General features: G+C 72.1%; 42 protein-coding genes, 1 pseudogene and 1 riboswitch (1 of these 44 running past the window's edge). Of the genes and pseudogenes, 9 read left to right on the plus strand and 34 right to left on the minus strand.

The genetic code is table 11. From position 1 onward, the window contains the following. The 5 genes and pseudogenes from BU197_RS04340 to BU197_RS04360 form a co-directional block, all read right to left on the minus strand. A pseudogene (locus BU197_RS04340) lies at window positions 1-223 on the minus strand (hypothetical protein); the annotation flags it as partial. A 190-nt stretch (window positions 224-413) separates the two neighbouring features. Next, a complete protein-coding gene (locus BU197_RS04345) occupies window positions 414-1,058 on the minus strand; it encodes a thymidine kinase (RefSeq protein WP_188266847.1) in 645 nt (214 codons plus the stop codon). A 57-nt stretch (window positions 1,059-1,115) separates the two neighbouring features. After that, window positions 1,116-2,321 (minus strand): alkaline phosphatase family protein, encoded by a 1,206-nt coding sequence (locus BU197_RS04350; protein ID WP_188266848.1) that lies wholly within the window; start codon window positions 2,319-2,321, stop codon window positions 1,116-1,118. Then, window positions 2,321-2,917 (minus strand): DUF5998 family protein, encoded by a 597-nt coding sequence (locus BU197_RS04355; RefSeq protein WP_188266849.1) that lies wholly within the window; start codon window positions 2,915-2,917, stop codon window positions 2,321-2,323. The genes BU197_RS04350 and BU197_RS04355 overlap by 1 nt, the downstream gene beginning before the upstream one ends. 40 nt (window positions 2,918-2,957) lie before the next feature. Then, window positions 2,958-5,984 carry a bifunctional GNAT family N-acetyltransferase/acetate--CoA ligase family protein gene (locus BU197_RS04360; RefSeq protein ID WP_188266850.1) on the minus strand — a complete coding sequence of 1,009 codons (3,027 nt, stop codon included), beginning with the start codon at window positions 5,982-5,984 and terminating at the stop codon, window positions 2,958-2,960. Between the two features lie 187 nt (window positions 5,985-6,171). On the opposite strand from BU197_RS04360, the gene BU197_RS04365 reads away from it, so the two are divergent. Beyond that, window positions 6,172-6,453, plus strand: a complete 282-nt coding sequence (locus tag BU197_RS04365; protein ID WP_030222698.1) for an HPr family phosphocarrier protein — start codon at window positions 6,172-6,174, stop codon at window positions 6,451-6,453. 197 nt (window positions 6,454-6,650) lie between these two features. On the opposite strand, the gene BU197_RS04370 is transcribed toward BU197_RS04365, so the two are convergent. From BU197_RS04370 to BU197_RS04385, 4 genes are all read right to left on the minus strand, one after another. Further along, complete coding sequence (locus tag BU197_RS04370) at window positions 6,651-7,334, minus strand: GntR family transcriptional regulator (protein ID WP_188266851.1); 684 nt, start codon at window positions 7,332-7,334, stop codon at window positions 6,651-6,653. A gap of 207 nt (window positions 7,335-7,541) precedes the next feature. Continuing rightward, a complete protein-coding gene (locus tag BU197_RS04375) occupies window positions 7,542-8,312 on the minus strand; it encodes a M23 family metallopeptidase (protein WP_188266852.1) in 771 nt (256 codons plus the stop codon). 12 nt (window positions 8,313-8,324) lie between these two features. Then, window positions 8,325-8,486, minus strand: a riboswitch (cyclic di-AMP (ydaO/yuaA leader). Between the two features lie 307 nt (window positions 8,487-8,793). Continuing rightward, window positions 8,794-10,161: a M16 family metallopeptidase gene (locus tag BU197_RS04380; RefSeq protein ID WP_188266932.1), complete on the minus strand. Its 1,368-nt coding sequence runs from the start codon at window positions 10,159-10,161 to the stop codon at window positions 8,794-8,796. A gap of 26 nt (window positions 10,162-10,187) precedes the next feature. Next, entirely contained in the window at window positions 10,188-11,534 is a 1,347-nt protein-coding gene (locus tag BU197_RS04385) for a M16 family metallopeptidase (protein WP_188266853.1), read from the minus strand. A gap of 181 nt (window positions 11,535-11,715) precedes the next feature. Here BU197_RS04385 and BU197_RS04390 point away from each other — a divergent pair, with 181 nt between their 5' ends. Continuing rightward, on the plus strand, window positions 11,716-14,175 hold the full coding sequence (locus tag BU197_RS04390; RefSeq protein WP_188266854.1) for a DNA topoisomerase (ATP-hydrolyzing) subunit A: 2,460 nt from the start codon (window positions 11,716-11,718) through the stop codon (window positions 14,173-14,175). Window positions 14,176-14,416: 241 nt separating this feature from the next. Here BU197_RS04390 and BU197_RS04395 read toward each other — a convergent pair whose 3' ends face one another. From BU197_RS04395 to BU197_RS04410, 4 genes are all read right to left on the minus strand, one after another. Then, a complete protein-coding gene (locus BU197_RS04395; RefSeq protein ID WP_188266855.1) occupies window positions 14,417-15,487 on the minus strand; it encodes a CobW family GTP-binding protein in 1,071 nt (356 codons plus the stop codon). 529 nt (window positions 15,488-16,016) lie between these two features. Next, complete coding sequence (locus tag BU197_RS04400; protein WP_411158440.1) at window positions 16,017-16,625, minus strand: response regulator; 609 nt, start codon at window positions 16,623-16,625, stop codon at window positions 16,017-16,019. A gap of 152 nt (window positions 16,626-16,777) precedes the next feature. Beyond that, window positions 16,778-18,016, minus strand: a complete 1,239-nt coding sequence (locus BU197_RS04405) for a sensor histidine kinase (protein ID WP_188266856.1) — start codon at window positions 18,014-18,016, stop codon at window positions 16,778-16,780. A 98-nt stretch (window positions 18,017-18,114) separates the two neighbouring features. Next, window positions 18,115-20,232 carry a type IIA DNA topoisomerase subunit B gene (locus BU197_RS04410; RefSeq protein WP_188266857.1) on the minus strand — a complete coding sequence of 706 codons (2,118 nt, stop codon included), beginning with the start codon at window positions 20,230-20,232 and terminating at the stop codon, window positions 18,115-18,117. A 432-nt stretch (window positions 20,233-20,664) separates the two neighbouring features. Between BU197_RS04410 and BU197_RS04415 the strand changes: the two genes are divergently transcribed. Next, complete coding sequence (locus tag BU197_RS04415; RefSeq protein WP_030211728.1) at window positions 20,665-20,895, plus strand: hypothetical protein; 231 nt, start codon at window positions 20,665-20,667, stop codon at window positions 20,893-20,895. A 127-nt stretch (window positions 20,896-21,022) separates the two neighbouring features. On the opposite strand, the gene BU197_RS04420 is transcribed toward BU197_RS04415, so the two are convergent. Next, entirely contained in the window at window positions 21,023-21,868 is an 846-nt protein-coding gene (locus tag BU197_RS04420; protein ID WP_188266858.1) for a S1 family peptidase, read from the minus strand. A 150-nt stretch (window positions 21,869-22,018) separates the two neighbouring features. Next, on the minus strand, window positions 22,019-23,560 hold the full coding sequence (locus BU197_RS04425) for an RNA polymerase sigma factor (RefSeq protein WP_188266859.1): 1,542 nt from the start codon (window positions 23,558-23,560) through the stop codon (window positions 22,019-22,021). Between BU197_RS04425 and BU197_RS04430 the strand changes: the two genes are divergently transcribed. After that, on the plus strand, window positions 23,493-23,723 hold the full coding sequence (locus BU197_RS04430; RefSeq protein ID WP_188266940.1) for a hypothetical protein: 231 nt from the start codon (window positions 23,493-23,495) through the stop codon (window positions 23,721-23,723). The genes BU197_RS04425 and BU197_RS04430 overlap by 68 nt on opposite strands. A gap of 213 nt (window positions 23,724-23,936) precedes the next feature. On the opposite strand, the gene BU197_RS04435 is transcribed toward BU197_RS04430, so the two are convergent. The 4 genes from BU197_RS04435 to BU197_RS04450 all read right to left on the minus strand — a co-directional run bounded on the left by BU197_RS04435 (window position 23,937) and on the right by BU197_RS04450 (window position 29,657). Then, window positions 23,937-24,824: a FadR/GntR family transcriptional regulator gene (locus tag BU197_RS04435; protein WP_188266860.1), complete on the minus strand. Its 888-nt coding sequence runs from the start codon at window positions 24,822-24,824 to the stop codon at window positions 23,937-23,939. Window positions 24,825-24,984: 160 nt separating this feature from the next. After that, window positions 24,985-27,114: an ATP-binding cassette domain-containing protein gene (locus BU197_RS04440; protein ID WP_411158438.1), complete on the minus strand. Its 2,130-nt coding sequence runs from the start codon at window positions 27,112-27,114 to the stop codon at window positions 24,985-24,987. A 176-nt stretch (window positions 27,115-27,290) separates the two neighbouring features. Next, window positions 27,291-28,070: an NUDIX hydrolase gene (locus tag BU197_RS04445; RefSeq protein ID WP_188266862.1), complete on the minus strand. Its 780-nt coding sequence runs from the start codon at window positions 28,068-28,070 to the stop codon at window positions 27,291-27,293. A 171-nt stretch (window positions 28,071-28,241) separates the two neighbouring features. Continuing rightward, complete coding sequence (locus tag BU197_RS04450; protein WP_188266863.1) at window positions 28,242-29,657, minus strand: DUF4192 domain-containing protein; 1,416 nt, start codon at window positions 29,655-29,657, stop codon at window positions 28,242-28,244. A gap of 141 nt (window positions 29,658-29,798) precedes the next feature. Between BU197_RS04450 and BU197_RS04455 the strand changes: the two genes are divergently transcribed. Next, complete coding sequence (locus BU197_RS04455; RefSeq protein WP_188266864.1) at window positions 29,799-31,982, plus strand: RecQ family ATP-dependent DNA helicase; 2,184 nt, start codon at window positions 29,799-29,801, stop codon at window positions 31,980-31,982. A 228-nt stretch (window positions 31,983-32,210) separates the two neighbouring features. Continuing rightward, entirely contained in the window at window positions 32,211-32,840 is a 630-nt protein-coding gene (locus BU197_RS04460) for a hypothetical protein (protein WP_188266865.1), read from the plus strand. A 394-nt stretch (window positions 32,841-33,234) separates the two neighbouring features. On the opposite strand, the gene BU197_RS04465 is transcribed toward BU197_RS04460, so the two are convergent. The 5 genes from BU197_RS04465 to BU197_RS04485 all read right to left on the minus strand — a co-directional run bounded on the left by BU197_RS04465 (window position 33,235) and on the right by BU197_RS04485 (window position 37,281). Then, window positions 33,235-33,864, minus strand: a complete 630-nt coding sequence (locus tag BU197_RS04465; protein WP_188266866.1) for a hypothetical protein — start codon at window positions 33,862-33,864, stop codon at window positions 33,235-33,237. 108 nt (window positions 33,865-33,972) lie between these two features. Beyond that, window positions 33,973-34,683 carry a ribonuclease HII gene (locus tag BU197_RS04470; protein ID WP_188266867.1) on the minus strand — a complete coding sequence of 237 codons (711 nt, stop codon included), beginning with the start codon at window positions 34,681-34,683 and terminating at the stop codon, window positions 33,973-33,975. A gap of 362 nt (window positions 34,684-35,045) precedes the next feature. Continuing rightward, window positions 35,046-35,954, minus strand: a complete 909-nt coding sequence (locus BU197_RS04475; protein ID WP_188266868.1) for an ADP-ribosylglycohydrolase family protein — start codon at window positions 35,952-35,954, stop codon at window positions 35,046-35,048. Between the two features lie 12 nt (window positions 35,955-35,966). After that, window positions 35,967-36,626 (minus strand): histidine phosphatase family protein, encoded by a 660-nt coding sequence (locus tag BU197_RS04480; protein WP_188266869.1) that lies wholly within the window; start codon window positions 36,624-36,626, stop codon window positions 35,967-35,969. Between the two features lie 49 nt (window positions 36,627-36,675). Then, complete coding sequence (locus BU197_RS04485) at window positions 36,676-37,281, minus strand: YdbC family protein (RefSeq protein ID WP_188266870.1); 606 nt, start codon at window positions 37,279-37,281, stop codon at window positions 36,676-36,678. Between the two features lie 328 nt (window positions 37,282-37,609). Here BU197_RS04485 and BU197_RS04490 point away from each other — a divergent pair, with 328 nt between their 5' ends. After that, complete coding sequence (locus tag BU197_RS04490) at window positions 37,610-38,140, plus strand: TerD family protein (RefSeq protein ID WP_188266871.1); 531 nt, start codon at window positions 37,610-37,612, stop codon at window positions 38,138-38,140. A 164-nt stretch (window positions 38,141-38,304) separates the two neighbouring features. On the opposite strand, the gene BU197_RS04495 is transcribed toward BU197_RS04490, so the two are convergent. Both BU197_RS04495 and nrdR read right to left on the minus strand, forming a co-directional pair. Beyond that, window positions 38,305-41,199, minus strand: a complete 2,895-nt coding sequence (locus BU197_RS04495; RefSeq protein WP_188266872.1) for a vitamin B12-dependent ribonucleotide reductase — start codon at window positions 41,197-41,199, stop codon at window positions 38,305-38,307. A gap of 176 nt (window positions 41,200-41,375) precedes the next feature. Beyond that, window positions 41,376-41,885, minus strand: coding sequence for a transcriptional regulator NrdR (gene nrdR / locus BU197_RS04500; RefSeq protein ID WP_188266873.1), 510 nt, complete (start codon window positions 41,883-41,885; stop codon window positions 41,376-41,378). A gap of 443 nt (window positions 41,886-42,328) precedes the next feature. On the opposite strand from nrdR, the gene lexA reads away from it, so the two are divergent. Beyond that, window positions 42,329-43,117, plus strand: coding sequence for a transcriptional repressor LexA (gene lexA / locus BU197_RS04505; protein ID WP_188266874.1), 789 nt, complete (start codon window positions 42,329-42,331; stop codon window positions 43,115-43,117). Between the two features lie 324 nt (window positions 43,118-43,441). On the opposite strand, the gene BU197_RS04510 is transcribed toward lexA, so the two are convergent. From BU197_RS04510 to BU197_RS04530, 5 genes are all read right to left on the minus strand, one after another. Then, entirely contained in the window at window positions 43,442-45,415 is a 1,974-nt protein-coding gene (locus BU197_RS04510) for an ATP-dependent DNA helicase (RefSeq protein WP_188266875.1), read from the minus strand. A gap of 50 nt (window positions 45,416-45,465) precedes the next feature. Continuing rightward, complete coding sequence (locus BU197_RS04515) at window positions 45,466-47,316, minus strand: IucA/IucC family protein (RefSeq protein WP_188266876.1); 1,851 nt, start codon at window positions 47,314-47,316, stop codon at window positions 45,466-45,468. A gap of 84 nt (window positions 47,317-47,400) precedes the next feature. Next, on the minus strand, window positions 47,401-48,258 hold the full coding sequence (locus BU197_RS04520; RefSeq protein WP_188266877.1) for a GNAT family N-acetyltransferase: 858 nt from the start codon (window positions 48,256-48,258) through the stop codon (window positions 47,401-47,403). 67 nt (window positions 48,259-48,325) lie between these two features. Further along, window positions 48,326-50,425 (minus strand): IucA/IucC family protein, encoded by a 2,100-nt coding sequence (locus BU197_RS04525; RefSeq protein ID WP_317452155.1) that lies wholly within the window; start codon window positions 50,423-50,425, stop codon window positions 48,326-48,328. Between the two features lie 40 nt (window positions 50,426-50,465). Beyond that, complete coding sequence (locus tag BU197_RS04530) at window positions 50,466-52,034, minus strand: diaminobutyrate--2-oxoglutarate transaminase family protein (RefSeq protein WP_411158439.1); 1,569 nt, start codon at window positions 52,032-52,034, stop codon at window positions 50,466-50,468. A 292-nt stretch (window positions 52,035-52,326) separates the two neighbouring features. Between BU197_RS04530 and BU197_RS04535 the strand changes: the two genes are divergently transcribed. Then, on the plus strand, window positions 52,327-53,502 hold the full coding sequence (locus tag BU197_RS04535) for a trypsin-like serine peptidase (RefSeq protein ID WP_188266878.1): 1,176 nt from the start codon (window positions 52,327-52,329) through the stop codon (window positions 53,500-53,502). Between the two features lie 88 nt (window positions 53,503-53,590). Here the strand turns inward: BU197_RS04535 and hflX are convergent, their stop codons facing one another. The 3 genes from hflX to BU197_RS04550 all read right to left on the minus strand — a co-directional run. Then, a complete protein-coding gene (hflX, locus tag BU197_RS04540) occupies window positions 53,591-55,084 on the minus strand; it encodes a GTPase HflX (RefSeq protein WP_188266879.1) in 1,494 nt (497 codons plus the stop codon). 121 nt (window positions 55,085-55,205) lie between these two features. Continuing rightward, window positions 55,206-56,693: a M1 family metallopeptidase gene (locus tag BU197_RS04545; RefSeq protein WP_188266880.1), complete on the minus strand. Its 1,488-nt coding sequence runs from the start codon at window positions 56,691-56,693 to the stop codon at window positions 55,206-55,208. Between the two features lie 305 nt (window positions 56,694-56,998). Continuing rightward, window positions 56,999-57,671, minus strand: the final stretch of a protein-coding gene (locus BU197_RS04550; RefSeq protein WP_188266881.1) for an HD domain-containing protein. The gene runs 1,850 nt beyond the window's last position; 673 of the gene's 2,523 nt are visible here — the last part of the coding sequence; its start codon lies off the right edge, out of view; its stop codon occupies window positions 56,999-57,001.

Below are 57,671 nucleotides of genomic sequence, written 5' to 3' on the forward strand. Positions count from 1 at the left end.
GGCCGGTGCGCGGCGCGGGCCCCTCGCCGTCGGGGCTCCGGGCCGGGTCGGCGGCCGGGAGGGCCGGGTCGGCGGCCGGGCCGTCCGTCGGCTTCGTGCCGTCGGCCCTGTCGGGCACGGTCTCGGCCTCGGGCACGGTCTCGGCCTCGGTCTCGGTCTCGGAGCCGTTCGTCGTCCTCTCGCCGTCGGCCTCGTCGGGCGCGGTGTCGGCGGCGGGCGGCACGGGTCCTCCAGGGAGCGCGGTTCGGGGGCGCCCGGAGTGCGGTGATCACGGGCCGACCGCCATTACCGCCGAACCGGGCGACCCGTACCCCATCACCAGGGGGTGTTCCGGCGCCGTCCGGGTGAACTCCCGGGGGCGGAGGGCGGCCCACCTGGAGGATTCGGCGGGCCCGGGTGTCCGGCCGCCGCGCTCAGCTGACCGGCAGGACGTCCGGGGACAGGGCTCCCGCGCGGGCGGAGGCGGCGGTCATCCGGCGGCGGTGGTGGCGGCGGCAGAGCACCTCGTAGCCGATCTCCTCAGCCGGGCGGTTCACGTCCCCGACCACCACCTGCTCGCCTTCGACGACCATCGCGCCGCCGACCGTGCGCGCGTTGTGGGTGGCGCGGGCGCCGCACCAGCACAGGGCCTCGACCTGGAGCTGTTCGATGCGGTCCGCCAGCTCGATGAGGCGCTGCGAACCGGGGAAGAGCTTGGTGCGGAAGTCCGTGGTGATGCCGAAGGCGAAGACGTCGAGGCCGAGGTCGTCGACGATCCGGGCGAGCTGGTCGATCTGCTCGGGGGCGAGGAACTGCGCCTCGTCCACGATCACGTAGTCCGCCTTGCCGCCCTGGGAGAGCTGGCCGACGAGGTACGCGTACACGTCCATGTCCCTCGGCGCCTCGACCGCCTCCGTCACCAGACCGAGCCGGGAGGAGAGCTTGCCCTCGCCCGCCCTGTCGTCACGGGTGAAGATCACGCCCTGGAGTCCCCGCGCGTCGCGGTTGTGGGCGATCTGGAGAGCCAGGGTGCTCTTCCCGCAGTCCATGGTTCCGGAGAAGAAGACCAGCTCGGGCATGACGGGTCGGGGACCTTTCGGGGTGTGGGGGGGGAAGGGGTACGTACGGAGAGGGGGTCAGGAGCGCACTTCGAGCAGCGGGACCAGTTGCTCCGCGGGGGTCATGGAGCCGTGCATCCCGGCCATCGCGGACTCGTTGGGCTCGTGGACGGAGGCGGTGATCGCCACGTCGTCGTGGGCGGCGGCGACGACGTCGCCGATCCGGCCGTACACCCGCTCGTCGATCTCGTCGCCGAACCAGCCGAGCGCGATCGCCTCGTCACGGCTCGCCACCCAGAACTGCTCGCCGATGACCTCGCGCCAGCAGGTGAGGACGTCCGCCTCGGCGCCGGGCACGGCGTAGACGTGCCGGGCCCGTCCTTCGCCGCCGAGGAGGGCCACGCCCGCGCGCAGCTCCCAGTCCTCGTCGAAGTCGATGCGGTGCTGCTCGTCGAAGGGGATGTCGACCATGCCGTGGTCGGCCGTGACGTACAGCGCGGAACGGGGCGGCAGCTGCTCCGCGAGCCGCCGGACCAGCCGGTCGACGCACATGAGCTGACCGCGCCAGGCGTCGGAGTCGATGCCGAAGCGGTGTCCCGCGCCGTCGAGTTCGCTGTAGTACGTGTAGACCAGCGCGCGGTCGCCCGCGGCGAGCTGCTCGGCGGCGACGTCCATGCGCTCCTCGCCGGAGAGCCGCCCGTGAAACGTTCCGCCACTGAGCGCGACCTGGGTCAGGGGCGTCTGCGCGAAGGTCGGGGACGACACCTGGGCGGTGTGGATCCCGGCTTCGTGCGCCAGCTGGAAGACGGTGGGGTACGGCTGCCAGACCTTCGGCGGGGTCCACGGCCTCCAGCGCAGCTGGTTCATCAGCTCGCCGGAGGCGGGGTCGCGCACGGTGTACCCGGGGAGGCCGTGCGTCCCCGGGGTGCGGCCGGTGCCGACGGAGGCCAGCGAGGTCGCGGTGGTGGCGGGGAAGCCGGAGGTGAGCGGGCGTCCCGTGCCGCCCCGCGAGGAGCCGAGGAGCGAGGTCAGATAGGGGGCCTCGTCCGGGTGGGCCTTGATCTGCTCCCAGCCGAGGCCGTCGATCAGGAAGACGCAGTTCCGGTCGGCCGGGGAGAGTTCCTCGATCCGTCCGGCGAAACCGGAGACGCCCTGCCCCGCGACGAGCGTCGGCAGCAGGTCGGCGAGGGATCCGGAGCCGTACTCGGGGACCGGCGCGGTCTCCGCGGCCAGCGGGACCGGGTCGTCGGGCCAGCCGTGGGCCACCGTGGTCGGGTGCGCCATCAGCGGGCGGGCGCGGCGGTGGCCGCGATGGCTTCGGAGAGTGCCTGGGCGAAGGCGAGGGTCTGCCGGACGGTGTCCGGGCCGTCGCCCGCGTCGCTCACCCGCAGGCTCAGGTCGTCGGCGGTGGAGTTCCCGGTGTAGCCGTGGTCGGCGTCGCAGTTGGGGTCGCCGCAGGCGGCGGGCTCCAGGTCGATCCGGGAGACGGCGCCCCAGCCGATGGTGAGGACGACCTCGCGGGGCAGCGTGCCCGGCGTGTACGACTCGGGGTTGGCGACGACCCGGCTGACGACGACCGACGAGATCCGGTCCAGCTTCACGGACTCGGTGGAGGTCGTGGCGTACGGCGTCGGGGAGCTGCCGTCGGCGGCCTGCTCGTCGGTGTGGCTGACGATGAAGCGGTGCGGCGTCAGGACGAGGACGGTGACGTGGCGGCGCACCTCGTTCGCGTCGAAGGTGGTCTCCTGGTGCACCACGTACGACGCGACGGCCTCACCGCCGACGGCGGCCTCCACCGCCTCGGCCACGAGGGCCGGGTAGTAGCCGCTGCGCTCGATCGCCGCGCGCAGCCCCTGGGTCGTCGTACCGCTCTTTGCCATGGGCTCCATCCTACGGGGCCCGAGGGCCCCCTCAGGCCCCTCAGTACCTCGGCAGGCTGCGGGGACCGAGGTCCGTACGGGGGGCCGGCGGGGCCAGTCGGACGGTGGCGCCGAGGACGGAGAGTCCGTGCGGGGCCACGACCACCGGCTCCAGGGAGACGGCGATCACCTCGGGATGGGCGTCGACGAGCCGGGAGACCCTCAGCAGGACCTCTTCGAGGGCCGGGGTGTCGACGGGCGCGGCGCCGCGCCAGCCGAAGAGCAGGGGCGCGGTGCGCAGGGAACGGACCTGCTCGGCCACGTCCCGGTCGGTGGCGGGGACCAGCCGGTGGGCGATGTCGCCGAGCAGTTCGGAGGCGGCACCGGCGAGGCCGAAGGAGAGGACGGCTCCGGCGGCCGGGTCGATGGCGGCGCGGACCACGGTGTCGACGCCCCGGGGCGCCATGGCCTGGACGACCGGCTGGAGCACCTCCGGTGTGCCGAGGGCCTCGGTCAGCTCGGCGTACGCCGTCCGGAGCTGTCCTTCGGTCGCCAGGTCGAGGCGGACGCCGCCGAGGTCGGGGCGGTGGCGCAGATGCGGTGCGGTCGTCTTGAGGGCGACCGGGTAGCCGAGCCGGGCGGCGGCCGTGACGGCGGCGTCGGGGGTGGGCGCGGGCAGGGCGGGGCGGACGGTGACGCCGTACCGGGCGAGGAGTTCCCCGGTCTGCTCGGTGTCGAGGGTCACCCCCCGGGCCTCGGCCTCGGCCCCGCCGAGCAGCCGCTCGATGAGGGCGGCGGCTCCCGCCTCGTCGATGTCGTCGTACTCGGGTACGCGTCCGGGCTCGGCGGCCTGCCGTCGCCACTGCCCGTACCGCACGGCCTCGGCCAACGCCCGCACGGCCCGCTCGGCGGCGGGATAGGCGGGGATGGTGCCGGGCTCGGCAGCTGCGCCTGGTGTGGGGGTGGCGGTCGGTGCGGGCGGGACGGATGAGGCGGTGGTGGGGGCCGGTGCGGGCGGGACGGTTGGGACGGTGGTGGCATCCGGCGCAGGCGGGACGGATGAGGCGGTGGTGGTCGTCGGTGCGGGCGGGCGGGAGCCGGCCGGAGCGGGCGGGCGGGTGCTGGCCGGAGCGGGCGGGCGGGTGCTGGCCGCTGCCGAGAGGGCCTCCGCGAGGCCGCCCATCTCGACGTGCACGACGACCACCGGCTTCACCGGGGCGGGTGCGGAGGCGACGGCCTCGCGCAGGGCGGCGGCGAGGACTTCGCCGTCGCCGAACTCGATGGCGCCGCCCTCCCCCGCCCAGGGGATCGCGTTGACGACGACCGCGTCCGACGCGTCGTCGGCGAGCGCCGTCGCCAGCGCGTCGCGGAAGTCGGCGGGGACCGCGCCCGTGGTGAGGTCGAGCGGCTTCAGCGGGCGCAGCCCCTCGGTGAGGCAGGCGTCGTAGGTGAGGAGGCCGAGGGACTCGGAGTTGCCGAGGATCGCGACCCGGGGCCCGGCGGGCAGCGGCTGGCCGGCGAGCAGCAGCCCGGCGTCGACCAGTTCCGTGACGGTGTCGACGCGGATGACGCCCGCCTGGCGGAGCAGCGCGGAGACCGTGGCGTAGGGGATGCGGGTGACGGGGACCCGGTGGCCGGGCGGGGCGCTGCCGCTGTGCCGGGCGCCCTTGACGACGACGACCGGCTTGACGGCGGCGGTGCGGCGGGCGAGGCGGGTGAACTTCCGGGGGTTGCCGATGGACTCCAGGTAGAGGAGGACGACATCGGTGCCGGGGTCGTCGTAGCCGTACTGGAGGAAGTCGTTTCCGGAGACGTCGGCGCGGTTGCCCACCGAGAGGAAGGAGGAGAGGCCCGCGCCGCGCCGGTGGAGCCCGGCGAGGAGCGCGATGCCGATGGCGCCGGACTGGGCGAAGAGCCCGATCCGGCCGGTGGCGGGCATCTGCGGGGCGAGGGAGGCGTTGAGGCGCACCTCGGCGGCGGTGTTGATGATCCCGAAGGCGTTCGGTCCGATGATCCGCATACCGTACGAACGGGCCTGCCGGACCAGGGCGCGCTGTCGCTCGCGCCCGAGGGTGCCGCTCTCCGCGTAACCGGCGGAGAGGACGACGAGGCCCTGGACGCCGTGCTCGCCGCAGTCCGCGACGACCTCGGGGACCCGTTCGGCGGGAACGGTGACGATGGCGAGGTCGACGGGTTCGCCGATGGCGCCGACGGAGGAGTGGGCGGGGACGCCGTCGAGCGCGGCGGGGCCTTCGGCGCCTTCCGTGAGCGCGGTGTTGACGGCGTACACCCGCCCGGTGAACCCGGCGCCGAGGAGGTTGCGGAGCACGGTCCGGCCGACTCCGCCCGGGGTCCGTCCGGCTCCGACGACGGCGACGGAGCGGGGGGTGAGGAGGCGCTGCACGGAGCGCGCCTCGGCCCGCTGTTCGCGGGCGCGCTGGACGGCGAGGGAGCGGTCGGTCGGTTCGAGGTCGAGGTGGAGCCGTACGGAGCCGTCCTCGAAGCTGCGTTTCTGGGTGTAGCCCGCGTCCGTGAACACCTTGATCATCTTGGTGTTGGCGGGGAGCACCTCGGCGGCGAAGCGCCGGATGCCGCGTTCGCGCGCGACGGCGGCGATGTGTTCGAGCAGGGCGGAGGCGACTCCGCGTCCTTGGTGGGCGTCCTGGACGAGGAAGGCGACCTCGGCTTCGTCGGCGGGGACGGAGGCGGGCAGCCCCCGGTCGTCGATGCGGTCGTAGCGCACGGTGGCGATGAACTCGCCGCCCACGGTGGCCGCGAGGCCGACCCGGTCCACGAAGTCGTGGTGGGTGAAGCGGTGCACGTCCTTGGCGGAGAGCCTGGGGTAGGGGGCGAAGAAGCGGTAGTACTTCGACTCGTCCGAGACCTGCTCGTAGAAGCTGACGAGCCGGTCGGCGTCGTCGGCGGCGATGGGCCGGATGCGCGCGGTGCCGCCGTCGCGGAGCACCACGTCCGCTTCCCAGTGGTCGGGATAGGCATGCTCCAAGGGCTCCCCCGCCCCTGCCGCCTCCGGGCCCGCCGGAGGTGCTGCCTGGTCCGCCGCTTGCGACTGCTCCGACGCGCTGTGCATGGGCTCAGCCTACGGCGGTGGCACGGGTAGCGCGGCGAGGGGCCGCCGTGCAAGGTGGGGAAGGCACCGGGCGCGGCGCGGGAGGGCCCAATGGCGGTCCGATCCGGGCCGAAGGTCGGTGCCTGCGCGGAAACTTCCCGTGAGAGACTGGTCTAGACAACCCGCTTGAGACTTGAAGGGCAACACCATGGCTGAGCGCCGCGTCAACGTCGGCTGGGCCGAGGGCCTGCACGCCCGCCCCGCGTCCATCTTCGTCCGTGCCGCCACGGCTTCCGGCGTTCCGGTGACGATCGCCAAGTCCGACGGCACCCCCGTGAACGCCGCCTCCATGCTCGCGGTGCTCGGTCTGGGCGCGCAGGGTGGCGAGGAGATCGTCCTGGCCTCCGACGCCGAGGGCGCCGAGGCCGCGCTGGACCGCCTGGCGAAGCTGGTCGCCGAGGGCCTGGACGAGCTTCCCGAGACGGTCTGAGTCGAGACCCGCCCGCGCCGGGTCCGTCCGGGCCCGGACCGCGACCCGTACGGCGAGAGGCCGTGAGTATCGGAATTCCGATACTCACGGCCTCTTCGCTTTTGTCCTCGACGCCCGACGCGGAATTCCGGACATCGTGAAATCACGCGAGGAGAGGCCTGGCCGAATTCCTCTCCCCCCTTCTCAAGGTGTACGCGTTAATGGTGGGCACTCGCCACGTTGACGGCGTGTTGCGAAACCCTCACACGGGCCGGGCCCAGCCGTTTGAGCCGGTGCGGCGGGCGTCGGCACTCCCAGTGCAGTGCCGTCAGCCGCCGCGCCCGTTCGGCGTCCCCGCGTGCCACGGCGTCCACGATCGCGCCGTATTCGGCCCAGGTCTCCACCGGTCGCTCGGGCCGCTCCACCACGTACATCCAGGCGATCTTGTGCCGCAGCTGGGTCAGCAGCGCCGTCAGCGGCGGGCTGTCGGAAGCCTGCGCGAGCGTCTCGTGGAACCAGCCGTCGAGCGCCCGCAGATCCTCGCCCTGTCCGCGTGCGGCGCGCTCCCGCCCCAGCCTGACCAGCCCGGCGAGTACCTTGAGGTGGGCTTCCGTACGCCGCTGGGCGGCGCGCGCGGCACCCAGCGGTTCGAGCAGGGCCCGCATGTCGAGCAGGTCGGCCGCCTCCCGCTCGGTGGGCTCGGCGACATGCGCGCCCGCGTGCCGACGGGTGACGACGAAGCCCTCCGACTCCAGGGTGCGCAGCGCCTCGCGGACCGGGACGCGGGAGACCCCGTACCGGCGGGCGAGCTGGTCCTCGGTCAGTCTGCTTCCCCGCCCGAGGGCACCGGAGACGATGTCGCCCCGGATCGCCGTGCACACCGCGTGAGCGGGAACGCTCATGTCACCGAACCTCCGCTTTGGTCGTACGAGACCATTCGAGCGGTGCCGCTTTCACGCACCTCCGTGACTCTATTGCAGTACGCCGGAAATTCCGATGCCCATGGAAAATGACGAGCGTAAAAACAGGGAAAAGCCCCGGCTCGAAGTGAGCCGGGGCTTTCACGTGACGCCGCCGGAAGGACCGGGCGGGCACGCCGCGGGCGTCGGTCAGACGCGGACGCCGCGGGCGCGCAGGTAGGAGATCGGGTTGATGTCGGAGCCGTACTCCGGGCTGGTGCGCGCCTCGAAGTGCAGGTGCGGGCCGGTCGAGTTGCCGGAGGAGCCGGAGATGCCGATCCGCTGGCCCGGCTCGACGCTCTGGCCGATGTTGACCCCGATGGAGGAGAGGTGACCGTACTGGGTGTACGTGCCGTCATGCATCCGGATGACGATGTTGTTGCCGTACGCCCCGCCCCAGCCGGCCTCGACGACGGTGCCGGAGCCGACGGAGACCACGGTGCTGCCGTAGGAGGCGTGGAAGTCGATGCCGGAGTGGCTGCCGGAGGACCAGAGGGAGCCGCCGGTCTTGTAGCCGGTGGAGACGTAGCTGCCCTCGACGGGGAGCTGGAAGGAGTCCAGACGGCGGCGCTCGGCCTCGCGGGCGGCGCGCTCCTTGGCCTCGCGGATCTCCTTGGCGCGGGCCTCGGCCTTGCGCTTCGCCTCGGCCCTGACCTTCTCCTTGGCGGCGGCCTCGAAGGCCTCCCGGTCCTGGGCGGCGGCCTGGGCGTTGAGGGGGTCCGAGAGGGAGTCCTGGGTGATCACTCGCATGCGGCCGGTGTCCTCAAGGGACAGGTGGTCGCCTTCGGCCGCGAGCGCCGGGGAGGCGAGGCTTCCGATGACGCCGGTGGTCGCGAGCGTCGCGGCGCCGGCGAAGCCCACGCCTCGGCGCGCCGTCCGGCTCGGAGCACGATGCTTCCCGGTGGCACGGGTGAACGCCATGAAGGGGCTGGTCCTTTCCTTCCCTCTCGCCTACCGGGTTAGCTGACGGGTTCGGAGCAGGAAGGTCTCCTACGGGCCCCTCCGCACGGGCGAAGGCGTCCGATTCACCCCAGGGACTGATGGGTCCCCGGCTCCCCAGGCTCGCGCCTGACGGGGACTCGGCGATGACTGTCCGATGCCGCGGGTGCGGCACGTGCAACCGACGAACAGTCGGAACGACGCTATGCGGATCACCTGTCGATCACCAACTGGACACGCATTTTGTAAGACTTACCACAGGGCATACATGATCTTTTTGACCTAATCCGGACAAATAAAGAACCCCGGTGGACGGTGCCACCGGGGTTCTTCCCCACCGGATCGAGGCGGATGGACACGGCCGGACCACCGGATCGAGACGGGCGGACCCGGGCCGGACCACCGGATCAGGCAGCCGAGTTCAGGCCATCCGTCCGATCCGGCGGGTGCGTCCGGGCCCGAATCAGCCCGTCACGACCGTCACTTCACCGATGCCGAGTTCCCGCACCGGCTCCGCGATCCGCGCCGCGTCGCCCACGAGCACGGTGACCAGCCGGTCCACCGGGAAGGCGCTGACCACGGCGGCGGTCGCCTCCACGGTGCCCGTCTCGGCGAGACGCGCGTACAACCGGGCCTGGTAGTCGTCCGGGAGGTGCTGCTCGACCTGGTCGGCGAGCGTCCCGGCGACCGAGGCGGCCGTCTCGTACTTGAGCGGAGCGACACCCACCAGGTTCTGCACGGCCGTCTCGCGCTCCGCGTCGGTGAGGCCTTCGGCGGCCAGCGTCCGCAGCACCTTCCACAGGTCGTCGAGGGCCGGACCGGTGTTGGGGGTGTCGACGGAGCCGCTGATGGCCAGCATCGAGGCGCCGTTGCCCGCCGCGTCCGAGCGGAGCACCTGCCCGAAGGCCCGCACGCCGTACGTGTAGCCCTTCTCCTCGCGCAGGACCCGGTCGAGCCGCGAGGTGAGCGTGCCGCCGAGGCAGTACGTGCCCAGGACCTGGGCCGCCCAGACGCTCGCGTGCCGGTCGGGACCGATCCGGCCGATCAGCAACTGGGTCTGGACGGCGCCGGGACGGTCGACGATGACGACCCGTCCGGTGTCGTCGGCGGAGATCGGCGGCATCGGCAGCGGCTCGCCCTGCCCGCCGGTCCAGGCGCCCAGGGTCTCGGCGAGGACCTTGTCCAGGTCGATGCCCGTCAGATCGCCGACGACCACGGCGGTCGCGGTGGCGGGCCTGACGTGCGCCTCGTAGAAGGCGCGGACGGCGGCGGCGTCGATCCCCTTGACGGTCTCCTCGGTGCCCTGGCGGGGCCGGGAGAGCCGCGAACCGGCCGGGAACAGCTCCTTGGAGAGCTGCTTGGCGGCGCGCCGGCCGGGGTTGGCCGACTCGTGCGGGATCTCGTCGAGCCGGTTGCGCACCAGGCGCTCCACCTCGGTCTCCAGGAACGCCGGGGCGATCAGCGCCTCGGAGAGCAGCCCCAGCGCCTTGGGCAGCCGGGAGGCCGGGACCTCCAGGGAGACCCGTACGCCCGGGTGGTCCGCGTGCGCGTCGAGCGTGGCGCCACAGCGTTCGAGTTCGGCCGCGAACTCCTCGGCGTCACGCTGGTCCGTGCCCTCGGAGAGCGCGCGGGCCATGATGGTGGCGACACCGTCGAGACCGGCGGGCTCGGCGTCCAGCGGAGCCGGCAGGAAGATCTCCACGGCCACCACCTGCTGGCCGGGACGGTGGCTGGTGAGCAGCGTCAGACCGTTGTCCAGAGCGCCGCGGTCCGGGGCCGGGAAGGCCCAGGGCCGGGCGACGCCCGGTGTCGGCTGGGGGTGGAAGTCCATGCTCGTCAAAGACGCGGCAGCGTCGGTCACTGGTCCGCCCCCTCTTCCTCGTCGCTGTCGCTCTGCTCGGTCGCCAGAGGCTCGTAGACCAGCACCGCGCGGTTGTCGGGACGCAGGGTCGCCGCGGCGGCGGCCCGCACCTCCTCGGCGGTGACGTCGAGGACCCGATCGACGGCCGTCAGGGCGAGCTGCGGGTCTCCGAAGAGCACCGCGAAGCGGCACAGCTCGTCGGCGCGGCCCGCGACGGTGCCGAGCCGGTCCAGCCACTCCCGCTCCAGTTGGGCCTGGGCGCGCTCCATCTCCTCGGGCGTCGGGCCCTCGGCGGCGAACCTGGCCAGCTCCTCGTCGACGGCCGCCTCGATCCGCGGCACCTCGACGCCGCCGGAGGTCTTGACGTCCAGCCAGCCGAGGGAAGGCGCACCCGCGAGCCGCAGCAGGCCGAAACCGGCCGCGACGGCCGTACGGTCACGGCGGACCAGACGGTTGTGCAGCCGGGAGGACTCGCCCCCGCCCAGCACGGTCAGGGCCAGGTCGGCGGCGTCGCACGCGCGCGTGCCGTCGTGCGGCAGCCGGTAGGCGGCCATCAGCGCGCGCGCCGGGACGTCCTCCTCGACGACCTCGCGCAGCTGCTCGCCGATGACCTCGGGCAGCGAACCGTCCTTCGGCGGCCGCTTGCCGTCGTGGGACGGGATCGAGCCGAAGTACTTCTCGATCCAGGCGAGGGTCTGCTCGGGGTCGATGTCACCGACGACCGAGAGCACCGCGTTGTTCGGGGCGTAGTACGTGCGGAAGAAGTTCCGCGCGTCCTCCAGGGTGGCCGCGTCCAGGTCGGCCATGGAGCCGATCGGCGTGTGGTGGTACGGGTGGCCCTCCGGGTACGCCAGGGAGACCAGCTTCTCGAAGGCGGTGCCGTACGGCACGTTGTCGTAGCGCTGGCGGCGCTCGTTCTTGACGACGTCCCGCTGGTTCTCCATGGACTCCTCGTCCAGGGCGGCGAGCAGCGAGCCCATGCGGTCGGCCTCCAGCCAGAGCGCGAGCTCCAGCTGGTGCGTCGGCATGGTCTCGAAGTAGTTGGTGCGCTCGAAGCTCGTCGTGCCGTTGAGCGAGCCTCCCGCACCCTGCACCAGCTCGAAGTGCCCGTTCCCGTGGACCTGCTTCGAGCCCTGGAACATCAGGTGCTCGAAGAGGTGGGCGAGGCCCGTGCGGCCCTCGACCTCGTGGCGCGAGCCGACGTCGTACCAGAGGCAGACCGCGGCGACCGGGGTCAGGTGGTCCTCGGAGAGCACCACGCGCAGGCCGTTCGCCAACCGGTGCTCGGTCGCTGTCAGGCCGCCGGAGCCGGCCTCGGCCGTGGCCGTGTGACCCATGGGCATGTACGTCCCTTCGATCGCGATGTGAAAAAGTCCTGCCACTGTATGCAAGCGCGCCGACACCTGGCGAAGTTCCCATCCTTTCCAGATGTCCCTCGTCCGGGTCGCGGTCGGCGTTGTCGGTGGCACGGTCCACAATGGTCCGCGTCAGATCAACCTTGTTGGTGAAGGAGCCGCAGCCGCGATGGCCCGCCGCAGCACGAAGACACCGCCGCCGGACGACGCGTTCGAGGAGAGAATCCTCGACATCGACGTCGTCGACGAGATGCAGGGCTCCTTCCTCGAGTACGCGTACTCGGTGATCTACTCGCGCGCCCTGCCCGACGCCCGGGACGGCATGAAGCCCGTCCAGCGCCGGATCGTTTTCCAGATGAACGAGATGGGCCTCAGGCCCGAGCGTGGCTTCGTCAAGTGCGCCCGCGTCGTCGGCGAGGTGATGGGCAAGCTGCACCCGCACGGCGACGCCTCCATCTACGACGCCATGGTCCGCATGGCCCAGCCCTTCTCCATGCGGCTCCCGCTCGTCGACGGGCACGGCAACTTCGGCTCGCTCGGCAACGACGACCCGCCGGCCGCCATGCGGTACACGGAGTCGCGGATGGCCCCCGCCGCCCTCCTCATGACCGAGTCCATCGACGAGGACACGGTCGACTTCACCCCGAACTACGACGGCCAGGAGCAGGAGCCGGTGGCACTGCCGGCCGCCTACCCGAACCTGCTGGTCAACGGGGCTTCGGGCATCGCGGTCGGCATGGCGACCAACATGCCCCCGCACAACCTCGGCGAGGTCATCGCCGCCGCCCGGCATCTGATCCGCCACCCCGGCGCCGACCTTGAAACGCTGATGCGTTTCGTGCCCGGCCCCGACCTGCCGACCGGCGGGCGGATCGTCGGCCTCTCCGGCATCAAGGACGCGTACCAGTCGGGCCGCGGCTCCTTCAAGATCCGCGCCACCACGAGCGTGGAGACGGTCACGGCCCGCCGCAAGGGCATCATCGTGACCGAGCTGCCCTTCACGGTCGGCCCCGAGAAGGTCATCTCCAAGATCAAGGACCTGGTCGGTTCCAAGAAGCTCCAGGGCATCGCGGACGTCAAGGACCTGACCGACCGCAACCACGGGCTGCGTCTGGTCATCGAGATCAAGAACGGCTTCGTGCCGGAGGCGGTCCTCGAACAGCTCTACAAGCTGACGCCGATGGAGGAGTCCTTCGGCATCAACAATGTGGCACTGGTCGACGGACAGCCCCTCACCCTCGGCCTCAAGGAGCTTCTGGAGGTCTATCTCGACCACCGCTTCAACGTGGTCCGCAGGCGCTCCGAGTTCCGCCGCACCAAGAAGCGCGACCGGCTCCACCTGGTGGAGGGCCTGCTCGTCGCGCTGCTCGACATCGACGAGGTCATCCGGCTGATCCGGGAGAGCGAGAACTCCGCTCAGGCCAAGGAGCGCCTGATGGAGCGCTTCTCGCTGAGCGAGATCCAGACGCAGTACATCCTGGACACCCCCCTGCGCCGCCTCACCAAGTTCGACCGCATCGAGCTGGAGACCGAGCGCGACCGGCTCAACGGCGAGATCGACGAGCTGACCGGAATCCTCGACTCAGACGCGGAACTGCGCAAGCTGGTCTCGGCGGAACTGGCCGCCGTCGCCAAGAAGTTCGCCACGGACCGGCGGACGGTCCTCCTGGAGTCGGCCGGCGCCCCGGTCGCCGCCGTCTCCCTTGAGGTCGCCGACGACCCCTGCCGGGTGCTGCTCTCCTCCACCGGGCTGCTGGCCCGTACGGCGACGGCGGAGCTGCCCCCGGCCGACCCCGAGGCGGGCCGCGTCAAGCACGATGTGATCCTTTCGTCGGTCGCCGCCACCCAGCGCGGTGACATCGGCGCGGTGACATCGGCCGGGCGGCTGCTGCGGCTCGCGGTGATCGACCTGCCGCAGCTGCCGGACACGGCGAGCGCCCCGAACCTGGCGGGCGGCGCGCCGCTCTCCGAGTTCCTGTCCCTGGAGGCGGACGAGACCGTGGTCTGCCTCACCACGCTCGACGAGTCCTCCCCCGGTCTCGCCCTCGGCACGCTCCAGGGCGTGGTCAAGCGTGTGGTCCCGGACTATCCGGCGAACAAGGACGAGCTGGAGGTCATCACCCTCAAGGAGGGCGACCGGATCGTCGGCGCGACCGAGCTGCGGACGGGCGAGGAGGATCTGGTCTTCATCACCTCCGACGCCCAGCTCCTGCGCTATCCGGCCTCGCAGGTGCGCCCGCAGGGCCGCCCGGCGGGCGGCATGGCGGGCGTGAAGCTGACGGCGGGCGCGGATGTGCTCTCGTTCGCGGCCGTCGACCCTGCGGCGGACGCCGTCGTCTTCACCGTCGCGGGTTCCACGGGCACCCTGGACTCCTCGGCGGGTACGTCGGCGAAGCTGACGCCCTTCGACCAGTACCCGCGCAAGGGTCGCGCGACCGGTGGCGTCCGCTGCCAGCGCTTCCTGAAGGGCGAGGACGTCCTGATCCTGGCCTGGGCGGGCGCCACCCCGGCCCGTGCCGCCCAGAAGAGCGGCGCCCCGGTGCCGCTCCCGGAGCCGGACCCGCGCCGCGACGGCTCGGGCACTCCGCTCCCCATGCCGGTGGACGTGGTGGCGGGCCCCGCGAGCTAGGTGCGGCGCCCCTGGAAGTGCGTGTCCTGGGGATCAGGGCGAGCCCGGCAGGATCCGAAGGACGTCCAGGGCCTGTCCGCCCCTTCGCGTCGGATCCTGCCGGGTCCTGCCGGGTCGTTCGATGCGTCCGACCGGCGTGCGGCCGGGGCGCCCTCGTAGCGGAGCTACCCGGGTGTCCCGGCCGTCCGCCGAGCGGTCGCGCCGGGCGGGCAGGGCCCCCGACGGGACGGTCGGACGGGCCCTAGGAACCTTCCTGGTCGCGGGCCTCCGGCTCCGCTTCCTTCCGCTGTACGTATCGCAGGACACCCCACATGCCGTGCTCGTCGGGGGTGTCCTGCGGCCCGTCGAGTTCGCAGGCCGCGAGTTCCTTGCGGAGGGCGGCCGCGTCGATGCCCGAGCCGATCAGTACGAGCTGTGTCAGCCGCTCCTCGCCTTCGGGCCACCGCTCGGGGTAGAAGCGCAGAAAGCGCCCGACCGCGTGCACGGCGTAGCGGTTGTCCGGGTCGGCGGCGCCGAAGTCGACGAAGCCCTTGATCCGGTAGAGCCCCTCGGGTCGCCCGTCGAGGAAGGCCATGAGCCGACGCGGGTGCAGCGGGCTCGCGGCGGTCAGGGAAACCGTCTCGTACGCCGTGTGCGGGTGCGCATGCGCGTCGTCCTCGTCCAGGGCGTAGAGGATGTCCTCGATGGACATCTGCCCCTCGATCTCCCCTTCGGGAACCACCCGGTCGAAGAGCAGTTCGGGGTCTATCCGGCCGTGCGTGGCGTCGACCACCACGGCCTTCCCCGCCAGCTCGCCCACCGTGCGGCGGACGGCTTCCAGTTCCTCCCCGGCGACGCGGTCGGCCTTGTTCACCACCACGAGGTCGGCGATCGGCAGATGCCGGTCGGTCTCGGGGTGACGCCGCCGGGTCGCCGAGAACTCGGCCGCGTCGACGACCTGCACGAGCCCGCCGTAGACGATCCGGTCGTTCTCGCTGGCCAGCACCATCCGGACGAGTTCCTGCGGCTCGGCGAGCCCACTCGCCTCGATCACGATCACATCGAGCCGGGACTCGGGCCGGGTGAGCACCTCCAGGTACTCGTCCAGCTCGCTCGCGTCGACGGCGCAGCAGAGACACCCGTTGCCGAGGGAGACCGTGGAGCCGACCTGCCCGGCGACGCTCATCGCGTCGATGCCGATGTCCCCGAAGTCGTTGACCATCACTCCGATACGGGTGCCCCGGGCGCTGCGCAGCAGATGGTTGAGGAGCGTGGTCTTCCCCGCCCCGAGGAACCCGGCCAGGACGACAACGGGGATCTGCTGCGTGGTCAAGGGACGTGCCTCCGGTTCCTTCGTGCCCCACGGCCGTGGGAAACCTCCAGAATAGGCACCTCGCCGCCACCGGCTCTGCGCGCTTCCGCCCGGACCGGGACGGGGTACGGGCGCGCGGCGTGGTCGGACAGGACGGCGCGCGGGCGGATCGGCGCGGAAGAGCCGGCGCGCGGGGCGCAGGTCTTCTGGCAGGCCCGACGCCCTCCTCCGAACGGCACGACGCCAGGTCCTGTGGAGGAGACCCAATGGCTGATGTGGACGTCACTGCGGACGATGCCGTCCGGGTTTGGCGGGTCCTGGGCCGTCCGGGCCGTCCGGGCCGTCCGGGCCGTCCGGGCCGTCCGGGCCGTCCGGGCCAACGTCGCCCGCACCGCCAAGGTGCCCGGACTCCGGGTCTCCGCCGTCGCCTACTCGCCCACCCTCTCGGCCGCCCCCGCCCCTCGTTCACCGAGTCGCTCGCCCTCCTCGACGGGCAGCCGGTGGACTTGGTCACCTCCATCACCAATCGTCATCCCCGTCTTTCACCCCATCAAGTGCCCCTTCTCCCAGGTGTCCTGACCAGACCGTGCTGATACGCGTAGCGCACGGCCTGGGCTCGATCGCGTACGCCCGTCTTCGCGAAGAGGTTGTTGATGTGGGTCTTCACCGTGGCCGTCGAGATCCGCAGCCGGGTCGCGATCTCCTGGTTGGAGAGCCCGTCCGCGACCAGTGTGATCACTTCCGTCTCCCGCTCGGTGAGCCCCTCCGCCTGGGGAACGGGCGGTCCGGCGGGGGCCTCCATCAGCTGTTCGATCAACCGTCGCTGCACGGTGGGCGAGAGCCCCGCCCGCCCGTCGGTCACATCCCGCAGGGCTCGCAGGATCTCCTCTCCGTCCGCGTCCTTGGTGAGATACCCCCGCGCTCCGGCCCGCAGCGCCGGGAACAGCGAGTCGTCGTCGGCGTACGTGGTGAGCACGACGACCTCCGTCCCGGGGTGTCGCTCGCGTATCCGGCGGGTGGCCTCGACCCCGTCGCACCGGGGCATCCGAAGGTCCATCAGGACCACATCGGGCGAGAGTCCGGCGGTGAGTTCGACGGCCTCCTCCCCGTCCCGGGCCGCCCCCACCACCTCCACTCCGGGAAGCAGCGTGAGCAGCATCACGATCCCCTCCCGCACCACAGCCTGGTCGTCGGCGACCACCACCCGCAGCACGGAGGCGCCCGCCCTCACCCGTTCCGACAGCTCCGCCCGGTCCGACACCGCCTGGCCCGACCGCTCCGCGCGCCGGTCGTCGGCCTGATCCAGGGCGCTCACGCCGGCACCCGCAGCCGCACCGCGAACCCGGGCCCCTCGGGCCCCGCGTCCAGGCTGCCCCCGAGCAGTTCGGCACGCTCCCGCATACCGCGCAGCCCGTATCCGGAGCCCGAGGAACCGAGCCCGGTCCCGCCTCGGTCCTCCTCCGTCAGTGGCGGCCCCGAGTCCCGTATCTCCAGGGAGACCCGGCCCGGCTCGTAGGAGAGCAGGATGCTCGTGTGGGCCCCGGGAGCGTGCTTGCGCACATTGGTGAGGGCTTCCTGAGCCACTCTCCGCACCGCCTGGGAGGCTTCGGCGGGCAACTCCCTGCGCTCTCCCGTGACATCGACCCGGGCCTTGCCCTCCCGTGCCAGGTCCCGCAGGTAGTCCTCGACGGGCACCATCTCGCCACGCAGGGCCGACAGGGCGTGCCGGGTCTCGGCGAGGCCTTCCCTGGCCATGGCGCGGGCCGAGGTCACGAGCTTGAGCACCTCCGACGGCTCAGCTCCCGACTCGATCTGGAGCCGGGCGACCTCCAGATGCACCATCTGCGCAGAGAGGCTGTGGGCGAGCACGTCGTGTATCTCTCGGGCGATCCTGGCCCGCTCGGCGAGCGCCGCCGAGGCGGCCTCGGCCTCCCTGGCGAGCCGCTCCTGCGCCAGCAGCTGGAATCCGGCGCCCCTGGCCTGGGCGTCCAGCCGGAGCGAGTACCCCGCGAGAAGCACGGCCGCCGTGGTGATGCCCGCCCCGAGCAACCCGGTCTCGTCGGCTTCCACGAAGCCGGGGACGAGTACCGCCACCGTGGCCAGTCCCAGTCGGAGCGGCAGCCGCTCCATCGCCATGACCGAGACGACTATCCACATCACGGTCGCGGACGCCGGAGCCCCGGCAGCGTAGGCCCCCAGTCCGCAGAGGGCCATCACCGAGAGCAATCCCAGCGACGCGGCCGCTCGATGGCCGAGGGTCGTGTGGTGGTAGCGGAGCGCCGCGAGACCGCAGAGTCCGAAGCCGATCGGAGGCACCGGGACGTACCAGCCGCCGAACGCCCCCGAGGCGTAGCAGCCGACGAGGACCCAGACGCTCAGGGCCGCGATCAGGAAGTAGTCGAGGACGATCCGCCCTCGGGGCACTCCCACCCGGGTGAGCGCCTCCCGCGAGGGCCAGGCGCTCCCGGGAGCCTCCCTGCCCTGCGTGCTCTCCGCGCTCCCGGCGCTCTCCGTGTTCCGCGTCGGTGCTCGGTCGAGCGTGTCCACCATGATCCGTCCCCCTCCGTCATTTCCATGCTACGGAGAGTGGAGGAGTGTGTGATCGGCCCGTGGGTGGAGCGTGTTGCTCCACCCACGGGTGGAGAGCCTCAGGCGTCGATGCGCGAACGGTCCAGGGTCGCCGCCGAGCCGGTGATGAACTCCTTGCGAGGCGCCACGTCATTGCCCATGAGGAGGTCGAAGACCTGCTCGGCCGCGTCCAGGTCGCCGATGTTGATCCGGCGCAGAGTGCGGTGGCGCGGGTCCATCGTGGTCTCCGCGAGCTGGTCGGCGTCCATCTCTCCGAGGCCCTTGTACCGCTGGATGGAGTCCTTGTAGCGGACCCCCTTGCGCTGGAACTCCAGCAGAGTCTGCCGCAGTTCGTTGTCCGAGTACGTGTAGACGTACTTGTCCTGGCCCTTCTTGGGCTGGACGAGTTCGATGCGGTGCAGCGGGGGCACCGCGGCGAAGACCCTGCCCGCCTCGACCATGGGCCGCATGTAGCGCTGGAAGAGCGTGAGCAGCAGGCAGCGGATGTGCGCGCCGTCGACGTCGGCGTCGACCAGGAGGACGATCTTCCCGTAGCGGGCCGCGTCGATGTCGAAGGTGCGGCCCGAGCCCGCTCCTATGACCTGGATGATCGCTCCGCACTCGGCGTTCTTGAGCATGTCCGAGACAGAGGACTTCTGGACGTTGAGGATCTTGCCCCGGATCGGCAGCAGCGCCTGGAACTCGCTGTTGCGGGCCAGCTTGGCCGTACCGAGGGCGGAGTCTCCCTCGACGATGAAGAGTTCGCTGCGCTCCACGTCGTCGCTGCGGCAGTCGGCCAGCTTGGCCGGCAGCGAGGAGGACTCCAGCGCGGTCTTCCGGCGCTGCGCCTCCTTGTGCTGGCGCGCGGCGATCCGGGTGCGGGCCGCCGCGACGGCCTTGTCCAGAACGGCGCGGGCCTGCGCCTTGGCGTCGCGCTTGGTCGAGGTGAGGAAGGCCTTGAGTTCCTTCGCGACCACGTTCGCCACGATCCGGCGGGCGGCGGAGGTACCGAGGACCTCCTTGGTCTGGCCCTCGAACTGCGGCTCGGCGAGGCGGACCGTCACGACGGCCGTGAGGCCTTCGAGGGCGTCGTCCTTGACGATGTCGTCCTCGGCGACGCGCAGCATCTTGGCGGAGCGCAGCACCTCGTTCACCGTCTTGGTGACGGCCTGCTCGAAGCCGGAGACATGGGTGCCGCCCTTGGGGGTGGCGATGATGTTGACGAAGGACTTGACCGTGGTGTCGTAGCCGGTGCCCCAGCGCAGGGCGACGTCGACGGCGAGTTCACGGGTGACCTCGGTCGGGGTCATGTGGCCGCGCTCGTCGAGGACGGGAACGGTCTCCTTGAAGGTGCCCTGTCCGGTGAGGCGCTGGATGTCGCAGACGGCCTTGTCCTGCGCGAGGTACTCGCAGAACTCGCTGATGCCGCCGTCGAAGCGGAAGGTCTCCTCGCTCTTGCCGATGCCCGCGAGGTCCCGCTCGTCGCGGACGACGATGGTGAGGCCGGGCACGAGGAAGGCGGTCTGCCGGGCGCGCTGGTGCAGCGTCTCCAAGGACAGCTTGGCGTCCTTGAGGAAGATCTGCCGGTCCGCCCAGTAGCGCACGCGCGTGCCGGTGCGGGTCTTGGGGACGCGCTTGCCCTTGCGGAGGCCGTTGCCCGGGTCGAAGGGGCTGTCGGGGCCCGCCTCGGTGAAGATGCCGGGGACGCCCCGGCGGAAGCTGATGGTGTGGGTGGCGCTGTTCCGGTCGACCTCGACGTCGAGGCGCGCCGACAGGGCGTTGACCACGGATGCGCCGACGCCGTGCAGACCACCGGACGCCGCGTACGAACCGCCGCCGAACTTGCCGCCCGCGTGCAGCTTGGTCATGACGACCTCGACGCCGGAGAGGCCGGTCTTCGGCTCGACGTCGACCGGGATGCCCCGGCCGTTGTCCCGGACCTCGACGGAGCCGTCGTCGTGGAGGATGACGTCGATGTGGTCGCAGAAGCCGCCGAGGGCTTCGTCGACGGAGTTGTCGATGATCTCCCAGATGCAGTGCATCAGGCCACGGCTGTCGGTGGACCCGATGTACATGCCGGGGCGCTTGCGGACCGCTTCGAGTCCTTCGAGGACGAGCAGGTGCCGCGCGGTGTAGTTGGAACCGTCACGGTCTGCGGTCAGCAGCGCACTGGACGGCACGGACGTTTCGGCGGTCACGCGGTTCGCTCCTCGCTGAATTTGAAATCAGGCCCCGTGGGGTAGGGCCGGGCATCGGTCACCGCACAGAGGGTACCGATGCCTGGTAGAGCCGTTGTCACGCCACCCACCCCGCTTCCTCATGCTAGTCCAGGGTCGCATGGGTGTTCGATCCCTCGTTGGGGTGACGCGAACATCACGTTCCCTTCCAGGCATGAACCATTTAGGCTCCGGGCACGTCCTCATGAACAACCGGCGACCGCGCCGGGAGGGCCAACCGACACAAGCAACGCGAAACCCGTAGAGCGACGCAATACGGCTCATTCGCCGCCAACCGGCAGCAAACAGCCACCTAGGAAGAAGTTTCAAGGAAAAGCCGCGAGCGGGAACGTTTTCGGCCTGGTTGGATGTTGACCCTGGTACGACAGCTCGTCGAGCTAGAGAAGAGGCGACGTGACTACTGTTCTGACCCCCGCGAGCCCCCTGACGGCCGCTGACCGCTGCGACCGCTGCGGCGCCCAGGCATACCTGCGTGTCGTCCTGACCAGCGGAGGTGACTTGCTCTTCTGCGCCCACCACGGACGCAAGTTCGAGCCGGAACTCAAGAAGATCGCCGTTGAGATACAGGATGAGACGGACCGGCTGACGGATGTGCCGGCCCGCACGGTCGGCGACGAACACTGACGCTTCGCATCCACGACGAGCCCAGATCCGGTTGACCGCACCGGATATCGGGCGGTCATCCCCGCATCTCCAGGGGGGTGGCCGCCCGTTCTCGTACCCACGCACCGCTCACGCACCGGCCGCACCGCTACGACCGGGCGTCCGGCAGGGACTTCCGCAGACCGGGCGGCAGCACGGCCGAGACACGGGTGTAGACACCGGGACTCCGCGCGTCGCCGCAGCCGCTGCCCCAGGACACCAGACCGATGAGCAGACCCCGCGCCACCAACGGCCCGCCGCTGTCGCCCTGACAGGCGTCCCTGCCGCCCTCGGGGTCCCCCGCGCACAGCATCGACCGACTTCGGTACGTGCCCCCGAAACCTCCCGGGTACGCCCGCTCGCACTCCGTATCCGGCAGTACGCGCACTCGTGCCGTCCTCAGCGTAGAGGCGTAGGCCCCATGGCCGGTCGTGTCTCCCCAGCCGTAGACATCGGCCTCGGTTCCCGGCGCCTCCGCCTTGTCCCCCGCGCGGGCCACACCGATGACATACGAACGGGGCAGCGGGCGCGCCAGAGTGAGTACCGCGAGGTCGCCCGTGTTGACGTCCGGGTCGTAGCCGGGGGCGACCCAGGTGTCGGAGACCCGGATCTCCTCGCCGCCCGGCCCGCCGAGCGCCGCGCGGCCCGCGATGACGGCGAAGTCGCGTACGTCCTCCGGCTCGCCGTCGAGCACGTCACGGCCGAGGCAGTGGGCCGCCGTGAGTACTTTCGTCGGCGCGACGGCCACGCCCCCGCAGAACTGCCCCGCGCGCGTACCCCCGAACCGGTCACGGCTCGACAGCGCCACGACCCACGGCGCCTCCGCGCTCCGGGTCTGTCGGCCGCCCACCACGACGCTGTCGGCGGCCACGGGGGCGGCGGAGGCCAGTGGGCCCGCCATCGCGGCGAGCACGCCCAGGGCGCCCGTCAAGGCCCGGCTGAGGGAACCACGCATGGAGTCTCCTGACTCTCCGTCGACGTCGATTCACCCAGCGTCGGGCATAAGCCCGTTCCGCGCACCTCGCATACGGCCGAAGGGCCCGGCTCCCCTCGGGGAACCGGGCCCTTCACACACTCCGTGCCTCGCCTCGGCGGCGGGTCCGGATCAGTCGAGGTAGTCGCGCAGCACCTGCGAGCGCGACGGGTGACGCAGCTTCGACATCGTCTTCGACTCGATCTGACGGATCCGCTCACGGGTCACGCCGTAGACCTTGCCGATCTCGTCCAGCGTCTTCGGCTGGCCGTCGGTGAGACCGAAGCGCATCGAGACGACGCCCGCCTCACGCTCGGAGAGCGTGTCGAGGACGGAGTGCAGCTGCTCCTGGAGGAGCGTGAAGCTCACCGCGTCGGCCGGGACGACCGCCTCGGAGTCCTCGATCAGGTCGCCGAACTCGCTGTCGCCGTCCTCACCCAGCGGGGTGTGGAGGGAGATCGGCTCGCGACCGTACTTCTGGACCTCGATGACCTTCTCGGGGGTCATGTCGAGTTCCTTGGCCAGCTCCTCCGGGGTGGGCTCGCGGCCCAGGTCCTGGAGCATCTGACGCTGCACGCGCGCGAGCTTGTTGATGACCTCGACCATGTGCACCGGGATACGGATGGTGCGGGCCTGGTCGGCCATGGCGCGAGTGATGGCCTGACGGATCCACCAGGTGGCGTACGTGGAGAACTTGTAGCCCTTGGTGTAGTCGAACTTCTCGACCGCGCGGATCAGACCCAGGTTGCCCTCCTGGATCAGGTCCAGGAAGAGCATGCCGCGGCCGGTGTAGCGCTTGGCCAGGGAGACCACCAGACGGAGGTTGGCCTCCAGGAGGTGGTTCTTGGCGCGGCGGCCGTCCTCGGCGATGATCTCCAGCTCACGCTTGAGCTTCGGCGCGAGCTTGTCCGAGTTGGCGAGCTTGTCCTCGGCGAACAGGCCGGCCTCGATGCGCTTGGCGAGCTCGACCTCCTGCTCGGCGTTGAGCAGCGGGACCTTGCCGATCTGCTTCAGGTAGTCCTTGACCGGGTCGGCGGTGGCACCGGCGACGGCGACCTGCTGGGCCGGAGCGTCGTCCTCGTCCTCGTCAGACAGGACGAAGCCCTTGCTCTCGCCCTCGGTCTCCTCTTCCTCGCCCTTGCCGGGCGCGACGTCCTCAAGGAGCTCCTCGCCCTCGCCGAGGTCGTCGGCGTCCTTCTTGGACGCGGTCTTCTTGGCCGCCGTCTTCTTCGCGACGGTCTTCTTGGCGACCGTCTTCTTGGCGACGGTCTTCTTCGCGGCCGCCTTCTTGGCGGGCGAACCGGCCTCGTCGGCCGAGTCCTCGGCCGCGCCGGCGGTCGTGGCCGAGACGGTGGTCTTCGTCACGGTCGTCCTGGCGGTGACGGTCTTGGTGGCGGTGCGCTTGACCGGGCTCTTCGCTGCGACGCTCTTGCGGGCGCGCTTCGGCGACTCCGCTGCACTGACCATCAGCGTCACACCCTCTTCCTCGAGGATCTGATTGAGGCTGCGCAGAACATTCTTCCACTGGGTTGGCGGAATCTGGTCAGCTTCGAAGGCCCGACGCACGTCATCGCCGGCGATCTGCCCATCAGCCTTTCCCCGCTCGATGAGCGCCATCACAGACTCGGACTCGGCGATCTCCGGCGGGAGCGTACGGGATGTGCTGGCCGACACGAACAACCTCTCGGAACGATGGAAACGGCTTCCGGCCCCGCCCTGGATCGGGCTGGAGCCGACGACCGTCGACGGGGAATGTGCCGACGGCGCGGGCTGGACCGGGGAACTGCACAGCGCCTCCATCGGCTGCTGTATTCCTTCCTCGGCCGTCACCTCTTAAGTCATCGCACGGCTCGGAGGAGTGTTACGCCCAATCTTCGTGGCCCGAGTCACACCTCATGTACGGCAAATAACGCAGAGGAGTAGATCAGCGTACATTCCCGCCACCGGAACCCTGACGCCGCCCGGGGAACCTCACAGGCTCCCCGGGCGGCACTCGCACTCGGCGGCGCGCGATGCCCGCGCCTCCGCACCCCCGGCCACGGCCCGCGGGTCAGTGTTCGCGCGGGGCGGGGACGACGCGGTCCACCTCGGGGTGGACCATGAGCAGCTGCCTCATGGCCGCCTCGGCGGCATGGGCGTCTCCCGCCGCCAGCGCGTCCACGATCCGGGCGTGGTGGGCGAGGCAGGGCTCGCTCGGGCGGTCGCAGCCCGTGACGGGGCCTCCGGACACCTGGAGCGCGGCGGCGACGATCCCGGAGAGGTGCTCCAGCATCCGGTTCCCCGCGAGCTGGATGAGGAGGGAGTGGAACTCGGCGTCGGCACGGGAGAAGGTAATGCCGTCTCCCTGGGTGAACGCGTGGCCCATGATCTCGACCATGTCGGCGAGCCGCTGCTGCACGTCCTCGCGTCCGTGCCCGGCGGCGAGCCGGGCGGCCAGGGGCTCGATCGTCCAGCGGAGCTCGATCAGCTCGCGGCGCTGGTCGTCCCGCTGCGGCCCGAAGGCGCGCCACTCGATGATGTCCGGATCGAGCAGGTTCCAGTCGCTGACGGGGCGGACCCGGGTGCCGACGTTCGGGCGGGCGCTGACGAGTCCTTTCGCCTCAAGGACGCGCAGCGATTCGCGCACGACGGTGCGCGAGACCTCGAACCGCTGCCCGATCTCCTCGGGGACGAGCGGGCGGTCGGCTCCGAGGTCCCCGGAGACGATCATCTGGCCGAGCTGCTGGACGAGCTGTCCGTGCAGGCCGCGCCCACGGCTGCCGGCGCTCCGGCGGCCGACGCGGCCCAGGTCGGTATCCGCCCCCTCCCAGGAGGGCGGGCCCACGCGGCCGGCGGCGGGGGCCTCCGCGTAGGGGTAGCGGTCAAGCTCGCCAGGGGCTCCGAGGCCGGAGTCGACAGGGCGGGCGGCGGTCATCATGGTGTGCGCAAGGGTACTCACGCATCCTTTGTCGGCGTTGCTTCCGTGACCCTTGAGGTCTTTGGTGAAAAGCACACGAAAGGGTGATCGGCACCTCCTACACAATTGACGATTAGTCGGACATGCAGCGCCCATATCAAGGCAGTTGGCAAACGATCGAAGCGATTCGGTCAGTATCCGATCACCAACGGGCCTTACGGCGAAGGCCCGTGAACACGTAGGCACAGGAAAGCCCCGCCAGCGTGAGCGTGAGCGCCACCCCCGCAGGCTGCCCCAGTACGTGCAGCGTCCCCGCCAGCCAGCGCTCCAAAGCCGGGGACCACTGCGGCCCCACGAACTCGCGCAGTCGCGCCGGAAGCCCGGCCGCCGACCGCACCGTCGGCCCGGTCAGCACCTTCTGAAGCAGCGGGACGAAGGCGACCGGCACCGCGAGGACGGCGGCCACTCCGGCCGCCGCCGCCCGGAACACCCCGGCCCCGAGCACTCCGGCCCAGGCGCAGCCGACCAACAGACCCAGCCAACTGGCAGCGAGCGCCGACCAGTTCTCCGGTACGGGGACCAGCTCGGCTCCATGGACGAGCCGCAAGGCCCCCAAGTCGGCCAGTACGACGAGCACCCCGAGACCCAGCGCGACGAGCGCGGAGACGGCGAGCTTCGCCAGCAGCAGGCCGGGCCTGCGGGGCACGGCGCCCCGCCCGGTGGTCAGTGCGGGGTAGCGGTACTCCTCGCCGAAGGAGAAGGCGCCGAGCAGCCCCGCGCCGAGCGCGGCGGGCGGCAACGGGGAGATCGCCGGCCAGCCGGCGAGGACGGCGGGCAGGGCGGCGCGGCCCCCTCGCCCGAGCAGCAGGGCGAGCGTCAGGGAGAGGAGCAGGACTCCCCCGGCGACGAGGGGCGTGGACGGCACTCCCAGCAACCGGTGCAGCTCGTAGCGAAGGGGCCGGAGGGGTGCGCGGACCGGGTTCCGGGGGGCGGGGGCCGGGTCGGGCTCGACGGGGGTGGAGGCGGCGGACGACCCGACGGTCGGGGCCGTGCCGACGGGTGGCGCCCCCGGCGTGAGCGTGACGGGGGCGGCTGCCGAGGGTGCGGGTGGTGCGGACGGGGGTACGGCCCCGGTGGTAGCCGGGGAGGGCCGACCCGAGGGGGAGCCGACTGCGGGGCCATCTGTGGGGCCGCCCGTGGGGCCTGGGCCGACTCTCCCGAGGGCGCCGTTTCCCGGGCCTCCTTGATCGGGTTCCCCCTCCGGGCCCACCGCTTCGTGCCTACCCTTCCCCGGGCCCGCCACTTCAGGTCCACCCGTCCCCAGGCCCATCACTTCAAATCCACCCGTCTCCGGGCACGTCACTCCAGGCCCGTTCCTCCCCGGGCCCGCCGCTGCGGGTCCGCCCGTCGCGCCAGGTCCGTCCTTCCTGGGAACAGTCCCCTTGGCTTCGCCCTTTCCCGGGGTGGCCGCCTTCCCGGTCCCCGTAGCCCCGGAACCAGTGCGTCGGAGCGGGCCCATGTCTCCCGTCTCCGTGGTGAGCCGGTGGATCGGGACGCCGTGGCGAAAGGCCGCGTCGCCGATGGCCGCGCAGTCGCTCCCGTAGACGGAGAGCCGGTTGCCCTCCTCCGCCACGACCTCGACCGGGCGCCGGGCGGCCCTGGCCTCCTGAGTGACGACCGCGGCCAGCCGGACGGCCTGGGGGGTACGGACGGAGACCCGGGGGCGAAGCCGGGTGCGGGCGAACTCCACGGCGTCCTGGTCCGCGACGAGCCTGCCGCCGTCGAGCGTGACGACGCGGTCGGCGTGGCGTGCCGCGTCCTTGGGGTCGTCCGTCGTGTAGAGGACGGTCCCGCCGTCGGACGTGTGGCCGCGCAGCAGTTCGTGCAGCCAGGCGCTCTCGGCTGGGGAGAGACCGGCGCCCGGCTCGTCGAGCAGCAGGGTGTGCGGGTCGCCCAACAGGGCCGAGGCGAGCCCCAGCCGACGGTCGGCGCCGATCGGAAGCGTGCCGATCCTTCGGCGCTCCAGACCGGCGAGCCCCACGGTCCGGGCCAGTTCGTCGGCCCGTGCGGTGGGGACGCCCAAGGCGGCACCGAGCATCCTCAACTGGCCTCTGAGCGTGCGGGAGGGGTGTCCGGGAACGTCGCCGAGGAGTACGCCGACTTCGCGTGGCGGATCGGCGATGCCATGGAGCGGACGCCCTCGGAAGTAGGTGACGCCCCGGCCGGGCTCGAGTTCGAGCATGAGCCTGAGGGTGGTGGTCTTGCCGGAGCCCGGGGGGCCGAGGAGGGCCGTCACGGCTCCTGGCCGGGCCTCGAAGGTCAGATCGTCCACGGCTGGCGGGCGATCGCGGCGGGGAGTGCTGGTCAGTCCGATGGCCTGGAGCATCGCTTCTCTCGCGGTAGATGACACCGCTCCGCGGCAGGGCGGCGCTACCGCAGCAAGATAACGCTACATTTCGGACTTTCGGCGCAAGGTTGACCTTGCGGGGTGCCGACCGGATCCGCCCGTCAGATCTCGGGCCGCAGCATCGGAGGGTTGAGGAGAGTGGCCCCACCCGCCCTGAAGAGCTGGGCGGGGCGCCCTCCCTGACGGGTCGTGGTGCCACCGGCCGGAACGAGGAATCCGGGCGTTCCGGTCACCTTCCGGTGGAAGTTGCGCGGGTCGAGGGAGACCCCCCAGACGGCCTCGTAGACCCGTCGCAGCTCTCCGACCGTGAACTCCGGCGGGCAGAAGGCGGTGGCGAGCGAGGAGTACTCGATCTTGGAGCGGGCCCGCTCCACCCCGTCGGCGAGGATGCGGCCGTGATCGAAGGCGAGCGCGCCGGGGGCGCCCCCGGCCTCTCCGTCCGGACCGGCGGGCCCGATCTCGCCGAGCAGCTCCTCGACGGGCGCCCAGCGGGCACTATCCGCGTCCCCGCCCGCCTTCGGCGCCGGAAGGTCCGGCGCGAGGGCCAGATGGGCCACGCTCACCACCCGCATGCGCGGGTCACGGTCGGGCGCCCCGTAGGTCGCCAACTGCTCAAGGTGCGCGCCGTTGCCCGTCTCCGGCGGCGGGGCGCCCGGGTCGTGGGCGCGGAGTCCGGTCTCCTCGACCAGTTCGCGTGCGGCGGCCGCCCCGAGGTCCTCCTCCGCCCGCACGAAGCCTCCGGGCAGCGCCCAATGTCCCTCGTACGGCTCCTCGCCGCGCCGCACGACCAGGGTGCAGAGCGCGTGGTGCCGCACGGTGAGCACGACCAGATCGACGGTGACGGCGAAGGGCGGAAAGGCCGAAGGGTCGTAGGGAGGCATGCGGAGATCATAGTCGTCTCCCTGACGATAAACACGCCCCGCGGATCCATCCGAGAGGACTTCTCCGCTGTGCCACGAGGCCCCTCACACGTCTGGCCCGGTCCGTCGTCCCATCCCCGACCGATGGGACGACAAGGGCTCTACGGACGGCCCGGTCCCCCGATATGCATGTCATCGCCCGCTCCGGCTACCGCGCGGCCCGCCGGGCCTCGGAGCGCCGCTCCCCGGCCGCGCCGCCGCAGGGCCGCCGGGCCGTACTCCGGCGCCCGGCCTGCGGTTTCCTCCGGTCTGGCGGCCTGGCTTGGCAAGGGACAGCCGGGCGCCCTGCGGGCGGGCCGTGCGCGTCCGGGGCCGCCGCTCGGCCGCCGGGGCGGGTTCCTCCACCGCGAGCCGGGAGTCCCGCTCGGCCCGCAGGCAGGAGCGCAGCGACTCCGGGTCGAGCCCTTCATTGCACGCCTGGTGCAGGAGGCGGGCGAAGACGTACTCAGGGTCGGCTTCGAGAGCGAGTCCGAGGGCGACCCGGGCGGTCGGCTCGTCTCCGGTCGACCAGGCGGTCCAGCCGGCGAGGGTGAGCGGGGCGGCGGCGTGCTCCTGGTACGGGGTGACGCAGCGCCTGGCGAGTACCCGCCAGAGGCGCAGGGCGGCGGGGCCCTCCCAGCCTTCCATCCATTCGGCGGCCCGGTCCCGGGTGACGCGGTCCTGGAGGCCGAGGATCAGCGCGGCCGCCTCGTCGGTGCCGATCAGGGCGTCGTCGGTCGTGTCCCTCTCGGCCGTGGCGCCGGTGGTCGTCCTCGGCGCGCTCGGTGCGACCGGGCTCCCCTTCCCGGCCGCGTTCCCCTCGTTCTTCGGGTTCGCGAAGCGGCGGAGGACCTCCCGGGCGAGCTTCAGCGTCCGCTCGCGCACCTCCTCGCGCCCCTTGCCCCCGGCGTCCGTGAGGATCTCCGGGACGATCGAGGCGGCGCTCGTGTCGAGCGCCGTTCGCTGCGGTTCCTCGCCGGGCCCGGCGGAGGGCCTGAACCGGTTCTCCATGTCCCTGAGGGAGCCCCGCACCCGCACTCCGGCGTAGGTCGCGGTCGCCGCCATCACCGTCGTTCCGCTGAGTGCGAGCGGGGTGCCGTCCGACGGACAGCAACGGACGTCGGGGCAGCAGTAGGAGAAGTACAGGCCGTCGGTGATGCAGAGGGCCTCGCAGACGGGGATGTCCAGGGCGCCGCAGGCGGTGCGCAGGCGCTGGGCGAAGGGGCGCAGGCGCTCCATGACTCCCCGGCCCGTCTCGCCGGGCTCGGGGTCCTGGCAGAGGAAGACCACGATGCCGTCCGGGCGCGTGCCCTTCCTTGAGTCCCCTTCGACAAGGCATTCGGCGAGGTGGTCGGCGGTCGAGTCCCATTCGCCCGGCGAGCGGGGGATGCCGAGCCTGACCCGGCCGCCGAAGCGGCCGCGCTCGCCGTGGAGGGCGACCAGGACGACGGAGTCGGTGGGGTGGAAGCCCAGCACGAACGGCAGGGCGTCGGCCAGCTCCGCGGGGCCGCGCAGGGTGATCTGTGGGGTACGGGAGAGTCCACTGGTTTCGTGGTGGTTCGCGTTCATGGTCAGGACGGTCTCGTGATCTCCCGAATTCCGAAACCCCTGTGGATAACTCCCGGAGCGAGGCGTCCGCCGTCGGCGAAGTTATCCACAGATCCGGTGCCTCGTTCGCCCGATGTCCGAGGCATCGGGTTGCATGGGGGCATGACTCAAGCGACTCCCCTGGAAGACCGCGCCGCCCTCCGGACCGCCGCCGACACCGTGCTCGCCCGTCTCGTCTCGGACCCGACGGGCAAGGCGAGACTGCGCGAGGACCAGTGGCGGGCGATCGAGGCCCTGGTCGCCGACCGACGTCGGGCCCTGGTGGTGCAGCGGACGGGCTGGGGCAAGTCGGCGGTCTACTTCGTGGCGACCTCGCTGCTCCGTGAGCGCGGCAGCGGCCCGACCGTGATCGTCTCCCCGCTGCTCGCGCTGATGCGCAACCAGGTGGAGGCGGCGGCCCGTGCGGGGATCCGCGCCCGCACGATCAACTCCTCGAACACCGAGGAGTGGGACACCGTGCAGGAGGAGGTGGCCGCCGGCGAGGTCGACGTCCTGCTGGTGAGCCCGGAGCGGCTCAACAATCCCGACTTCCGCGATCAGGTGCTGCCTCGTCTCGCGGCGGCCACGGGACTCCTCGTGGTCGACGAGGCGCACTGCATCTCGGACTGGGGGCACGACTTCCGGCCGGACTACCGCAGGCTGCGCACGATGCTGGCGGACCTCCCCCCGGGCGTTCCGGTCCTCGCGACGACGGCGACGGCGAACGCCCGGGTGACGGCCGACGTGGCCGAGCAGCTCGGCACGGGCGTCGGCACGGACGCCCTCGTGCTGCGGGGGCCGCTGGACCGGGAAAGCCTGAGTCTGGGCGTGGTGCGGCTGCCGGACGCGGCGCACCGGCTGGCCTGGCTGGCCGACCACCTCGGCGAGCTGCCCGGCTCCGGGATCGTCTACACGCTCACGGTCGCCGCGGCCGACGAGGTCACGGCCTATCTGCGCCAGTGCGGGTACACGGTGTCCTCGTACACGGGCCGTACGGAGAACGCCGATCGGCAGCAGGCGGAGGAAGACCTACAGGCGAACCGGGTCAAGGCGCTCGTGGCGACCTCGGCCCTCGGCATGGGTTTCGACAAGCCGGACCTGGGCTTCGTGGTGCATCTCGGGTCGCCGTCCTCGCCGATCGCGTACTACCAGCAGGTCGGCCGCGCCGGGCGTGGGGTCGAGCACGCGGAGGTGCTGCTCCTGCCCGGACAGGAGGACGAGGCGATCTGGCGTTACTTCGCCTCGGTGGCCTTCCCTCCGGAGGAGCAGGTGCGGCGGACCGTCGACGTGCTCGCGCGGGCGGGCAGGCCGTTGTCGCTGCCCGCTCTGGAGCCGCTGGTGGAGCTGCGCAGGACCCGTCTGGAGACGATGCTCAAGGTCCTGGACGTGGACGGTGCGGTGCGCCGGGTCAAGGGCGGCTGGGAGAGCACGGGGCAGCCCTGGGTGTACGACACGGAGCGGTACGCCTGGGTGGCGCGGCAGCGGGCCGTCGAGCAGCAGGCGATGCGGGACTACGCGACGACGGACGGCTGCCGTATGGAGTTCCTGCGGCGCCGGCTGGACGACGAGGAGGCCGCTCCGTGCGGCCGCTGCGACAACTGCGCGGGGAACCGCTTCGACCCGAAGGTGTCCGACGCGGCGCTCGACGCGGCGAAGGGCGAGTTGGGGCGGCCGGGCGTGGAGGTCGAGCCCCGGAAGATGTGGCCGACGGGGCTGGCCGCCGTCGGAGTCGACCTGAAGGGCCGCATCCCGGCCGGAGAGCAGTCCTCCGGCGGGCGGGCCCTCGGGCGCCTCTCGGACATCGGCTGGGGCAACCGGCTGCGTCCGCTGCTGGCCGACGGTGCGGCGGACGGACCGGTGCCGGACGATGTCGTACAGGCGGTCGTGCAGGTGCTCGCCGACTGGGCCAAGGGGCCCGGGGGCTGGGCCTCGGGGACCGCGGACGCTCCGGCGAGACCCGCCGGGGTGGTCACGGTCGCCTCCCGCCGCAGACCTCGACTGGTGGGTTCGCTGGGGCAGCGGATCGCCGAGATCGGCAGGATGCCCCTGCTCGGTTCGGTGGAGTACGCGCCGGAGGCGGAGGACGTCCGGCCGTCCCGGACCAACAGCGCCCAGCGGGTGACGGGGCTCCAGAAGGCCCTGACCGTTCCCGCCGAACTGGCCGGGCGGGTGGCTGCGGCCGGGGGGCCGATCCTCCTGGTCGACGACCTGTCGGACAGCGGCTGGACCTTGGCGGTGGCGGCGCGGCTGCTGCGGCGGGCCGGAGCGGAAGGAGTGTTTCCGCTGGTGCTTGCCGTCCAGGGGTGAAACGGGGAAGGAAACGGGGAGTGAACAATGAGCAACTGGGCAGGGATATGAGAGGCATACCCACGCATACCCGTCAGCGTCCTCAATTGCTCGTTGCCGCCCGCGCACGGGGCGGCAAGAATTGGGAAACCGCCTCGCACGGCCCTTCAGCGGTCCGGAAGGACTGTGCCGTGGTGCGCCCTCACCCGACCTTGCCCGCCTAGCGGGCGCGTATCCGAAGGGAGGACCGTGACCCTCGGATTCGCTCCGCCCACAGCCGCCTCGCTCAGATCATCGTCCGAGTCCACCAGCCGCCTCGCCCGGATACTCGAACCGGCCGAGTGGGCCGCGGCGGGAATTCCCCTGCTGCGCAATCCGCGTGAGGTCGTGAGCGGTCTCCATTCGCGTCACGCGCCCACGCCCGCCATGGCGGTCCTGGGGGTCCTCGACCACGAGGAACGGCTCACGGCCAGCGCCTCGTTCGTCCGTCGCCCCGCCCCGGCGGACGGCTGGGAGTTCCGCAACGCGCTCCTCGCGCATCTGCGCCGGGTCATCCCGCACGACCTGCGCAGACGGACCCCGGTCAGGACCGCGGTCCTGCTGTACTGCCGCGAGGGCGACGAGCGGTGGACCGAGGAGGACGGGGCCTGGATGTGGGGGCTCCGGGACGCCTGCACCCTGCACGGGCTCCGCTGTGGCGCGTACATCACGCTGACCCGGGGTGGTTGGCAGGTGCTCGGCGAGGGCCGGGGTGGCCGACGGCCGAGTTCCGACTCTCCCCCTCTGCCACTGGACGAGGGGCACGCCGAAGTCGAACTCCTCACACCGCGCACCGCGAGCGGCGCGGCCGAACCCCTGCGCCGGGCCGCCGCGCGCTGACGGTACGGGAAGCAACACAAGGGAAGCGGCCTGCGGAGGGCAGCGCACGGGAAACACCCTCGGTGGGCAGCGCACGGAAGACAGCCCAGGGAAAGCGACACACGAGAAGAAGCCCTCGGAAGGCAACCCGCAGGACGCACGCCCCGCACATCGGGACCCGGGGGGGGATACGCCCGCAGGAGAATCCGAGCCCGGGAAAGCACACGCGGGAACACGCTCCGGAAGCAGCAGGCCCACCCCGCCCCGGAAGCGGGGAACACGCCCCGGGAACGGGGGGCACGCCCCGGAAGTGGAGAAAGCGCCCCGGAAGTCATGGGCGCGAGGCCGACCCGGGGGCGGCGGACCGCGCCGCCCCCGCCGGGCCCGGTGAGGTCCGGCGGGGAGAGGCGGTCGTTCAGACGGCCGCGCTCGCTCCGAGGAGCGTCGTGACGAGCTGGGAGTCGCCGCAGACGACGAGCAGCGCGCTCGCGCGGGCCCGCGCGAGCGGCAGCACCCGGGCGACGGCCTGGTCGTCCCCGCCGTTGAGGGCGACGATGACCACGGGACGGGCCTTCGCCCGCTCCACGGCGGTGGCGTGCGCGAAGAAGACATCGTCGTCGGTGTCCTGGTGGGCCCAGTAGGACGCCTCGCCGAAGGACAGCTCGTGGGCGGCCCAGGGGTGCAGGTCGCCGGTGGTGAGGACCAGAACCTCACCGGGGGCTCGGCCGGTCTCCAGGAGCAGGTCCAGCGCCTCCTCGGCGGCGTCCAGGGCTCCGTCGACGGGGGCCGGGATCAGCTGGAGCTGCGGCTCGGACGGTTCGCCGGAACGATTTTCCGCAGCCGACGGCACGGCTTCGGGGTGCGGCTGCCGGGCAGGGGCCGCGGGCTTGGCCGGACCGGGGACCGGGCGTCCGGGGCGCGGGGAGGCCGCGGAACGCGGACCGGGTACGGGACGTGGGGTCGGCGCGGGGCGGCCGGTGGCCGCGGAGGCGCGGGGACCCTGGGCGCTCTCGTGAATCTGAGGCTCCTCGGGGGTGAGAGGCATGGGTGGATGTCTATCAAACGCCGCTGCGCGAGGCATCGGCGGGTGGGCGCACAGGTGCGCCCCGGTCGCATGGCGGGCTTCTTCGATCAGGCCCCGCGACCGGAAGTTTCAGAAGTCGAAGCCGAGTTGGCCCCCGCTCTGCAACGCGGCCGCCTCGGCGGAGAGACGGACCTTCTTGAGGTGGCTCCACCTGGGCATCGCGTCCAGGTACGACCAGGAAAGTCGGTGGTGGGGAGTGGGTCCCAGTTCTTCGAGCGCCGCTTTGTGGACCGGCGAAGGGTAGCCCGCGTTGGCGCCGAACGCGTACGCCCCGTACTCCCCGGCGTCATCTCCAAGCTCTGCCATGACCGTGTCACGGCGGACCTTGGCGATGACGGAGGCGGCGGCCACGGCGATGCAGGACTGGTCGCCCTTGATCACCGTACGGACTCGCCAGGGGCTGCCGAGGTAGTCGTGCTTGCCGTCGAGGATGACGGCGTCGGGCCGTACGGGAAGCCCTTCGAGGGCCCGTACCGCCGCGAGTCGCAGGGCGGCGGTCATGCCCAGCTCGTCGATCTCCTGCGGGGAGGCGTCACCCAGCGCGTACGCGGTGACCCACTCTTCGAGCTGCGCGGCGAGCGCGGTGCGGCGTTTGGGGGTGATCAGTTTGGAGTCGGTGAGACCTTCGGGCGGACGGCGCAGACCGGTGACGGCCGCGCACACGGTGACGGGGCCGGCCCACGCCCCGCGTCCGACCTCGTCGACTCCGGCGACGATCTTGGCACCGGTGGTCGCCCGGAGCGATCGCTCGACGGTGTGAGTAGGGGGTTCATACGGCATGGCGCCTGACAGGTTACGCCGCCCGACACCAGGTGCGATACCCGGTTTCCGTCAGGACGTCCCCGGACTTCGCCACACGGGCCCAGGACCGGACCGCACCGCCGTGAACGGGCCGGAGCCAACGCTCACGCGACTCCTCTCGTATTCGCGTACGCACATCCAAAGCAGGTAGATCATCAGGCCGGGGCCGAGGGCCGTACGGCGAACCGGAACCGCCGCACACCCCTCATCCGAGATCGCGTAAAACAAGGGAAACTGAGCCCCAGGAGGAGTCCATGGACACCCCGGCGACACTCGCCGAGTTCCGCCTTGACATCTGGTCGGCCGTCAGGGCATCGCGTTCGCGAACGCTGCCCGGGGTCTTACACCGGCCCGGTCGGCAGCCACCCCGGCAGTTCCTCGGTCTGCCGCAGCCAGTCCTCCGGTGGAGCGCCGGTCGAAGCCGCCGCCACGACACCTCCGGCGATGGCGCAGGTCGTGTCGACGTCGCCGCCGACCTGCGCGGTCGTCCAGAAGACCCGTGTGAAGTCGCCGAGGCCACGCGCCGCCGACCAGAGGGCGAAGGGGACCGTGTCGTGCGCGCTGGTCCGCCGTCCGCTGCCGAGGACGGCGGCGACCGTGCTCGCGTCGTCGTAGTCGAGCATGTCCCGGGCCCGCCTCAGCCCGGCGGCCACCGCGCTGCGCGGGACCAGGGCGACGACCCCGTCGAGCAGCGCCTCGGGCGTGGGCGGCCCCGCGGGATCGGCCGCCAGAGCCGCCGCGGCGGCCACCGCCATGGCCCCCACGACGGCCTCGCGGTGCTGGTGGGTCGGGTAGGCGGAGATCTCGGCCTGGTGCGTCGCCTGCTCGGGGTCGTCCGCGTACCAGGCTCCGAGCGGGGCGATCCGCATGGCGGCGCCGTTGCCCCAGGAGCCCTGGCCCTGGAAGAGGGCGGCGGCCAGTTCGCGCCAGTCGCCGCCTTCCCGTACGAGCCGGAGCATCCGGTTCACGGCGGGGCCGTAGCCCCGGTCGAAGTCGTGGTGGCGGGCGAAGGACCAGGCCAGGGCGTCCTGGTCGACGCGGTGGTGCTCGGCGAGGACGGCGAGGACCGAGCACGCCATCTCGGTGTCGTCGGTCCACTGCCAGGGACCTTCGGGCAGCTCGCGCCGCTTCAGCAGAGGGTAGTGGGCGGGAACGAAGAACTGGGAGCCCAGGGCGTCTCCCACGGACAGCCCGCGCAGGCTGGCCAGGGCACGGTCGTAGCGCCGGGTGGATGCGGAGTCAGCGATCATCGGTCGGTCACTCTATCCCGTGGGTCCGTACGGTTCCGGGGTGCGCCAGCGCTCGAAAGGCCGGTCCAGGCGGTACCGCCCGCCCTCGTCGAGCACCAGGACGCGGGTCTCGGCGTTGCCGGGATTCGACAGGGACTCGAAGTCGGCGACCGACCAGTGGAACCAGCGCATGCAGAACAGGCGCATGGTCAGTCCGTGGGTGACCAGGAGGACGTTGGGCGGGTGGTCGGGCGCCTCGAAACTGCGGTAGAGGCTCTCCAGGAAGGCCCCGACCCGGTCGTAGACGTCCGCGCCGGACTCGCCCTGGGCGAAGCGGTAGAAGAAGTGGCCGTAGGCGTCGCGGTAGGCCTTCTGGAGGCGTACGTCCTCCCGCTCCTGCCAGTTGCCCCAGTCCTGCTCCCGCAGCCGGGGCTCCTCGCGCACCCGGACCCGCTCAGGGGGCAGCCGGAAGGCGCTCAGCGTCTCGTGGGTGCGCCGGTAGGGGGAGACGTAGACGCTGACGGCCTCGTCCCCGAAGAGGTCCCTCAGCCACTCCCCCGTCTCCGCGGCCTGCCGCCACCCGGTCTCGGTGAGCCTCAGGGCGTGGTCGGGCTCGCGCTCGTACACCGTGTCGTCGACATTGCCTTCGGACTCGCCGTGCCGTACGAGAACGATGCGCCGCGGTCTTGCCATACCTCGACCCTAGAACGCCTCCCCCGGACGGGCGCGGCCAGGAGGGGGTTCAGACCGTCCAGGCGCCTTCGAGCCGCACCACGTCGCCGTCGAGCGCCGCCACGTCGGCGGCGGTGTGGGCCCGCAGACCGAGCCTCTCGATGCGCTCCACCCGGTACTTGCCGTGCTCGGCGGCGGACTGCCAGAGGGAGAGCACCAGGAACTCGCTGCCGGGCGCCTCCCCGAACAGTCCCCGGAGCATGCCCGGGGAACCGGCCATCGCCGGGTTCCACACCTTCTCCTGCATGAGGGCGAAGTGTTCGGCCCGCTCCTCATGGACCCGGCAGTGCGCGACGCGTGCCACGTCGGCGTCGGAGAACCTCGGCTCGAACCCGGTCTTCACGTCGAAGCGGTGGTCGAACAGCTTGACCTGGGCGTTCTTGAAGGTGCCCGCCTGGGTCGCCGCGAGCCGGTCGTGGGAGCGCGCCATGAAGGAGTCGTAGAACGCCCGGCTCTCCCAGAACGCGAAGACATGGGCGACGTCCGGCCGAGCCCGGCTCCACCCGCCGCCCTGGCCCCGGAATCCCGGCTCACCGAGCAGTCCCGCCCATTTCCGCTGCCCCCGCTCGAACCCTCGACGGTCCATCACGGTGCAGCGAATCCACTTGACCAGCACCGCGCCATCGTACGGGGCGGACGACCGCCCCGGCAGTCCTTGACAGGTGCCCCGGGACCACCCCGGGGCCGCCCCGGGACGGCCGTTCAAATCCCTCGCCGTCGAAGGCGAGTTCACCCCGTCCGGCCCTTCTTCCGCATGATTCGAGCCAGAGTGGGGCGAGATCCGGCTTGTCACCGCCCCGCCCCCTCCTCTCCCCCTCGCTCCAGGGCCCACTGTCGGAGCCGCATGACACCATGAGTGATCGACCGCGACCCTGAGTTCTCCCCCGGGTCGGACGGTACGACGCGAGGCGTACGCGGGGGCGTACGCGGAGAGGGGAAGCACCATGAGCGGACTCAGCAAAGGCATCGGACGTGTCGAGGTGGCGCTCAAGTGGGACCCCGCGCCCTCCGGCGCACCGGTCCACGACCTGGACCTGATCGCGGGCGTCTTCACGGCGGACGACGCCTACGGGGCCCCGGCCCAGCTGGTGCACTTCGGCAGCCGCTCTCCCGACGGCACGATCACGCTGCTCCGCGACAGCCGTACGGGGCAGGGCTTCGGCTACGACGAGGCGATGACCGTGGAGCTGGAGCGGCTGGCCCCGCGCTATACGCGGGTGGTGGTGGGCGTCGCGATACAGCAGGGTGCCGGGCGGCTGACCTTCGGCGACATAGGGAGTACGGGCGTCCGGGTCCGCGAGGGCTACACGGACCTGCTGGTCCACGACTTCGCGGACGTGCCCGCCGCCCGGTCGGCGACGATCGTGGAGTTCGTCCGCGGCGAGGGCGGCGACTGGTCGTTCCGTCCGTTCAGCCACGGCTTCGACGCCGACCCGCAGGCCTTCTCCGCCCTGATCGGCTCCGTGCGCTCCTGAGCCGAGGGCCTCGTTCACGGGGCCCGGGACCCAGGGCCCCGGGGACACGCGGAAGGGGACCGGCGCGAGACCGGTCCCCTTCACTCGGCGCTACGGGCGCCGTGCCGCTCGCTCACCGGGGCGACCCCGCCGGATGTCGACATCCGGCGCGGTGCCCTCGGGTGTCAGCTACAGCCGCTGGTGGAGCCGCAGCCCTCGCAGATGTAGCAGGAGCCCGCCCGCTGCATCTTCGTGCCGCAGGAGAAGCAGAGCGGGGCGTCGGCGCTGATGCCGAGCTGCATCTCGACCAGCTCGGCCGAGGTGTGCGCCTGCTTGGGGGCCGGGACCTCGACCTTCGGGGCCGGGGCGGCGACGGCCTTCAGCTCCTGGGTGCGGGGAGCCGACTGGGCCAGCGCCTCCACGTCGACGTCCTCGTCCTCGACCTGCTCGTACGAGCCGGTGTCGAGGTGACGCTGACGCTCCTCGGCGGAGTGGATGCCGAGGGCGGAGCGGGTCTCGAAGGGCAGGAAGTCGAGCGCCAGGCGGCGGAAGATGTAGTCGACGATCGACTGCGCCATCCGCACGTCCGGGTCGTCCGTCATGCCGGCCGGCTCGAAGCGCATGTTGGTGAACTTCGAGACGTACGTCTCCAGGGGCACGCCGTACTGGAGGCCGACGGAGACCGCGATGGAGAAGGCGTCCATCATGCCGGCGAGCGTCGAGCCCTGCTTGGACATCTTCAGGAAGACCTCGCCGAGACCGTCGTCCGGGTAGGAGTTGGCGGTCATGTAGCCCTCGGCGCCACCGACGGTGAAGGAGGTGGTGATCCCCGGACGGCCCTTGGGCAGACGCTTGCGGACCGGGCGGTACTCGACGACCTTCTCGACGGCCTCGCGGATCGTCGCCTCGGACTTCGCGGTGACCGCGACCTTCTCGTCCTCCTTCTTCTTGGCGGAGAGCGGCTGGCCGACCTTGCAGTTGTCGCGGTAGATCGCGAGCGCCTTGACGCCCATCTTCCAGGCCTCGAAGTAGACCTCCTCGACGTCCTCGACCGTGGCCGTCTCCGGCAGGTTCACGGTCTTGGAGAGGGCGCCGGAGATCCACGGCTGGATCGCGGCCATCATGCGGACGTGGCCCATCGCGGAGATGGAACGCTCGCCCATGGCGCAGTCGAAGACCTCGTAGTGCTCGGTCTTCAGACCGGGGGCGTCGATCACATTGCCGTTCTCGGCGATGTGGGCGACGATCGCCTCGATCTGCTCCTCCTGGTAGCCCAGGCGGCGCAGGGCCTGCGGGACGGTGCCGTTGACGATCTGCATCGAGCCGCCGCCGACCAGCTTCTTGAACTTGACCAGGGCGAGGTCGGGCTCAAGGCCGGTGGTGTCGCAGGACATCGCGAGACCGATGGTGCCGGTCGGGGCGATGACCGAGGCCTGGGCGTTGCGGAAGCCGTTCTTGGCGCCGAGGCGGATCACGTCCTGCCAGGCCTCCGTCGCGGCGGCCCAGATCGGCGAGTCCAGGTCGTCCACGTGGACGGCCTTGGTGTTCTCGTCGGCGTGCTGCTGCATGACGCGCTGGTGCGGCTCGGCGTTGCGGGCGTAACCGTCGTACGCGCCGACGACGGCGGCAAGCTCGGCGGAGCGCTTGTACGAGGTGCCGGTCATCAGGGAGGTGATGGCACCGGCGAGGGCGCGGCCGCCGTCGGAGTCGTACGCGTGGCCGGTCGCCATCAGCAGGGCGCCGAGGTTGGCGTAGCCGATGCCGAGCTGGCGGTAGGCGCGGGTGTTCTCGCCGATCTTCTCGGTGGGGAAGTCGGCGAAGCAGATGGAGATGTCCATCGCGGTGATGACCAGCTCGACGACCTTGGCGAAACGCTCGACGTCGAAGGACTGCTTGCCCTTGCCGTCGTCGTCGAGGAACTTCATCAGGTTCAGCGAGGCGAGGTTGCAGGACGTGTTGTCCAGGTGCATGTACTCGCTGCACGGGTTCGAGCCGTTGATACGACCGGACTCGGGGCAGGTGTGCCAGTGGTTGATCGTGTCGTCGTACTGGATGCCCGGGTCGGCGCAGGCCCACGCGGCCTCGGCCATCTTGCGGAAGAGCGACTTGGCGTCGACCTCCTCGATGACCTCGCCGGTCATGCGGGCACGCAGACCGAAGCTGCCGCCGGACTCCACGGCCTTCATGAACTCGTCGTTCACGCGGACGGAGTTGTTGGCGTTCTGGTACTGGACGGACGTGATGTCGTCGCCGCCCAGGTCCATGTCGAAGCCCGCGTCACGGAGGGCGCGGATCTTCTCCTCCTCCTTGACCTTGGTCTCGATGAAGTTCTCGATGTCGGGGTGGTCGACGTCGAGAATGACCATCTTGGCCGCGCGGCGGGTGGCGCCACCGGACTTGATCGTTCCGGCGGAGGCGTCGGCGCCCCGCATGAAGGAGACCGGGCCGGAGGCGTTGCCGCCGGAGGAGAGCAGCTCCTTGGAGGAGCGGATGCGGGAGAGGTTCAGGCCGGCACCGGAGCCGCCCTTGAAGATCATGCCCTCTTCCTTGTACCAGTCGAGGATCGACTCCATGGAGTCGTCGACGGACAGGATGAAGCAGGCGGAGACCTGCTGCGGCTGCGGCGTGCCGACGTTGAACCAGACCGGCGAGTTGAAGCTGAAGATCTGGTGGAGGAGGGCGTAGGTGAGCTCGTGCTCGAAGATCTCGGCGTCGGCGGGCGAGGCGAAGTAGCCGTACTCCTCGCCGGCCTTCGTGTAGGTCTTCACGATGCGGTCGATGAGCTGCTTCAGACCGGTCTCGCGCTGCGGGGTGCCGACGGCCCCGCGGAAGTACTTGCTGGTGACGATGTTGACCGCGTTCACCGACCAGAAGTCGGGGAACTCGACGCCACGCTGCTCGAAGTTGATCGAGCCGTCGCGCCAGTTGGTCATGACGACGTCACGGCGCTCCCAGGCCACCTCGTCGTACGGATGCACGCCGGGGGTGGTGTGGATGCGCTCGATACGCAGGCCCTTGCTCGCCGACTTGGCTCCCTTGGTGCGGGAACCACGTGCCGGGCCGCTCGCCGTCTCTGTCATGCCGCCTCCCATATACGGGCAAAACACACTTTGGCGCCCAGAAAGTCCCAGGGCACCGTCTTCATCTGCTGTGTCGTTCTGTACTGCTGCCAGGGGCATCGCGAAGGAACGCCCCGGGCACGTCTGCCGGGCCGCATGGCGGCCGGTCGCCGGGCCCCGAGGGCCCGGACCGCCGATCAGTCGGCGGTGGTGGCGGGAACGGGGACCACAGGGGTCGCTCCGGTCCCGCAGTTCTCAGCGGGAGGCCGTACGCGGAGTTCCGCGATGGCGGCCTCGAAGTCTTCCAGGCTGTCGAAAGCCTTGTACACGGACGCGAAGCGCAGGTACGCGACGAGGTCGAGTTCCTGAAGCGGGCCGAGGATGGCCAGCCCCACGTCGTGTGTGGTCAGCTCGGCGCTGCCGGTGGCGCGCACCGCCTCCTCGACCCGCTGGCCGAGCTTGGCGAGGGCGTCCTCGGTGACCGGACGCCCCTGGCACGCCTTGCGGACGCCGGAGATGACCTTGGTACGACTGAACGGTTCGGTGACACCGGACCGCTTCACCACCATGAGCGAGCACGTCTCCACCGTCGTGAAACGACGGGAGCAGTCGGGGCACTGGCGACGGCGTCGGATCGACGTCCCGTCATCGGTGGTGCGACTGTCGACGACTCGGCTGTCGGGGTGCCTGCAGAAGGGGCAGTGCATTGGTTCCGACCCTCCCTCACGGCACGACTGGTGAACCTCGCCGGCCCCTCGGGGCCCTGCGAAGCGACCACCAGCATAGGCGATGCGGACACCCCCGGCGGACCGAGGGACCACAACCCCTGGGTGGTCGATCACATACAACCACTAGATCTTGGGTTGTGGGCGATTCCGGACCCCCACGCGTGTCGCGGCGTCACAGGTCCCTGAAGACGGGCCGCGCGGGTGCCACACTGGGGGCACGCCTCGGCCCGAGGCCCAGCGGCGAGGTTACCGCAATGACCGAATTGAACCAGTGGGCGGCTGCGGAGTGACCCCGCTCATACACCTCCACACTGACTGGCGAAGGGCAATCTGCGAATTTTCACTCGAACGTGTGTTTGGCGCAACCTTTCGAAAGCTACTACCGTTGTGCCAGCCAGGGAGACCATTCGAGAGGGGCCGACGTGACCACCACCGCAGACAGCGCCACCATCACCGCCCAGGACCGCTCCCAGGGCCGACTCGAGCAGGTGCATGCCATGAATGACATCGGCATGACCGGCGAGGACCCCGGGCGCCCCGCGCGGGCCCTTCCCGGCCGACCCCCTGGCATCCGGGCGGACAGCTCCGGCCTCACCGACCGGCAGCGCCGGGTCATCGAGGTCATCCGTGACTCGGTCCAGCGACGAGGCTACCCACCGTCGATGCGTGAGATCGGACAGGCGGTAGGCCTCTCCAGCACCTCGTCGGTGGCCCACCAGCTCATGGCGCTCGAACGCAAGGGCTTCCTCCGGCGCGACCCGCACCGGCCCCGCGCCTACGAGGTGCGCGGCTCCGACCAGCCGAGCACCCAGCCCACGGACACCACCGGCAAGCCCGCCGCGTCCTACGTGCCGCTGGTCGGCCGTATCGCCGCCGGTGGCCCGATCCTGGCCGAGGAGTCCGTCGAGGACGTCTTCCCCCTCCCCCGGCAGCTGGTCGGCGACGGTGAGCTGTTCGTCCTCAAGGTCGTCGGCGACTCGATGATCGAGGCCGCCATCTGCGACGGCGACTGGGTCACCGTCCGCCGCCAGCCCGTGGCGGAGAACGGCGACATCGTCGCCGCCATGCTGGACGGCGAGGCCACGGTCAAGCGCTTCAAGCGCGAGGACGGGCACGTCTGGCTGCTGCCGCACAACTCCGCGTACCAGCCGATCCCCGGCGACGAGGCCACCATCCTCGGCAAGGTCGTGGCGGTGCTGCGACGGGTGTGACCCCACCCCGTCGGCTCTGAACCGGGCCCCTGGACCTCCTGCGCCGGTCCAGGGGCCCCGCCATGTCCCGAAGCGCCCCGGGCCCCGCGAAAGACCCGGGGCGCGCGTGTGAACCGGCCGGGTCCCGGTGGCCCCGACCCCGGAGGCCCTTCGAAGGACCCCCGGAGGCCCCGGGGGCACGCGTACGGGCCAGGACCAGGCCGATACGGAGTCCACAGGCGCCTCCTCCGGTCCTGGGGCCCCGGGCCGCCTCCTCCGGTCCCGGAAGGGCCATCCACCTGTTCTCGGCGGCCCGCCGTTCTTCTCGGCTGCCCGCCGTTCTTCTCAGCTGCCCGCCGTCTTCGACGCCGCGTCGATCGCCGCCAGGGACTTCCGCACCTGGTTGCGGTCGGTCGTGTACCAGAAGTCGGGCAGCGAGGACTTCAGATAGCCGCCGTACCGGGCCGTCGCGAGACGGGGATCGAGCACCGCCACGACGCCCCGGTCCCCCGTGGCCCGGACCAGCCGGCCCGCGCCCTGCGCCATGAGCAGCGCCGCGTGCGTCGCCGCGACCGCCATGAAGCCATTGCCTCCGGCTTCCTCCACGGACTTCTGCCGGGCGCTCATCAGCGGGTCGTCGGGGCGCGGGAACGGGATCTTGTCCATGACGACCAGCTGGCAGCTCGGCCCGGGGACGTCCACGCCCTGCCAGAGCGAGAGCGTGCCGAAGAGGCAGGTCCGCGGGTCGGCGGCGAAGTTCTTGATCAGCTCGCCCAGCGTGTCCTCGCCCTGGAGCAGGATCGGCAGCTCGGGCACCCGGCTCCGCAGCTCCTCGGCCGCCTGCTGGGCCGCGCGCATCGAGGAGAACAGACCGAGGGTCCGTCCGCCGGCCGCCTGCATCAGCTCGGTCAGCTCGTCGAGCATGTCACCCCGGTCGCCGTCCCTGGCGGGCCGGGACAGGTGCTTGGCGACGTACAGGATGCCCTGCCGGGGGTAGTCGAACGGGGAGCCGACGTCGATGCCCTTCCAGACGGGCAGGTCGTCGCCCTGGACGCCCTCGGGGGCGAGGCCGAGGGAGGCCCCGACCCCGTTGAAGTCGCCGCCCAGCTTGAGCGTGGCCGAGGCGAGGACCACGGAGCGCTCGGTGAACAGCTTCTCCCTGAGCAGCCCCGACACGGTCAGCGGCGCGACCCGCAGCGAGGCGCCGAACCGGTCGTGCCGCTCGTACCAGACGACGTCGTACTCGGAGCCCTGGGTGATCCGCTCCGCGACGCCGTGCACGGTCTCCACCGAGGCCATCGCCTGCTTGCGGACCGCGTCCTCGTCCTGCACGGCCCGGTCGCGGGTGGAGCCCAGGGCCGTGATCACCGAGCGGGCCGCGTCCCGCAGCGCCATCAGGGCATACGTCAGGTCCTCCGGGATCTCCTCAAGGCGCCCCGGCAGGGCCAGCTCCATCACCCGCTCGAACCCCTCGGCCGCGGTCTGGAGCTGGTCGGCGATCTTCTCGTCGACCAGCTTGGCGGACCGGCGGACCGCGCGGTTGACCTGGCCGGGGGTGAGTTCGCCGGTGGCCACGCCGGTCACCCGGGAGACCAGCTCGTGGGCCTCGTCGACGATCAGCACCTCGTGCTGCGGGAGCACCGGGGCGCCCTCGATGGCGTCGATGGCGAGCAGGGCGTGGTTGGTGACGACGACATCGGCGAGCTTGGCGCGCTCGCGGGCCGCCTCGGCGAAGCACTCGGCGCCGTACGCGCACTTGGAGGCGCCCAGGCACTCCCGGGAGGAGACGGAGACCTGGGCCCAGGCCTTGTCGGAGACGCCCGGGGTCAGATCGTCCCGGTCGCCCGTCTCCGTCTCGTCGGACCAGTCGCGGAGCCGGATGAGGTCCTGGCCGAGCTTGCTGCTGGGCGCAGCGGACTCGAAGGGGTCGAAGAGGCCCTCCTCCTCATCCTGCGGGACCCCTTCGTGGAGCCGGTGCAGACAGAGGTAGTTGGACCGGCCCTTGAGCATGGCGAACTGGGGGCGGCGGCGCAGCTGCGGGTGCAGGGCCTCGACCGTCCTGGGCAGGTCGCGCTCGACGAGCTGGCGCTGGAGCGCCAGGGTGGCGGTGGCCACCACCACCCGCTCGCCCTGGGCCAGCGCCGGCACGAGATAGCCGAGCGACTTTCCGGTGCCGGTGCCCGCCTGGACGAGCAGGTGGGAGTTGTCGTCGATGGCCTCGGCCACGGCCTCGGCCATGGTGACCTGGCCGGGTCGCTCCGTGCCGCCGACGGCGGAGACGGCGGCGTGGAGGAGGTCGGGGAGGGATGGCTTCGTCATAGCTCTCCCACCCTACGGGGCACCACCGACAAGGCCGGCACGCGCACGCGTCACGCCAGCGGGTTGGGGACGGTGCCGTGGACGGCCGCGTGGGGGCGCAGGGCCCGGTCCCGGTAGCCGTCCAGGTGCAGACGGTTGCGGTTGAGACAGAGCCGTTCGATCCGGGGGGTGAGGAGGTCGAAGAGCTCGAACCGTTCCTTGAGGTCGGGGAAGCGTGCCTGGTGGCGCAGGATCTCGTCGCGCACGAGCCCCCAGAAGTCGTTCTCGGGCACTCCCAGTTGCTCCTCGCAGAGCGGTGCGAGGTAGCGGAAGACGCCGACGAAGAGCCCCGAATGGATGAACTGCACGAGGAAGCCCGGCTCCTCGGTGAGGAGGACGGAGCGTACGGCGTCGGGGAGCGTGTCGTGCTCGGGGAGGGGGTAGGCGCTGAGGTTGATGTCGTCGACGAAGTCCTTGATCGCCAGGCGTACGGGGACGTCCTGCTCGTCGTAGACCACGATGGCGTTCTCCCCGTGCGGGGAGAAGACCGTGCCGTAGCGGTAGAGGAAGTGCAGCAGCGGGGGCAGCAGGGCGGCGAGCAGGCGGCGGAGCCAGACGGTGGGGGCGAGTCCCGAGCGGTCGACGAGTTCGGCGACGAAGGCGCGGCCCGTCGGGTCGGTGTGGAGCAGCGAGGCGAGGGTGCGGGCGCGCTCGCCGGGCGGGAGCCGCAGCGGTTCGCGCCAGATCGCGCCGAGGAGTTCCCGGTACTGGTACGGGACTTGGGGCAGCCGGTCGTACAGCGGATGTCCGACGGCGACGGAGGCGACCTCGCCGAGCAGGACGACCCCGCACTCCTCGCTCAGGAAGGGGTCCGTGTCGCGCAGGGAGTGGACCCAGGCGGTGACGGCGGGGGCGGCGAGGGTCCGCTCGGTGGGCAGTCCGCGCCAGACGAGGGTGTTGAGGACGGAGAGCGGGAGCTTGACGGTGTGGCGGTCGGGGCGGCTGGTGTTGAGGAAGGTGCGGACCGACTGCTGGGGAAGGCGCAGATCGGGGTCGGTGGAGAGCGGGACGAGAGAGCCGTCGGCGAGGGCGGGGGCGTAGAGCGGGAGGAGGACCTCGTCCCACTGCCAGGGGTGGACGGGCAGCAGGAGGTAGTCGTCGGGCTGGTGGCCCCGGGCGGTCAGTTCGGCGCGGAAGGCCGCGTGGACCTCGGGGTCGAGTTCCCGGGCGTAGAGCCGGTCGGGGGTGTCGAGGCCGGTCACGCCCCGGTAGGTGCCGATGCGGCGGCTGACGGCGATCCACGGCAGCCGGGTGCGGCGGCGGGCCTCGGGGGCCCAGCGGGCGGTGTCGGTGGCGGAGAAGCCGATGCGGCCCTTGTTGAGGACGATCCAGGGGTGGCCGGTCTGGTGGCCTTCGAGTTCCGCGTACGGGAGGTCGGCGAGCCGGTCGGCGGTGAGGGCCGTGTGGTCGAGGCGGGCGTCGGCGGCGAGGGTCGCGGAGAGTTCGCGCAGGAGGTGTCCGAGGGTGGCGCCGTCGAGGTGGAGGAGGCGGCGGGCGCGGACGAGGAAGTCGAGCGGGTCGGTGAAGGGCCGTCCGTCCACGGTGATCGAGTCGGCGTCGACGTACCAGCCGTCGTAGGCGCCCCGGCGGGCGCGGAAGAGGAGGGTGGCGCAGCCCTCCAGCCCCAGCGCGTACCGGTTGGGTCCTTCGTAGGGCACGGCGACGGGGTGGAGGAGTTCCTCGTAGGCGAACTCGGCGATCGTCTTGGCGAGGAGCCGCGCGGAGGCCTTCTTCCAGACGGCGGCGGTCAGCTCGGGGGGTGCGAGCAGGACGGGGTCGCGGGGGTGGTCGGGGGTCGGTCCGGCGGGGGCGCCGGGGGCGGCGGATCGGGCGGAGTCGTGCGGTGCAGGGGACGTCGACACGAGGACTCCTCGGGGTGGGCACCGCCGTGGGACGGGCGGTGGGGTGGACGGGTTGGGTGGGGGCAGGGGGGCGGGCGGGGTGGGTCAGAGCAGCTGTCGGAGGTCGCGGTCGCGGATCATGAGCGCGGCTTGTCTGCCGGGCAGGTCGATCTCCGCCGCGTAGCGGAAGCCGCCGCCGAGGAAGGCGGCGACGGAGGGCGTGTTGCGGAGGTCGGGTTCGGCGACGACCCGGGCGCAGCGGGGACGGTGGTCGAGGACGAGGTCGGCGACGGCGCGCAGCAGGGTGGTGCCGAGGCCGCGCCCCCGGTCGCCGACGCCTCCGATCAGCAGGTGGAGGCCGGTGTCGTGGGGGCGGGCCGGGTAGTGGCGGGCGAGCGGGTCGAGATCGGCGCGGTAGATCTCGAAGTAGCTCATGGGGGTGCCGTCGAGGACGCCGAGGCAGGGGACGCTGCGGCCGTCGCCCGCCAGTTGGGCGCGGAGGTGGTCGGCGGTGACGGAGTCGGGCCCGGCGAGTTCCCAGAAGGCGGCTACGGCGGGATCGTTCATCCAGCGGACGAGGAGCGGGAGGTCCTGTTCGAGACGGACGGGGACGAGCCGGAAGCTGCCGAACGGGGTGACGGCGGGGCGCCAGGAGCCCACGTGGTCCAGGAGTTCGCCGGTGGGCGTACGGGGGGCGGCGGGCCCGCCGGTGCGGGGGCGGCGGTCAGGGCGGGCAGGGCGGGCAGGGCGGGCAGGGCGGGCAGGGCGGGCAGGGGTGGCGTACCCGGTCGTCGGCTGGTCGGGGTCCGTACGGGCGGAGTCGGCTGCGCCGGGGGCGGCGGGCCCGGTCTCGGGGGGCCCGGTCTCGGCGTGGCGGCCGTCGAGGAGGGCGACGAGGTCGTCGACGCGCAGGTCGAGGGTGTCGTCCCCGGGCGGGTCGGCCGGTGGGCGGGCGGATGGCACGGTGTCGCTCTCCTCTCGGTGGGCGGGGTCGGCGGACCCGTCCGGCGGACCGGACGGGTCCGCGGGGTCAGGCGCGGAGCGGGTTGGGGATGGTGACGTAGACGGACTGGGTGTCGACGGGGCCGACGAGTTCGTCCAGACCGTGCAGGCGGGTGAGGAGGTTGGCCTTGCTGCGCAGGGTGGCGGCCTCCAGGAGCCGGTTCGGCAGGGGGGAGCCGAGTCCGGTGGCTCCGGCGAGGAAGCTGCGGAAGGCGGCGAGCAGGACGCGCTCGTCGGCGAGGCGCTGGGAGCCGAACGCGCCGATCAGGCCGAGGACGTTGTTGATTCCGAGGTAGTAGGCGAAGCGTTCGTCGGTGACCTGGTCGGAGACGAAGGTGTCGCTCTCGTCGCCGAGACCGGGCAGGCGCTCCGTCAGCTCGCCCCGGTGGGACTCGCGGAAGTAGTAGCCCTGGTTGTCGCGGTATCGGCCGCCGGTCGGCCAGCCTTCGGGGTCGAGCAGGACCAGGGTGTTCTGCTGATGGGCCTCCAGGGCGATGCCGGCGTGTCCGTCGAGCCAGAGGACGGGGCGGACGACCTGGTCGAGGTAGCGGAGGAACCACTCGGCCGAGACGGCGGCGGCGGGGCGGCCGGTGCGGGCGGCGAGCCGGCCGATGACGTCGGCGAGCCGGGAGCGCAGGGTGGTGGAGCCGGGCCAGGGCCGGGGGGCGGTGAGGGCGGCGACGCAGACGGCGTCGTCGCCGTGGCGGAAGGGGTTGTGGCGGATCATGACGTCGAGTCCGGGGACGGGCGTGCCGTCGGGGGTGTCGACGGCGAGCCAGGCGGGGTCGCGGACGATGTCGAAGCCCGGGTGGGCGGTCTGCCACTCGTCGACGAGGCCGGTGCGGAGCAGCCGGTGGACCTCCACGCCCCGGTGGAGTTCCTTGCGGAGGTTCTCCCGGCGCGAGTTGGTGATGCGCAGGCCGAGGGAGAGCTTGAGCATGGCGCGGGCGCCGGGGCGGTGCAGGGTGCGGACGGACGAGGTGGGGTGCCAGGGGCTGCCGTGGTGGCCGAGGTCGTGGAGGAGACCGGCGTCGAGGAGGGCGCGGACTTCGGGGCGGTGCCGGAGTTCGCGGGCCTGCCAGGGGTGTACGGGCAGGGGCACGGTCCCGGCGGGTGTGGCGAGTCCTTCGGCGAGGCCGGTGACGAGTTGTTCGGCGGAGACGGGGCGGCCCTGTTCGGTCCAGGCGGAGTCGGCGGCGAGGACGGAGGGGTGGACGGCGAACCAGTGGAGCGGGAAGGCGCCGTGCAGTTCGGGCGAGTAGAGCCGGGACTCGGCTTCGGAGAGGCCTTCGCGGCTCTTGGGGGTGGGGTGGAGCGGGTGTCCGAGGACGAGGGACTGTTCGGCGGCGAGGAAGAGATCGGCGTCCGGGTGCGGTTGGGGCCTGCGGCGGCGCTCGGCCAGGAAGTCGGCGGTGCGGCGGGCGGAGTCGGCGACCCGGCCGACGAGTTCGGTGCCCTCGGGGCGGCCGGACTCCCGGCCGAGGAGCGCGGCGACGGTCACGGCGTCGACGGTGGGCGCGGTGGCGGGGAGCCCTTCGAACGCGGGGGCGCCGAAGCGGTGCCAGCCGGTGGGCGACCAGTGGCGGACGGGGACGAGGAGGGCGGTGCCGCTGGCGTCGAGGGGGACGCGGAGGGTGCCGGTGGCGGGGGCCGTCAGGCCGGTCTCGCGGACCCAGCAGCGGAGCAGGTTCTCGACGGCGGCGGCGTCGGCGGCGCGCGCGGGGTCCGGGTCGTCCAGCGGGTCGAGGGCGGCCGGCGGGTCGAGGGCGGCCGGCGGGTCGAGGGTGGCCAGGAGGTCGGGTGCGTCGAGCGGGTCGAGGGTGCCGAGCGGGTCGGAGGTGTCCAGGAGACCGGAGGTGCCGAGCGGGTCGGTGTCCAGGAGGCCGGTGCCGCCGGAGGTGGCGGTGAGGGCCGGTCGGTGCGGGCGGGGGTCCTGCGGTCCGCTGTGCTGGCGCGGGACGGTGGCGTCGCCGGAGCCGTACGCGGAACCGGCGGTCAGAGCGGTCAGGGCGGTACGGGGTGAGGCGGCGAAGGTGTCGGGGGCGGTGCCGCCCGCTCCGGTGACGGCGGCGGGGGTGGCCGGTGCCGTCGTGGTGGCGGGCGCCGGGGTGGTGGGGGTGGCGTTCACGGGGGCTTCCTTGAGGTGGGGCCGGGGGACGGTCCGGGTTTCAGTGGGCCGGCCCGGTGGGGGTCCGGGGGGCCGGGGGCCTTCGGGGGCCTGGCGGGTGGGGGGTGTGGGCTCGCTCGGCCGCGGCGAGGGCGTCGGCGAAGCGGTCCAGGACGGCGGTGGCCTGTTCGTCGGTGAGGGTGAGCGGGGGCAGCAGCCGGACCACCGCCGAGTGACGGCCGCCGAGTTCGACGATGAGGCCGCGGGCGAGGCACTCCCGCTGGACGGCGAGGGCGAGCGCGGGGTCGGCGGGCGGGACGGGGTCGTCGGGCCCGGTCGCGTCGGGGTCGACGAGTTCGACGCCGGTCATCAGGCCCCGGCCCCGGACGTCGCCGACGCCGGGGTGGGCGGCGGCCAGCTCCCCGAGCCGTTCGAGGATGCGGGCGCCGAGGGTCTCGGCGCGTTCGGCGAGCCGGTTCTCCCGTACGTAGGCGAGGGTGGCCGCGCCTGCCGCCAGGGCCAGTTGGTTGCCGCGGAAGGTCCCGGCGGGGGTGCCGGATTCCCAGGCGTCGAGTGCGGAGCGGTAGACGAGGACGGCGAGGGGCAGGGAGCCGCCGACGGCCCGGGAGAGGACCATCACGTCGGGGACGATCCCGCTGTGCTCGACGGCCCAGAAGGCGCCGGTGCGGCCGACGCCGGTCTGGGACTCGTCGACGACGAGCGGGAGGGAGCGCTCGGCGGTGATCCGGCGCAGGCGGCGCATCCAGTCGTCGGGGGCGGGGATGATCCCGCCCCCGTCCTGGACGGCCTCGACGATCATTCCGGCGGGGGCGGCGATTCCGCTCCCGGGGTCGTCGAGGAGGTTCTCGGTCCAGCGGGCGGCCAGTTCGGCGCCGAGGGTGCCGCCGACGCCGAAGGGGCAGCGGTAGCGCTGCGGGTAGGGCAGCCGGGTGGTCCGGGCGTCGGCGGTTCCGTCGGGGGCCGTGCCGTGGGGGGCGCCGGTGAAGGCGAGGAGCCCGTCGCGGCCGGTGGCCGTACGGACGAGGGCGAGCGCGGCTTCGACGGCGTCGGTTCCGGCGGGGCCGCAGAACCGGATGCGGGCGTCGTCGGCGAGGCCGCCGGGCAGGGTGGCGAACAGCTCGGTGGTGAAGGCGTCCTTGACGGGGGTGGCGTGGTCGAGGGCGTGCATCGGCGCGCCGGATTCGAGGACCTTGCGGACGGCTTCGAGGACCACGGGGTGGTTGTGGCCGAGGGCCAGGGTCCCGGCGCCGGAGAGGCAGTCGAGGTAGCGGCGGCCGTCGGCGCCCTCGACGGTGAGGCCCCGGGCCCTTACGGGGACGACCGGCAGGGAGCGGGCGTAGGTGCGGGCGGCGTACTCGCGCAGGGACTGACGGCGCAGGATGCCCTCGTATCCCCCGGCGCTCCGGGCCTGTTGACGAGCGGTCGCCCGTCGGGGCCGCTCGTCGGGTCCGCGGTCCCCGCTGCCCTGGCGGCCCTGCCCGGTCGCCCCGGACTCCCCGGCGTCGGACTCCCCGCGCGGCCGGGTGCCCGCATCCTCGGGCGTCCCGGCGTCCGGTCCCGTCTCGGCCACGGCTCGGTGTCCTCCCGCTGTAACGGTTGCGTTGCACATCGGGGCGGAGCGAAGCCGCGGCGAAAGCCGCCCGGAGCGTCGTCCCCGTGTCCCCCGTCCGTACCAACGACGCGGGCGGCCGGGGAACACGGGCCGGAACGAAGGAAGTCGGCGTGTCCGGGATCACGGCACGACAACGGCTCAGCGGTTGCCGGAACCGCCGCCCTGGCGCGTACCGTCCCCTCCGGCACCGGCATAGTGGGGCCTTCGGCCACCGTCCGTAGGGAGCTGGCCGGTTCCACCCATGCACCTGTACGAGTACCAGTAGACGTAGTCCCAGGGGGATCACGAGATGCGATCGATTCGTCCGCTGCTCACGGCGGCTTCCGCCGTCGCGGCGCTGACGCTCACCGTCACGGCCTGCGGCCCGAACGAGGAGACCGCGGGTGACAAGCCCAGCGCGACGGCGGCCGGGATACCGACCGACAAGATAAAGATCCCGGAGGACCTGAAGCAGCGTCTGAAGGACCACGGCATCGACGTCGACAAGTGGCGCAACGGCGAGTGGAAGAACTGGGACCGCGACAAGTGGCTGCGCGAGGCCAAGGACTTCGTCAACCCGATCATCGAGGACCTCTGGAACCCGGACCGGATGCGGGAGGCCGAGCGGCCCGACAAGCCGGTCGAGGAGGAGGACATCACGGGTGACGAGGGCGTCACCGACCCGACGCCCGTGCCGGTGCGGGCGAAGGCCGTGACGGCGAAGTACCACGCGAGCGCCCCGGCTTCGGGGAAGGTCTTCTTCGACGGGCCCGAGGGCTCGATGGTCTGCTCGGCCACGGTCGTGCGGGACCCGGCGCACCCCGGCAAGTCCAACCTGGTGTGGACGGCCGGTCACTGTGTCCACAAGGGCAAGCAGGGCGGCTGGTACCGCAACATCGCCTTCGTCCCCTCGTACAACGACGCGGCGCTCGCGACCTCCGAGCTGGAGAAGGCCACGCGGGAGCAGATCGCCCCGTACGGCGTGTGGTGGGCCGACTGGGTCAAGACCTCGGACCAGTGGATCGCGCGGGGCGCCTCGACCGGCGGCGCGGGCGCGCCGTACGACTTCGCGGTCATCCAGGTGACGCCGGAGAAGGGCGCCACGGGCAAGTCCCTTGAGGAGACGGTCGGTTCGGCGCTTCCGGTGGAGTTCAACGCTCCTGCCGTGCCGAAGGTCGCGAGCCTGACGGCGACCGGCTACCCGGCGGCCCCGCCGTTCGACGGGCAGAAGATGTTCCAGTGCTCGGACAAGCCGGGGCGTCTCTCCCTCTCGGCCGACCAGCCGACGATGTACCGCATCGGCTGCTCGATGACCGGTGGTTCGTCCGGTGGCGGCTGGGTCGCCCAGGGCCACGACGGCAAGCCCGCGCTGGTGTCGAACACCTCGATCGGCCCGTCGACGGCCGGCTGGCTCGCGGGTCCGCGCTTCGGCCCCGAGGCCAAGGCCGTCTTCGACTCGGTCAGCTCCAAGTACGCCGGGCAGTAGGCACCGCCCCCACGAGACGGGCGCCGTCCCCCACCCCTCGCGGGAGTGGGGGACGGCGCCCTCGCCGTCGGCGTGACGGATCCGTCCGTCAGTGCGCGGCCGGAACGTACGGTGCGAGCATCGCCGCCAGTTCCTCGTGCACCCGGGCCTTGAGCAGGGTGCCCTCCGGGGTGTGCTCCTCGGATTCGACCTCGCCCTCGGCGTGCACCCGCGAGACCAGACCGCCCTGCGTGTACGGCACGAGGACCTCCAGCTCGACCTCGGGGCGCGGCAGCTCGGCGTCGATCAGGGCGAGCAGCTCGGCCATGCCCTGGCCCGAGCGGGCCGAGACCACCAGGGAGTGCTTCTCCATCCGCTGGAGCCGCTGGATCACCAGCGGATCGGCCGCGTCCGCCTTGTTGATGACGACGATCTCCGGCACGTTCACCGCGCCGACGTCGCGGAAGACCTCGCGGACGGCGGCGAGCTGCTCCTCCGGGGCGGGGTGCGAGCCGTCCACCACGTGCAGGATGAGATCGGAGTCGCCGACCTCCTCCATGGTGGAGCGGAACGCCTCGACCAGGTGGTGCGGCAGGTGCCGGACGAAGCCGACGGTGTCGGCCAGGGTGTAGATCCGGCCGGTGGGCGTCTCGGCCCGGCGGACGGTCGGGTCGAGGGTGGCGAACAGCGCGTTCTCCACCAGGACGCCCGCGCCCGTGAGCCGGTTGAGCAGGGAGGACTTGCCCGCGTTGGTGTAGCCGGCGATGGCGACCGACGGCACCTTGTTGCGGCGCCGCTCCTGCCGCTTGATGTCACGGCCGGTCTTCATCTCCGCGATCTCCCGGCGCATCTTCGCCATCTTCTCGCGGATGCGGCGCCGGTCGGTCTCGATCTTGGTCTCACCGGGGCCGCGGGTGGCCATGCCGCCACCGCCGCCGCCGCCCATCTGCCGGGAGAGCGACTGGCCCCAGCCGCGCAGCCGGGGCAGCATGTACTGCATCTGGGCGAGCGCGACCTGCGCCTTGCCCTCGCGGGACTTGGCGTGCTGGGCGAAGATGTCGAGGATCAGGGCGGTCCGGTCGACCACCTTGACCTTGACGACGTCTTCGAGGGCGATGAGCTGGCCGGGGCTGAGTTCGCCGTCGCAGACGACGGTGTCGGCGCCGGTCTCCACGACGATGTCGCGCAGCTCGCGGGCCTTTCCGGAGCCGATGAAGGTCGCCGGGTCCGGCTTGTCACGGCGCTGGATCACGCCGTCGAGCACCAGCGCGCCCGCCGTCTCGGCGAGGGCGGCCAGCTCCGCGAGGGAGTTCTCCGCGTCCTGGACGGTCCCGGAGGTCCAGACACCGACCAGCACGACGCGCTCAAGGCGCAGCTGGCGGTACTCGACCTCGGTGACGTCCTCAAGCTCGGTGGAGAGGCCCGCCACACGGCGCAGCGCGGCGCGCTCGGAGCGGTCGAACTGGGCGCCGTCCCGCTCTCCGTCGATCTCGTGGCTCCAGGCGACGTCCTCTTCCATCAGGGCGTCGGCCCGAAGGCTCTCGGTACGGCTCGTCTGCGCGAAGCTCTGCTCGTCCTGGGAAGGGGAGGAAGAGGAGGTCATTTGATCCTTACGTCGAGAAGCGATGGGTCTGTTGTCGTCACAACGCGTGAGGGCGCCGGAAGATTCCCGGTCCCGGCCGCGTCGCCGACCCGACGATGGTGACACGGCCCGGCCTGGCGCGTCACCCGGGTTTGGCGGCGCCGGGGGTGGTCACCGGGCGGCTGTGCCAGTCCGGGTGGCCGGGCATCGGCGGGGTCTTCGGGTCGTACAGCCAGCCGTGCAGGAAGCCCGTGAGGTCACGCCCGGCGACCTCGCCCGCCAGGGCGATGAAGTCGGCGGTGTCGGCGTCGCCGTCCCGGTGTTCCTCGACCCAGCGGCGTTCCAGGCGCCGGAAGGCCTGGTCGCCGATCTCCCGGCGGAGCGCGTAGAGGGCGAGGGCGCTGCCGTCGTAGACCACGGGCCGGAAGATGCCGATCTTGTCGTCGTCGGCGGGGGGCTTGGGCAGGGCGGGCGGGCCGCCGTCCGCCCGCCACTGGTCGGAGAAGCCGTAGGCGGCCTTCATCCGCTGTTCCAGGGACTTGCCCGCCGTCTCCTCGGCGTACCGGGCCTCGTACCAGGTGGCGTGGCCCTCGTTGAGCCATACGTCGGACCAGACGCGCGGCGAGACGCTGTCGCCGAACCACTGGTGGGCCAGCTCGTGGACGAGGATCGAGTCGACGCGCCACTCCGGGTAGCCGGGGGTGGTGAAGAGGCGCCGCTCGAAGAGGGAGAGGGTCTGGGTCTCCAGCTCGAAGCCCGTGTCGGCGTCCGCGACGAGCAGCCCGTACGCCTCGAAGGGGTACGGGCCGACCTGCCGCTCCATCCACTTCAGGTGGCCGGGGGTCTTGCGCAGCCAGGGTTCGAGCAGCTCGCGGTCGGCGGTGCGGACCACGTCCCGGACGCGCAGACCGCCTGGTCCGGCGCGGTGGACGACGGTGGAGTCGCCGATGGAGATCTGGGCCAGTTCGGTGGCCATGGGGTGGACGACGCGGTAGGTCCAGGTGGTGGTGGCGCCGTGCCGGACACGGCCGGTGGCCAGGCCGTTGGCGACGACGGTGAGCGCGCTCGGGGCGGTGACCCGGAAGGTGAAGTAGGCCTTGTCCGAGGGGTGGTCGTTGGAGGGGAAGACGCGGTGGCCGGCGTCCGCCTGGTTGGCCATGGCGAGGCCGTCGCCGGTGCGGACCCAGCCGCCGGTGTCGGCGGGGCCCCTGGGGTCGCTGGTGTGGGTGACGGTGATGTCGATCCGTTCGCCGCGCTCGATCGGTACGGCGGGGGTGACGACCAGGTCCTCGCCGGCGGTGACGTAGGCGGCGGGCAGGCCGTCGACGGTGACGCCGGAGACCGTGCCGTGGGTGAAGTCGAGGTTGATCCGTTCCAGGTCGGCGGTGGCGAGCGCGTCGATCCGGGTCACGGCGGCCAGCGGCTCGGTGTTGACGCCGGGGTAGGTGAAGTCGAGGTCGTAGGCGAGGACGTCGTAGCCGGGGTTCCCGAGGTAGGGGTAGAGGCGGTCCCCGATGCCGAGGGGTTGCGGGGGCGGCAGCGCGGCGGCCACGAGACCGGCCGACGCGGCGACCAGGACGGCGCAGCGGAGCCACCGGGTGCGGGGCAGGGGGGTGCGGGCGAGCGGCATGGGCCAGGCCTTTCCGGAGGACTGGCCCTACGGCTACCAGGACGCTCCCCCTGCCCGGGGGCGACGCGCTCACCCACCACCCGAAGGGGGACACGCGAGGCCCGCGCGGGGCGGGGGCGGCTCGGTACGGGCCTGTCGGCCGGTCGTCCGGACCGGAGCCGGTCACGGACCGGGCGGCGAGCCGTGGCCGGGACCGGCACCCGGCCGGGGCGCCGTCCTGCGGCCGGGTGCCGGTCCGGCGTGGCCGGGGACCGGTCCGGTCCGGATCGGTCCGGATCGGTCCGGTCCGATCAGACTCGGTCCGGTCAGGCGCGGCGTGGTGCCGGTGGCGGGCGGTGGCGGGTGCGGCTCACGTCGTAGACCCCCGGTACGTCCTTCATGGCCCGCATGAGGGCGGAGAGCCGGGCCGCGTCGGGCAGGTGGAGGGTGTACGTGTGCCGGACCCGCTGCTCGCTGGGGGGTTCGACGGTCGCGGCGACGACGGCCGCTCCGGCGACGGCGATGGCCTCGGTGAGGTCGGCGAGGAGCCCGGGGCGGCCGAAGGACTCGGCGACCAGGGTGACCCTGCCGTGGGCGGTGTCGCCCCAGCGCACCGGGACGGGGTCGCGGCCGAGCCCGCGCATGGTGGTGACGGCGGCGCAGCCCGCGCGGTGGACGGAGACGGAGCCGCCGCTGACCCGGAAGCCGGTGATCTTGTCGGGGGGTACGGGGGTGCAGCAGCCGGCCGGGCGGACGGCCGTGGCCTGTTCCCCTTCCAGGTCGGCGTGGAGGTCGGCGCCGGAGCGGCGGGCGGCGAAGGTCCCCGCCGGGGGGCGGTGGCCGGGGACGGCGGCGGGCGGCGGGGTGCTCTCGGGGTGGTCCCTGAGCCAGCCGGTGATCGCGATCCGGGCGGCGGGGGTGCGGGCGTGGTCGAGCCATTCGGGCGAGGGTCCGGACACGGCGTCCTGGGCGAGGATCAGCTGGACGGTGTCCCCGTCG

Origin of the sequence: Streptomyces sp. CBMA291, from assembly GCF_014596525.1 — a bacterium.
Lineage (GTDB): Bacteria > Actinomycetota > Actinomycetes > Streptomycetales > Streptomycetaceae > Streptomyces.

Excerpts from the sequence above, each read along its gene's own strand:
- BU197_RS04345 (WP_188266847.1), bottom strand. The coding sequence starts at position 1,058 with ATGCCCGAGCTGGTCTTCTTCTCCGGAACCATGGACTGCGGGAAGAGC.
- BU197_RS04350 (WP_188266848.1), bottom strand. The coding sequence starts at position 2,321 with ATGGCGCACCCGACCACGGTGGCCCACGGCTGGCCCGACGACCCGGTC.
- BU197_RS04355 (WP_188266849.1), bottom strand. The coding sequence starts at position 2,917 with ATGGCAAAGAGCGGTACGACGACCCAGGGGCTGCGCGCGGCGATCGAG.
- BU197_RS04360 (WP_188266850.1), bottom strand. The coding sequence starts at position 5,984 with ATGCACAGCGCGTCGGAGCAGTCGCAAGCGGCGGACCAGGCAGCACCT.
- BU197_RS04365 (WP_030222698.1), top strand. The coding sequence starts at position 6,172 with ATGGCTGAGCGCCGCGTCAACGTCGGCTGGGCCGAGGGCCTGCACGCC.
- BU197_RS04370 (WP_188266851.1), bottom strand. The coding sequence starts at position 7,334 with ATGAGCGTTCCCGCTCACGCGGTGTGCACGGCGATCCGGGGCGACATC.
- BU197_RS04375 (WP_188266852.1), bottom strand. The coding sequence starts at position 8,312 with ATGGCGTTCACCCGTGCCACCGGGAAGCATCGTGCTCCGAGCCGGACG.
- BU197_RS04380 (WP_188266932.1), bottom strand. The coding sequence starts at position 10,161 with ATGGACTTCCACCCCCAGCCGACACCGGGCGTCGCCCGGCCCTGGGCC.
- BU197_RS04385 (WP_188266853.1), bottom strand. The coding sequence starts at position 11,534 with ATGCCCATGGGTCACACGGCCACGGCCGAGGCCGGCTCCGGCGGCCTG.
- BU197_RS04390 (WP_188266854.1), top strand. The coding sequence starts at position 11,716 with ATGGCCCGCCGCAGCACGAAGACACCGCCGCCGGACGACGCGTTCGAG.
- BU197_RS04400 (WP_411158440.1), bottom strand. The coding sequence starts at position 16,625 with ATGCTGCTCACGCTGCTTCCCGGAGTGGAGGTGGTGGGGGCGGCCCGG.
- BU197_RS04405 (WP_188266856.1), bottom strand. The coding sequence starts at position 18,016 with ATGGTGGACACGCTCGACCGAGCACCGACGCGGAACACGGAGAGCGCC.
- BU197_RS04420 (WP_188266858.1), bottom strand. The coding sequence starts at position 21,868 with ATGCGTGGTTCCCTCAGCCGGGCCTTGACGGGCGCCCTGGGCGTGCTC.
- BU197_RS04430 (WP_188266940.1), top strand. The coding sequence starts at position 23,493 with ATGAGCGCCATCACAGACTCGGACTCGGCGATCTCCGGCGGGAGCGTA.
- BU197_RS04445 (WP_188266862.1), bottom strand. The coding sequence starts at position 28,070 with ATGCCTCCCTACGACCCTTCGGCCTTTCCGCCCTTCGCCGTCACCGTC.
- BU197_RS04450 (WP_188266863.1), bottom strand. The coding sequence starts at position 29,657 with ATGAACGCGAACCACCACGAAACCAGTGGACTCTCCCGTACCCCACAG.
- BU197_RS04455 (WP_188266864.1), top strand. The coding sequence starts at position 29,799 with ATGACTCAAGCGACTCCCCTGGAAGACCGCGCCGCCCTCCGGACCGCC.
- BU197_RS04465 (WP_188266866.1), bottom strand. The coding sequence starts at position 33,864 with ATGCCTCTCACCCCCGAGGAGCCTCAGATTCACGAGAGCGCCCAGGGT.
- BU197_RS04470 (WP_188266867.1), bottom strand. The coding sequence starts at position 34,683 with ATGCCGTATGAACCCCCTACTCACACCGTCGAGCGATCGCTCCGGGCG.
- BU197_RS04475 (WP_188266868.1), bottom strand. The coding sequence starts at position 35,954 with ATGATCGCTGACTCCGCATCCACCCGGCGCTACGACCGTGCCCTGGCC.
- BU197_RS04480 (WP_188266869.1), bottom strand. The coding sequence starts at position 36,626 with ATGGCAAGACCGCGGCGCATCGTTCTCGTACGGCACGGCGAGTCCGAA.
- BU197_RS04490 (WP_188266871.1), top strand. The coding sequence starts at position 37,610 with ATGAGCGGACTCAGCAAAGGCATCGGACGTGTCGAGGTGGCGCTCAAG.
- BU197_RS04495 (WP_188266872.1), bottom strand. The coding sequence starts at position 41,199 with ATGACAGAGACGGCGAGCGGCCCGGCACGTGGTTCCCGCACCAAGGGA.
- nrdR (WP_188266873.1), bottom strand. The coding sequence starts at position 41,885 with ATGCACTGCCCCTTCTGCAGGCACCCCGACAGCCGAGTCGTCGACAGT.
- BU197_RS04510 (WP_188266875.1), bottom strand. The coding sequence starts at position 45,415 with ATGACGAAGCCATCCCTCCCCGACCTCCTCCACGCCGCCGTCTCCGCC.
- BU197_RS04530 (WP_411158439.1), bottom strand. The coding sequence starts at position 52,034 with ATGTGCAACGCAACCGTTACAGCGGGAGGACACCGAGCCGTGGCCGAG.
- BU197_RS04535 (WP_188266878.1), top strand. The coding sequence starts at position 52,327 with ATGCGATCGATTCGTCCGCTGCTCACGGCGGCTTCCGCCGTCGCGGCG.
- hflX (WP_188266879.1), bottom strand. The coding sequence starts at position 55,084 with ATGACCTCCTCTTCCTCCCCTTCCCAGGACGAGCAGAGCTTCGCGCAG.
- BU197_RS04545 (WP_188266880.1), bottom strand. The coding sequence starts at position 56,693 with ATGCCGCTCGCCCGCACCCCCCTGCCCCGCACCCGGTGGCTCCGCTGC.